The 42,817-nt window shown below is 65.3% G+C and carries 40 protein-coding genes and 1 riboswitch; of the genes, 20 read left to right on the forward strand and 20 right to left on the reverse strand.

The annotated features are described in order from the left end of the window. A partial coding sequence (locus LG661_RS01720; protein WP_230530139.1) for an anhydro-N-acetylmuramic acid kinase occupies window positions 1-472 on the reverse strand: 472 nt, incomplete at its 3' end. 140 nt (window positions 473-612) lie between these two features. On the opposite strand from LG661_RS01720, the gene LG661_RS01725 reads away from it, so the two are divergent. From LG661_RS01725 to LG661_RS01740, 4 genes are all read left to right on the forward strand, one after another. After that, on the forward strand, window positions 613-2,115 hold the full coding sequence (locus tag LG661_RS01725) for an ABC transporter substrate-binding protein (RefSeq protein ID WP_230530140.1): 1,503 nt from the start codon (window positions 613-615) through the stop codon (window positions 2,113-2,115). A gap of 69 nt (window positions 2,116-2,184) precedes the next feature. Beyond that, window positions 2,185-3,132, forward strand: a complete 948-nt coding sequence (locus tag LG661_RS01730; protein WP_230530141.1) for an ABC transporter permease — start codon at window positions 2,185-2,187, stop codon at window positions 3,130-3,132. Between the two features lie 2 nt (window positions 3,133-3,134). After that, a complete protein-coding gene (locus tag LG661_RS01735) occupies window positions 3,135-3,959 on the forward strand; it encodes an ABC transporter permease (protein WP_230530142.1) in 825 nt (274 codons plus the stop codon). After that, window positions 3,956-4,402, forward strand: a complete 447-nt coding sequence (locus tag LG661_RS01740) for a GNAT family N-acetyltransferase (RefSeq protein ID WP_230530143.1) — start codon at window positions 3,956-3,958, stop codon at window positions 4,400-4,402. The genes LG661_RS01735 and LG661_RS01740 overlap by 4 nt, the downstream gene beginning before the upstream one ends. Here LG661_RS01740 and nagA read toward each other — a convergent pair. From nagA to thiB, 7 genes are all read right to left on the reverse strand, one after another. Next, complete coding sequence (gene nagA / locus LG661_RS01745) at window positions 4,399-5,535, reverse strand: N-acetylglucosamine-6-phosphate deacetylase (protein ID WP_230530144.1); 1,137 nt, start codon at window positions 5,533-5,535, stop codon at window positions 4,399-4,401. The genes LG661_RS01740 and nagA overlap by 4 nt on opposite strands. Next, window positions 5,535-6,578: an SIS domain-containing protein gene (locus tag LG661_RS01750; RefSeq protein WP_230530145.1), complete on the reverse strand. Its 1,044-nt coding sequence runs from the start codon at window positions 6,576-6,578 to the stop codon at window positions 5,535-5,537. The genes nagA and LG661_RS01750 overlap by 1 nt, the downstream gene beginning before the upstream one ends. Beyond that, the gene (locus LG661_RS01755) at window positions 6,571-7,356 is read right to left on the reverse strand and encodes a GntR family transcriptional regulator (protein ID WP_230530326.1); all 786 of its coding nucleotides are present in this window, start codon (window positions 7,354-7,356) and stop codon (window positions 6,571-6,573) included. Before LG661_RS01755 ends, LG661_RS01750 begins: the two co-directional genes overlap by 8 nt. A 14-nt stretch (window positions 7,357-7,370) precedes the next feature. Continuing rightward, entirely contained in the window at window positions 7,371-8,249 is an 879-nt protein-coding gene (locus tag LG661_RS01760; RefSeq protein ID WP_230530146.1) for a BadF/BadG/BcrA/BcrD ATPase family protein, read from the reverse strand. Window positions 8,250-8,479: 230 nt separating this feature from the next. After that, a complete protein-coding gene (locus LG661_RS01765) occupies window positions 8,480-9,181 on the reverse strand; it encodes a thiamine ABC transporter ATP-binding protein (RefSeq protein ID WP_230530147.1) in 702 nt (233 codons plus the stop codon). Further along, on the reverse strand, window positions 9,168-10,742 hold the full coding sequence (locus LG661_RS01770; RefSeq protein ID WP_230530148.1) for an ABC transporter permease subunit: 1,575 nt from the start codon (window positions 10,740-10,742) through the stop codon (window positions 9,168-9,170). Before LG661_RS01770 ends, LG661_RS01765 begins: the two co-directional genes overlap by 14 nt. A gap of 10 nt (window positions 10,743-10,752) precedes the next feature. Further along, complete coding sequence (gene thiB, locus LG661_RS01775) at window positions 10,753-11,757, reverse strand: thiamine ABC transporter substrate binding subunit (protein ID WP_230530149.1); 1,005 nt, start codon at window positions 11,755-11,757, stop codon at window positions 10,753-10,755. Window positions 11,758-11,825: 68 nt separating this feature from the next. Next, window positions 11,826-11,934: riboswitch (TPP riboswitch) on the reverse strand. A gap of 102 nt (window positions 11,935-12,036) precedes the next feature. On the opposite strand from thiB, the gene solA reads away from it, so the two are divergent. Continuing rightward, entirely contained in the window at window positions 12,037-13,215 is a 1,179-nt protein-coding gene (gene solA / locus LG661_RS01780) for an N-methyl-L-tryptophan oxidase (RefSeq protein ID WP_230530150.1), read from the forward strand. Between the two features lie 668 nt (window positions 13,216-13,883). On the opposite strand, the gene LG661_RS01785 is transcribed toward solA, so the two are convergent. Beyond that, entirely contained in the window at window positions 13,884-16,235 is a 2,352-nt protein-coding gene (locus LG661_RS01785) for a Tex family protein (RefSeq protein WP_230530151.1), read from the reverse strand. 180 nt (window positions 16,236-16,415) lie between these two features. On the opposite strand from LG661_RS01785, the gene LG661_RS01790 reads away from it, so the two are divergent. From LG661_RS01790 to LG661_RS01810, 5 genes are all read left to right on the forward strand, one after another. Then, on the forward strand, window positions 16,416-17,720 hold the full coding sequence (locus LG661_RS01790; RefSeq protein ID WP_230530152.1) for an Hsp70 family protein: 1,305 nt from the start codon (window positions 16,416-16,418) through the stop codon (window positions 17,718-17,720). A gap of 97 nt (window positions 17,721-17,817) precedes the next feature. Next, window positions 17,818-20,607 carry a phosphoenolpyruvate carboxylase gene (ppc, locus tag LG661_RS01795; protein ID WP_230530153.1) on the forward strand — a complete coding sequence of 930 codons (2,790 nt, stop codon included), beginning with the start codon at window positions 17,818-17,820 and terminating at the stop codon, window positions 20,605-20,607. 91 nt (window positions 20,608-20,698) lie between these two features. Further along, complete coding sequence (locus tag LG661_RS01800; RefSeq protein ID WP_230530338.1) at window positions 20,699-20,860, forward strand: hypothetical protein; 162 nt, start codon at window positions 20,699-20,701, stop codon at window positions 20,858-20,860. 223 nt (window positions 20,861-21,083) lie between these two features. Beyond that, window positions 21,084-21,995: a dihydrodipicolinate synthase family protein gene (locus tag LG661_RS01805; protein ID WP_230530154.1), complete on the forward strand. Its 912-nt coding sequence runs from the start codon at window positions 21,084-21,086 to the stop codon at window positions 21,993-21,995. A 19-nt stretch (window positions 21,996-22,014) separates the two neighbouring features. Next, a complete protein-coding gene (locus LG661_RS01810; protein WP_230530155.1) occupies window positions 22,015-22,794 on the forward strand; it encodes an SDR family oxidoreductase in 780 nt (259 codons plus the stop codon). A gap of 36 nt (window positions 22,795-22,830) precedes the next feature. On the opposite strand, the gene chrA is transcribed toward LG661_RS01810, so the two are convergent. Further along, on the reverse strand, window positions 22,831-24,219 hold the full coding sequence (gene chrA / locus LG661_RS01815; RefSeq protein ID WP_230530156.1) for a chromate efflux transporter: 1,389 nt from the start codon (window positions 24,217-24,219) through the stop codon (window positions 22,831-22,833). A 228-nt stretch (window positions 24,220-24,447) separates the two neighbouring features. Here chrA and LG661_RS01820 point away from each other — a divergent pair, with 228 nt between their 5' ends. The 4 genes from LG661_RS01820 (at window position 24,448) to LG661_RS25325 (ending at window position 27,211) form a co-directional block, all read left to right on the forward strand. Continuing rightward, complete coding sequence (locus LG661_RS01820; RefSeq protein WP_230530157.1) at window positions 24,448-26,049, forward strand: MBL fold metallo-hydrolase; 1,602 nt, start codon at window positions 24,448-24,450, stop codon at window positions 26,047-26,049. Between the two features lie 89 nt (window positions 26,050-26,138). After that, complete coding sequence (locus tag LG661_RS01825) at window positions 26,139-26,543, forward strand: hypothetical protein (protein ID WP_230530158.1); 405 nt, start codon at window positions 26,139-26,141, stop codon at window positions 26,541-26,543. A 3-nt stretch (window positions 26,544-26,546) separates the two neighbouring features. After that, window positions 26,547-26,867, forward strand: coding sequence for a c-type cytochrome (locus tag LG661_RS01830; protein ID WP_230530159.1), 321 nt, complete (start codon window positions 26,547-26,549; stop codon window positions 26,865-26,867). Between the two features lie 104 nt (window positions 26,868-26,971). Further along, entirely contained in the window at window positions 26,972-27,211 is a 240-nt protein-coding gene (locus tag LG661_RS25325; RefSeq protein WP_407666613.1) for a dodecin domain-containing protein, read from the forward strand. Here LG661_RS25325 and LG661_RS01835 read toward each other — a convergent pair. Both LG661_RS01835 and LG661_RS01840 read right to left on the reverse strand, forming a co-directional pair. Continuing rightward, window positions 27,174-28,010 (reverse strand): universal stress protein, encoded by an 837-nt coding sequence (locus LG661_RS01835; RefSeq protein ID WP_230530160.1) that lies wholly within the window; start codon window positions 28,008-28,010, stop codon window positions 27,174-27,176. The genes LG661_RS25325 and LG661_RS01835 overlap by 38 nt on opposite strands. Before the next feature lie 85 nt (window positions 28,011-28,095). Further along, on the reverse strand, window positions 28,096-28,860 hold the full coding sequence (locus LG661_RS01840) for an LOG family protein (RefSeq protein ID WP_230530161.1): 765 nt from the start codon (window positions 28,858-28,860) through the stop codon (window positions 28,096-28,098). Window positions 28,861-29,520: 660 nt separating this feature from the next. Between LG661_RS01840 and LG661_RS01845 the strand changes: the two genes are divergently transcribed. Together LG661_RS01845 and LG661_RS01850 are read left to right on the forward strand one after the other, a co-directional pair. Further along, window positions 29,521-30,714, forward strand: coding sequence for a fumarylacetoacetate hydrolase family protein (locus LG661_RS01845; RefSeq protein WP_230530162.1), 1,194 nt, complete (start codon window positions 29,521-29,523; stop codon window positions 30,712-30,714). Beyond that, window positions 30,711-32,189: an aldehyde dehydrogenase family protein gene (locus LG661_RS01850; RefSeq protein ID WP_407666614.1), complete on the forward strand. Its 1,479-nt coding sequence runs from the start codon at window positions 30,711-30,713 to the stop codon at window positions 32,187-32,189. Before LG661_RS01845 ends, LG661_RS01850 begins: the two co-directional genes overlap by 4 nt. Before the next feature lie 46 nt (window positions 32,190-32,235). Here the strand turns inward: LG661_RS01850 and LG661_RS01855 are convergent, their stop codons facing one another. The 4 genes from LG661_RS01855 to LG661_RS01870 all read right to left on the reverse strand — a co-directional run bounded on the left by LG661_RS01855 (window position 32,236) and on the right by LG661_RS01870 (window position 33,922). After that, window positions 32,236-32,421, reverse strand: a complete 186-nt coding sequence (locus LG661_RS01855) for a hypothetical protein (RefSeq protein WP_230530164.1) — start codon at window positions 32,419-32,421, stop codon at window positions 32,236-32,238. 69 nt (window positions 32,422-32,490) lie between these two features. Continuing rightward, on the reverse strand, window positions 32,491-32,781 hold the full coding sequence (locus LG661_RS01860) for a hypothetical protein (RefSeq protein ID WP_230530165.1): 291 nt from the start codon (window positions 32,779-32,781) through the stop codon (window positions 32,491-32,493). Window positions 32,782-32,877: 96 nt separating this feature from the next. Further along, window positions 32,878-33,408, reverse strand: coding sequence for a LysM peptidoglycan-binding domain-containing protein (locus tag LG661_RS01865; protein ID WP_230530166.1), 531 nt, complete (start codon window positions 33,406-33,408; stop codon window positions 32,878-32,880). A 145-nt stretch (window positions 33,409-33,553) separates the two neighbouring features. After that, window positions 33,554-33,922, reverse strand: coding sequence for a hypothetical protein (locus LG661_RS01870; RefSeq protein ID WP_230530167.1), 369 nt, complete (start codon window positions 33,920-33,922; stop codon window positions 33,554-33,556). A 328-nt stretch (window positions 33,923-34,250) separates the two neighbouring features. On the opposite strand from LG661_RS01870, the gene LG661_RS01875 reads away from it, so the two are divergent. Continuing rightward, window positions 34,251-35,000: a CYTH domain-containing protein gene (locus tag LG661_RS01875; RefSeq protein WP_230530168.1), complete on the forward strand. Its 750-nt coding sequence runs from the start codon at window positions 34,251-34,253 to the stop codon at window positions 34,998-35,000. Between the two features lie 52 nt (window positions 35,001-35,052). On the opposite strand, the gene LG661_RS01880 is transcribed toward LG661_RS01875, so the two are convergent. From LG661_RS01880 to LG661_RS01890, 3 genes are all read right to left on the reverse strand, one after another. Beyond that, window positions 35,053-35,901 carry a lytic transglycosylase domain-containing protein gene (locus tag LG661_RS01880; protein ID WP_407666615.1) on the reverse strand — a complete coding sequence of 283 codons (849 nt, stop codon included), beginning with the start codon at window positions 35,899-35,901 and terminating at the stop codon, window positions 35,053-35,055. 62 nt (window positions 35,902-35,963) lie between these two features. Further along, entirely contained in the window at window positions 35,964-36,431 is a 468-nt protein-coding gene (locus LG661_RS01885) for a hypothetical protein (protein WP_230530169.1), read from the reverse strand. Between the two features lie 7 nt (window positions 36,432-36,438). Next, the gene (locus LG661_RS01890; protein ID WP_230530170.1) at window positions 36,439-36,792 is read right to left on the reverse strand and encodes a DUF6152 family protein; all 354 of its coding nucleotides are present in this window, start codon (window positions 36,790-36,792) and stop codon (window positions 36,439-36,441) included. Between the two features lie 212 nt (window positions 36,793-37,004). On the opposite strand from LG661_RS01890, the gene LG661_RS01895 reads away from it, so the two are divergent. Together LG661_RS01895 and LG661_RS01900 are read left to right on the forward strand one after the other, a co-directional pair. Beyond that, window positions 37,005-37,304 (forward strand): HlyU family transcriptional regulator, encoded by a 300-nt coding sequence (locus LG661_RS01895; protein WP_230530171.1) that lies wholly within the window; start codon window positions 37,005-37,007, stop codon window positions 37,302-37,304. A gap of 200 nt (window positions 37,305-37,504) precedes the next feature. Next, window positions 37,505-39,241, forward strand: coding sequence for a catalase (locus LG661_RS01900; RefSeq protein ID WP_322098829.1), 1,737 nt, complete (start codon window positions 37,505-37,507; stop codon window positions 39,239-39,241). A gap of 52 nt (window positions 39,242-39,293) precedes the next feature. Here the strand turns inward: LG661_RS01900 and LG661_RS01905 are convergent, their stop codons facing one another. Continuing rightward, entirely contained in the window at window positions 39,294-40,094 is an 801-nt protein-coding gene (locus LG661_RS01905; RefSeq protein ID WP_230530172.1) for a YihY/virulence factor BrkB family protein, read from the reverse strand. Between the two features lie 379 nt (window positions 40,095-40,473). On the opposite strand from LG661_RS01905, the gene LG661_RS01910 reads away from it, so the two are divergent. Continuing rightward, window positions 40,474-42,750: a CDC48 family AAA ATPase gene (locus LG661_RS01910; protein WP_230530173.1), complete on the forward strand. Its 2,277-nt coding sequence runs from the start codon at window positions 40,474-40,476 to the stop codon at window positions 42,748-42,750. Window positions 42,751-42,817: the final 67 nt, after the last annotated feature.

Genomic DNA, 42,817 nt, shown 5'->3' on the forward strand with positions numbered 1-42,817 from the left:
GCGCCCGGTGGTAGAGTGGGACGAAGGGCGCGCCCTCGCCGCCCGAAGCCACATCCGCATGGCGGAAATGGGAGATGGTGTCGATGCCGATTGCCTGCGCCACGCGCGGGCCGTTGCCGAGCTGGCGTGTGAAGCGGATCTCCGGGCGGTGATAGACCGTCTGCCCGTGGAAGCCGATCAGGCCCACATCGCCTGCCGGGATATTCGCCTCCGCCATGAAGCGGCGGATCGCGCCGATATGCGCCTCCGTCACCTCCCGGTCCAGGTCCTCCAGAGGCTCGACCTGCGCGCGCTGCGGCTGGGCGATGAGATCCTGCAGACGGCGGCGCAGATCCTCCGGATAGGAATAGGTCTGTCCGGGACCCGGTCTCACGAGGGTGTCTCCGTCGGTCTCCACCATGGAGACGTCGATGCCGTCCATCGACGTCCCGCTGATGACGCCGATCGCTTTGACGGGTGGACGCTGCAACATCGGTTCCTCCGAAAATCCTGTGCGCCTGCGAACCATACCACAGGCCAAGCTGCGGTCCAGAGTGGTATGATATTGGACCATGACAGGTCCGCGGCTATGCCCTATAAAATCGGCTGCGGCTTCCAAGGGAGAGAAAAAACATGTTCTTCAGGTCAGCTTTGCGCACCAGCTTAAGCGCAGGTCTCATGGTGGCGGCGATGGCCTCCGCTTCCGCACAGGTCCTCGAGATCGCGACCGATAACGGCCCGACGGGCCTCGATCCGCACCTCATCACCGCCTTCCCGAGCTTCATGGTGGTGAATGGCAACATCTATGAGGGCCTCACCTCCGTCGATGCGGATCTGAAGATCAACCCCGGCCTTGCCCAGTCCTGGAACGTCTCGTCCGACGGCAAGACCTACACCTTCAAGCTCCGCCCCGGCGTCAAATTTCACGACGGCTCCGACATGACGGCGGAGGACGTGGTGTCCTCCATCAAGCGCGTGCAGAGCAAGGAGATCGCATCCCCGCTCGCAAGCCGCCTCTCGGCCGTCGAGAGCGCCAGCGCGGTCGATCCGCAGACGGTGGAGCTGAAGCTGAAGGAGCCCTCCGCGGCGCTCCTGTCGTCCCTGGCCACCATCGCCATCGTTCCGAGCGAGATGGAGGCGAACAAGGACGCGCTTCAGAAGACTCCGGTCGGCACGGGTCCGTTCAAGTTCCAGGAATGGCAGCCGAACGGCTACATCCTGCTCACGAAGAACGAGAACTATTGGGAGCAGGGCCTGCCGAAGCTCGGCGGCCTCAAGTTCAACATCGTGCCTGAAACGGCGACCCGCCAGGTGGGCCTCGTCAACGGCCAGTATGCGCTTCTGCCGAACATCGATGCCGCCACGGCGCTTCAGGTCAAGGGCAAGCCGAACGTGAAGATCGACGAGACCATGGATCTCGCCTACACGCTCATCGGCATGAACGTGTCGAAGCCGCCCTTCGACAACCCGAAGGTGCGCGAGGCGCTCAACTATGCGCTCAACCGCCAGGAGATCGTTGACGCGGCTCTCTTCGGCGCAGGCGTTCCGGGCGGTCCGCTCTCGCCGGCCCTGAAGTCCTGGGCCCTCGATGTGAAGGAGTTCCCCTGCTACACGCACGACCCGGCCAAGGCGCAGGCGCTCCTCAAGGAGGCGGGCGTCTCCACGCCGGTCGCGGTGACGCTGAAGGTCCTGCCGCGCCAGGACATCAAGGACATCGCCCAGGTGGTGCAGGAGCAGCTCAACAATGCCGGCTTCAAGGTGGAGCTGGTCAACCAGGAGCAGGGCCAGTTCATCCAGGATTGGCGCAACAGCAACTTCGACATGTTCGCCTCCATCAATGCGGGCCAGCCGGATCCGGACGAGTATTTCTACCGCACCTTCCGCACGGGCGGCTCGACCAACGTGTTCAAGTATTCGGACGCGGAGGTCGACCAGCTCCTCGACCGCGCCCGCACCCTGCAGGATCAGTCCGCCCGCAAGGCCGATTACGACAAGGTGCAGAGAAAGCTCGCCTGCTCGGGTCCGGTGGCGCACCTGACCTACGGCACGCTGTTCTCCGCCATGCGCGACAAGCTGCAGGGCTACGAGGTCATGCCGAACCGTTCGCTCAGCACCCTGCGCGACGCCACCTACTAATCAGGAAACGACGCACCGGCGCCGCTGTGAGGCGGCGCCGGATTTCTTTTTGGAGCGAAGTTCAGTCTCATGAGTCGGGTTCTGCTCGCGCGCCTCATCGATCTCGCCATCGTCCTCTTCGGCGTGTCGATCATCGTGTTCCTGATGATCCGGCTCATTCCCGGCGATGCGGTCGCGATCATGCTGGGGGCGAATACGGAGATCACGCCCGAGCGCATGGCGGAGCTCAACCGGCGGGTCGGTCTCGACCGGCCCATCGTCGAGCAGTACCTGATCTGGGCGGGCTCGGCGTTGCAGGGCGATTTCGGCACCTCGCTCTGGACCGGGCGTCCCGTTGCGGAGGAAATCCTCATCCATCTCTGGCCGACGCTGGAGCTCACCTTCCTCTCGCTTCTCATCGGCGCGGTGCTGGCGGTTCCCGTCGGCTGCTTGATGGCGCAGACCCGGGGCGGCGCGGCGGATGTCGTCATGCGCGTGACCGCCATCGCCGGGCTGACGATCCCCTCCTTCTGGCTCGGGATCGTGATGATCCTGCTCCTCTCCATGCTTGCGCCGGGCTTCGCCTCTCTCGGCTATGTGCCGTTCTCAGAGGACCCGCTGGGCAATCTCCAGCGGATGCTGCTTCCCTCGATTGCGCTGGCCCTGCCGATCCTCGCCAATCTCTCGCGCCTCGTGCGCTCGGCCATGCTCGATGCGCTGGGGCAGGACTACATCCGCACCGCCCGCGCCAAGGGTGTGCCGGAGCGCCGGGTCGTCTACAAGCACGCCCTGCGCAACGCGCTCATTCCGTTTCTCACCAGCGTCGGCATCATGACGGGCTATCTTCTCGGCGGCGCCATCGTGGTCGAGCAGGTCTTTGCCATTCCGGGCCTCGGTCGCCTGATCCTCGGGGCCATCGCGGAGCGCAACTATCCGCTGATCCAGGCCACCATCCTGGTGGTGACGGCGGGCTTCGTCCTCGTGAACTTCCTCGTCGATATGCTCTACGTGGTCGTCGACCCGCGCGTGAGGGCCTGACCATGTCGCGTCTGGCCCGGAACAAGCTTCTTGCCTTCGCCGTCGTCCTCGTGGCGATCCAGCTCTTTCTCGCTTTCGCCGCGCCCCTGATCGCGCCTTACGATCCGATGTCCCAGAGTGTGGCGCGACGCCTGCGCGGTCCCACGGACCTCAACTGGCTCGGCACCGACCAGTTGGGCCGGGACGTGCTGACCCGCATTCTCTACGGCTACCGCACCTCGCTCATCGCCTGCGTGACGGCGGTCGGCCTCGCTCTTCTGGCCGGAGGCGCCCTCGGCCTCGTCGCCGCCTATTACCGCGGCTGGCTCGACCGCATCATCATGCGCGTCATGGACGTGCTTTTCGCCTTCCCGGTGATGCTGCTGGCGATCGGCATCATCGCGGTGCTGGGGCCGCATACCTACAGTGCGGCGGCGGCCATCGCCGTAGTCTATACGCCGATCTTCGCACGGCTCGTGCGTGGCCCCGCCCTCGTGCTCTGCGAGAGCGAGTATGTGGCGGGCGCCAAAGCCATCGGCGCATCGGATGCGCGCATCATCTTCCTGCACATCCTGCCGAACCTCGCCTCCGTGATTCTCGTTCAGACGAGCCTGCTGCTCTCCGCCGCCGTCCTGGTGGAGGCGTCGCTCTCCTTCCTCGGCCTCGGCACGCAGCCGCCCACGCCGTCGCTCGGCCTGATGCTGTCGGAGGGGCGCAACTTCCTCATGCTCTCCCCCTGGAGCGCGATCTTCGCGGGCTTTGCGATCCTCTTCCTGTCCTTCGGCTTCAACCTGCTCGGCGACGCCCTGCGCGATACCCTCGATCCGCGGCTCAGAGGCCAGTCGTGATCGTGCGGGCGGCCGCGCGGGAGGATGTCCAGGCGCTGGCGGCCATCGCCGCGCGATCCTACCGGGCGGCCTTCGCCGGGATCCTGGAAGAGGACGTGCTCGCCGGACGCGATTCAGCCTCCTTCGCACAGCGCTACGCAGAGGTTTGGGCGCGCATGCTGGTCGCCGTCTCGCAGGACAAGCCTGTCGGCTTTCTGCTCATGACCGACGGTCACATCGACATGCTGTTCATGGATCCCGCTGCGAGCGGGCAAGGCGGCGGTGCATTGCTGCTGCAGGAGGCGGAGAGGCTGGGGGCAAAGAGCCTCGAATGCTTCCGCGACAATCATGGCGCGCGCCGGTTCTACGAGCGCCACGGCTGGCGTGTTGCGAAAGAATACGAGCGCGAGTTCGCCGGGCGCAGCCGCAGCTTCGTTCTCTATGAGAGGACGAGCGGAGATTAAGTCGAGGACGCTCCGTCGATCCAGGTTTCCCGCACCTGCAGACCATCGTCCAGAAGAACGAGGCTCGCGCGGTAGCCCGGCGCGATCCGTCCGAGCTCGTGATCGAGCCTGAGGAAGGCGGCCGGGTTCTGGGAGGCCATGCGCAGCACGTCCGGCAGTCCGAGGCCCAGCCGCTGCACGCTGTTGCGCACGGCGCTCGCCATGTCGATGTCCGCTCCCGCGAGGGTGCCGTCCCCGGTCGTCAGCCTATCGCCGTTCCGGTAGATCGTGCGCCCGTGCAGCGCGAACTGCGTGAGGTCCGTGCCGGTGACCGACATGGCGTCGGACACGAGCATCATCCGCTCGGTGCCCTTCGCGGCGATGGCGACACGCAAGGACGCATCGCTCACGTGATGCCCGTCGACGATCAGCCCGCACCAAGTATCCCGGCTGTCTAGCGCCGCGCCCACGGGGCCGGGATCGCGCCCGGCCAGCGGCGGCATGGCGTTGAAGAGATGAGTGAAGCCGCGCAGCCCATGCCGCGTCGCTTCCATGATCGTGCCGTAGTCGCTCGCGGTGTGCCCGGCGCAGATCAGGACGCCTGCGGCGGCAAGGCGGGCAACCGCGTCCATGCGGTTGCGCTCGGGGGCCAGCGTCACCAGGGTGCGGCCTTCCTGCAGGGAGGTCAGGATGGCGACGTCCTCTTCCTCCATCGGGCGGATGAAGGCGGGATTGTGTACGCCCTTGCGCTCCGGGCTGATGAAAGGGCCTTCCAGATGGATGCCGAGCACGCCGGGAACGCGGGCGGCCAGCGCCTCGCGCATGGCCTCCACGGCCTCCGCCATGGTCTCGCGCGTATCGGTGATGAAGGTCGGCAGCAATCCCACCGTGCCGTAGGCGCGATGCGCCGTGGCGATGGTCCTGATGCATTCGACGGAGCGGACGTCGTTGAACAGGAGCCCGCCGCCGCCATTGACCTGAACGTCGATGAAGCCGGGCGCCAGCAGGCCCTCGATGCGTCGGCGTTCGATATCGGAGCCGAGGTCCTTCTCCAGGGGGACGGCAGCGATCCGGCCGCTCTCGATGACGACCGCGCGCCCGTCGAGCATGTGGGAGCCGTCGAAGATCCGGGCTCCGGTGAGGGCGATGCGCATCAGACGGTCTCCGTCACCTTCCGCAGGCGCGGAGGATTGTCCGGGTTGCGGCCGCGCGCCTGGGCGATGGCGTTCACGAGGAGATAGAAGCTCTGAATGAGGGCGAGCGGCGCGAGATAGGGATGCGCATCCTCGACGGAAGGCAGCATGACGCTCGCAGGCCCTTCCGCCGCGCCGGCGACGACGACGGGAACGCCCTGCTCGTTGAGTTTCGTGACGAGATCGTTGACGCCGCTCAGGGTCTCGTCGCGCTGGCTAAGGACCAGGACCGGGAAGTGCTCGCCGGCGAGCGTCCAGGGGCCGTGCATGAGTTCGGCGGCGCTCATGGCCTCCGCATGGATGCCGGAGGTCTCCTTGAGCTTCAGCGCCACCTCCTGCGCCATGGCGAAACCGACGCCACGCCCGACCACGAAGAGGTTGTCGGCCTGCGACAGCACAGGCAGCGCCGCCGACCAGTCGGTCGCGGCGGCCTTGTCGAGAAGATCGGGAAGGGTATCGAGAGCAGCGACCAGATCCCGGTCCTGCGACCAGTGGGCGACGAGCTGCAATCCCGCCGCCAGCGCCGCTATGAAGGACTTCGTGGCGGCGACGCTCTTCTCCGGGCCTGCATGGAGCGGCAGCACGACCTCGCAGGTGGAGGCGAGCGGGGAGGAGGTGTCGTTGACCAGCGCCACGGTCAGCGCGCCGTCGTCCCGGCCTGCGCGGGCGAGGTTGAGGATGTCCGGGCTGCGGCCCGATTGCGAGACGGCGAGGAAGAGCGCATCGCGCATGCGCGGGCGCGCCTCGTAGACGGACGTCACCGACGGGCCGACGGAGGCGGTCACGAGGCCGGAATGGATCTCGAGGAGATATTTGACGAAGGTCGCCGCATTGTCCGAGCTGCCGCGCGCGCAGGTAACCGCGAAAGGCGGAGGAGAGGCGCGAAGACGCTCGCCCAGGTCGCGGCAGAGACCGGCATTGTTTGTCAGAAGACGCGCGACGACCTGCGGAGCCTCGCGGGCCTCATTGAGCATGGCTGTCATGGAAATGTCTGTGTCAGGCATCGTTGCTGTGCATCCGCTCGGGCTGGCTGATGGTCAGCTCGGCCACGAAATCATAGGCATCGCCCCGGTAATAGGACGAGGTGAACTCCACCGCCTCTCCCGACGCCGTGAACGAACGGCGCTCGATATAGAGGGCGGGGCTCTGGGGCGGAACGTGGAGCAGGGAGGCCTGTTCCTCGCTAAGCAGAACCGCGTGCAACCTCTGCAGCGCGCGGCTCGGCATGAAGCCCATCTCGTGCAGCACCGCGTAGAGGGACTGCTTCACGAGGGAAGGATCGGGCAGGTAGCGGCTGGGGACGACCGCATGCTCGATCGCCATGGGGATGCCGTTGGCGAGGCGCAGGCGGTTGACGCGGCTCACCTGCTCGCCGGGGGAGAGGCCGAGCGCCATCAGCTCATTCGACGTGGCGGGCCCGACGGAACGGCTCAGCAGCACGGCGGAGGATTCGAGCCCGCGGGCCGACATGTCGTCGGTAAAGCTCGACAGGCGCGAGAGCGGCTGCTCGAGGCGCATCTGCGGCGCGATGAAGGTGCCCGATCCCCAGCGCTGGACGAGCACGCCTTTCTTGACGAGACCCGTGATGGCCTTGCGCACGGTGACGCGCGAAATGCCGAGCTGCTTGGCGAGGTCCCGCTCGCCGGGAAGGGCCGCATCCGGCTTGATCGAGCCCTTGCGGACAGCCTCCTCGATGGCCTGCTGGAGCTGAAGATACAGCGGGGTCGGATTGCCGTCGTCCAGCGGCAGCAGCGAGAGCGGTTCGGAGGCCTGCTCGGTCATTACGGCGTCGGTCATCACGGCCTCCTCTCTGATGCTGCCCGTCCCAGGATGATGGCGCCATCCAGTGCATCCGCTGCGGGCGGAACGATGGCTTTTTGGATGGGCGGCGGAAGCCAGGGCCGCAGGGGCTCCCCCAATCCGCCGAACAGGCACAGGGCCGGCGCGCCGAGATCGAGCAGGCGTGCGGCGATGCCCGCCAGTCCATGGGCGGCCCAGGATACAAGATCGATGCCTAACGGATCGCGCCGCTCCGCATGCTGCAGGACGAGGGGCGCGAAGCGCGCATAATCGCTCGAACGGGCCTTGCCGACCCAATCGACCGTGGCTTCGGGCTCGTTGCCGAACTCGGCCAGGATGGCTTGGGAGAGAGGCGTCGAGGGCGCACGTCCGTCATGAGCCCAGATGGCGCGGCGCAGGGCCTCGCGCCCGATGGCGGCCCCGCTGCCCTCGTCCGATATCTCGTAGCCCCAGCCGCCGACATAATGGCACTGCCCGGCAGCGCCGCCATAGCCGCAGGAGCCGGTACCGACGATCAGGATGGCCCCGTCGCCGCCGCCGAAGGCGCCGAGCCAGGCGGTGTGCGCATCCGTGTCGATGGAGAACGAGGCGAAGGGATGCGGACGCGAGAGGAAGCGCTCCACGGCGCTCGTCTGTCCTGCGCCGGCCGCGCCCATGCCCGCATGGACCCGCGCGAGATCGGATTCCGCGAGCCCTGCCTGCGCCAGCGCCTCACGGCAGGCCTCGCGCATCGAGGTCCAGGCGAGGTCCGGGTCGAGACGGATATTCGATGGACCGCCCGTGCCTTCTCCCAGCAGAATCCCCCGGCCGTCGCGCAGCCGCGCCCGGCATTTCGTGCCGCCGCCATCGAGGCCAAGAAAGAGGAGGTCGCTCATATCGGAACTGGTTTTTGGACAGGACGGTACATACCGCTGGTTCAGGACCAGCACCATGCCACTTAATATCCAGTTCGTGAAGGGGCGCGGAACTCACCCGCCCTCCGGCTGCGCATGGGCTCGGAGGCATGGCAGCCCGCAGGCGAGCCAATGATGCGGAAGGGCATGCCATCGATTTTCTGGTAGCTCCTGCCTGAGAAGTACCAGTCGCAGGTCACTTGGATGTCTGCTCAGGAATCCGAGACGGCCGATGCGATTCTCGAAGCGAGAGGCCCGTTCAGGATCGCGGCGGGCGGACCGGAGGCGATCACCCGGCCCTCGGCGACGAAGGCCATCTGATCCGCGAGATCCGCGACATCCTCCGGCGTGTGGATCGTCATCACGATGGTGACGGGCCGCCTGCGGCGCAGCTCGCCGACGAGGCGGACCATGTCGCGGCGCAGGCCGGGATCGAGGCTGCTGAAGGGCTCGTCGAGCAGAATGAGAGGACGGCCGGAGACGAGCGCCCGCGCCAGCGCCACCCGCTGGCGCTGACCTCCCGACATCTCGCCGGGCCGGCGCTTCTCGAATCCCGAAAGCCCCACGGCCTCCAGCATCTCGCCGACGGCACGCCGCTCCTCGGGCGTCATGCGCAAGGAGGGGCGCAGGCCCAGCGCCACGTTCTCCGCGACCGTGAGATGGGGGAAAAGATTGTGGTCCTGAAAGACGATGGCGACCGGGCGCTTGGACGGTTCGAGCGGCAGAAGGCTTTGTCCGTTGAGAGTCAGCGTGCCGCTTTCGGGCTTCTCGAAGCCGGCGATCATGTGGAGCAGGGTGGTCTTGCCGCCGCCCGATGGGCCTACGACAGCGCACAGGGCTCCCGCTTCCACATTGAGCGTGTAGTCAGCCTCGAAATCGGGCCAGGTGAGACGGCACTTCTCAATCGCCAGCATGGGACAATCGACCGGAAACGTGAGCGAGAAGAAAAGCTGCGAGCACGATGAGAAGGCCGATGGCTGCGGCCTCATCCATGCGATAGGCGCCGAGACGCTCATAGAGGAGATAGGGCAGGGTGCGAAGCTCCGCGCCGCCGAAGAGTGCGATGATGCCGAAATCGCCGAACGACAGCGCCATGGCGAGAGCAAATCCCGCGCCCAAGGGACGCTTGAGCACGGGCCAGTCCATGAGCCTGAGTTTCGACAATCCCGTGATGCCGAGAGAGGCGGCGACGCGTCCGTAGCGCTCCTCTGCGGTCAGCAGGCGGGGCGCGATGTAGCGATAGGCGAAGGGAAGGGCGGCGAGCCCGTTGATGAGCGGCAGGAGAATGAGACCCGCCTGGGATGGGTCGGCGAAGCGGCGGATCAGCAGGAAGAGCCCTGCCGTGAGAGCGAAGGGCGGCACCGCCAGCAGCGTACTGGGCAGGAAATCGTAAAGGGCTGCGATGCGCGGCGATTTGAGGGCGACCCGTCGCCGCCGCGCCGCGGATGCAAGAGCAAGGGCGAGAAGACAGGCGAGCGAGGCAGCCGTGACGGCAATCGCAAGGCTCGTCGCAAACGCCTCGATGAAATCCGCATCCAGAACCGCGGGGACGTGCCGAAGGCCGTCCAGAACGCTCAGGGCCAACGGTGCAATGAAGAGCGCGCCGATGGCGAGGATGACGGCATCGATGATCCTCAAGCGCCGGTTTTCGATGTCGGGACGGCTGACCGGAGCGCGGAGCGTATGGCCGGCCGGCGCCCTCGCGAACGCCCAGTTCAGGATGGCGGTGAGGGAGAGGCAGATCGCAAGCTGGATCAGGGCGAGCCAAGCCGCGCGGCCGAAATCGAGATCGATCTTGAGCGCCTCGAAAATGGCGACTTCGAGCGTCGCCCGGCTTGGACCGCCTCCGAGCGCCAGCACGATGGCGAAGCTCTTGAAGCAGAGAAGAAAGACGAGGCCCGCTAGGCCCGGCAGCTCCGCGCGCAGGACGGGCCAGTCCAGGTGCCGGAAGATCTGGGCGGGCGAGAAGCCGAAGGCGGTCGCAAGGCGCCAGTGCTCGGCGGGAACCTGGCGCAGGGCATCGAGCGTGATCCGCGCAACGAAAGGCCCGTTCAGGAAGACATGGGCAATGAGAATGCCGGGATAGCCGAAGATGCTGAAGCTGCCGTCCCAGCCGAAAAATCGAAGCGCCTCGGCAAGCAAGCCGCTGCGCCCATAGATGGCGAAGACGGCATAGACCGCGACGATGGTCGGGATCACCATCGTCGTTCCGAGAACGGCCAGAACGATTTCGCGTCCGGTAAACGAGCGTCGCGCCAGGGCCAGAGCAAGGCCGATGCCGAGCGCCAGGGACAGGAGGGTCGAGAGCGCGGCCTGAATGACCGAGAAGGTCAGGACCTGGACGAGGTAGGGGCTGATGGAGAGGAGCGCGGGCTTCCCTCCATCGACCGTTGCAAGAGCAATGAACCCGCCCGCAACCAGGGCAACGATGGCGAAGGCCACCAGGCTCCCGGGATGGGGCGGGCTGTAGGTCATGGGCCGGGGCTCAGCGCGCCGTAGCGTTGAGCCAGGTATCGGTGAAGGCGCGGCGGTTCTGCTGCACTTCTTCGGGCGTGAAGAGCAGGGCCTCGTCGGGTTTGACGAGATTCTGGAAGGCGTCCGGCAGGCCGCCGGCAGGAGTTTTTACCGGCATCATCCAGTTGCCTTCCGGAATGGCCGACTGGAACTGTTCGCTGACCGTGAAGGCCAGGAACTTCCGTGCCAGTTCCGGCTGCTTCGTGGTGCGGGTCATGCCGGAGAGCTCCACATGGAGATAGTGGCCCTCCTCGAACTCGGCCGCCTTGTAGTTGTTCTTGTTCTCGGCAATCACGTGATAGGCCGGAGACGTGGTGTAGGACATCACCATGTCGGCCTCGCCCTTCAGGAACAGGCCATAGGCTTCCGACCAGCCCTTGGTGAAGGTGACGACGCGCGGCTTGAGCTTTTCCCAGGCCTCGCCAGCCTTGTCGCCATAGACCTTCTGCATCCAGAGCAGCAGGCCGAGACCCGGCGCGCTGGTGCGGGGATCCTGCAGGACGACCTTGGGGCCGTTCGGATTTTCCACCAGCTCCTTCAGGCTCTTCGGCGGATTGGAGAGCTTCTCGGCGTCATAGACGAAGGCGTAGTAGCCCCAGTCGAAGGGCACGAACACGTCGCTGTTCCATTCGATCGGGAGCGAAAGATCCTTCAGCTCGAGCCCATGGGGCGCGAAGAGGCCGGTGGCCTTGGCCTCGGCGGCGAGGTTCATGTCGAGGCCGACGACCACGTCCGCCTTCGTGTTCTCGCCTTCCAGGCGCAGACGCCCGAGCAGGCTGCCGGCGTCCTCGGCGGTGACCCAGTTCAGGGTGCATTCGCAGGTCGCCTCGAAGCGCTCCTTGATGGTCTTGCCCGGGCCGTATTTTCCGGCAAACGAGCTGTAGGTATAGACGTTCAACGTGGGCTTCTCCTGCGCTTGGGCAAAGCCCATGGCGCAGGCAAGCGAGAGAGAGGCTAGGAAAAGTCGGCTTAGCATCAACGGCACTCCCATGCGTGAGACAAGCCGGGCTGGCGGCACAACTCGCACGGGGCGCAGCTTTTTCTGCGATGTCGCATGCTCATTCCCTCCGCCGGTATGACCCGGATCAGGTTCGACGGGTCGGCGGCCCGGCCGCCTCTCAGCCTCGGATTCAAGGCTCCCCGTGAGACGCCCCGATTCTAGAACAGATTGAGACGGCTCACAAGCGGCTCAGACAGGCGTTGCCGTTGGGTCAGGATCCTGCTTGAAAGAGCCGGAGCTTCACGGAGAACCCCCATGCCTAGCCAGACCTCCTCCTTCGACGTCGCCGTCATCGGCCTCGGCGCCATGGGAGCGGCTGCGCTCTATCAGCTGGCCAAGCGCGGCGTGAGGGCGATCGGCATCGACCGGTTCTCGCCGCCCCACGATCAAGGCTCGACCCATGGCGAGACCCGCATCACGCGCCAGGCGATCGGGGAGGGCGAGGTTTATGTGCCCTTGGCCCTCCGCTCCAACGAGATCTGGCGGGAGTTGGAGGCGGAGATCGGTGAGAGGCTGCTGACCCAGAATGGCTGCCTCATCATCGGGCCGGCGCAGGAGCCGGTCCAGGGCGTCGTGCGCAAGGGTTTCCTGACGCGCACCCGCAACGCGGCGCAGCAATACGACATTTCTCACGAAATCCTCGATCCCGCCGAGATCCGCCGCCGCTACCCGCAATTCACGCCGCAGGATTTCGAGATCGGCTACTTCGAGCCCGGCGGGGGCTACCTCGACCCCGAGCGCTGCGTCGCGGCCCAGCTCGCCCGCGCCCATGTCCTGGGAGCATCGACACTGCTCGGGACCGTCGTGCGGGCGCTCCAGCGGGATGGAAGCGGCATCCGGATCTCCACCGACAGGGGCGACCTACTCGCGAGCGAGGTCATCGTGAGCGCTGGCGCCTGGGCGCCGGGCCTGCTGGGCGCTCCCTTCGACCGGCTCCTCACGCCGACGCGCCAGGTCATGCACTGGTTTCCGGTGGAAGAGGCGCATGCCTCGGCCTGGGCCGAAGGCCCGGTCTTCATCTGGTCGCACGGACCGAACCCGAACGACTTCTTCTACGGCTTCCCGGCCTTGCCCGGCAGCAGCGCCACCAAGACCGCGGGCGAGCAATACGACGCCTCGACGGATCCCGACCACGTGGAGCGGAACATCGATGCGTCGGAGGTGCGCCACATGGTCGAGACCCACACCTCGGGCCGCCTCGCGGGACTGCGCAATGAAGCGGTCAGGTCAGTGACGTGCCTTTACACGATCACGCCCGACTCGAACTTCCTCATCGACCGGCATCCCGAGAACGAGCGCATCCTCGTGGCATCGCCCTGTTCGGGCCACGGCTTCAAGCACTCGGCCGCCATCGGCGAAGCGCTGGCGCAGACGGTTCTCGACGGACGAAGCCGGACAGACGTCTCAGCCTTCGCCCTGTCGCGGTTCCAGTGAGGATTCCCGATCGGGCCGGATGAGGCGCTGCCATGTGGGGGAGGGGAAACGCGCGCGTGTCATCCCCGGCGGCTCGAAGAGCCGGGAAGGGGATCCATGGCAGCGCGTGAGAGCGGATTCCCTCGTCTTCCGCTGCGCTTCGGCCGGAATGACGCTCCCCCCGGAACCGGCATCCGCGCCGTCATCCCCGGCCTTGTGCCGGGGATCCACGCCTTGCCCCTTCGCGAGAGAAGACGGGGATGGGCGGGACGAGCCCGGCCATGACGGCTGGGGCATGACGAGCCGGAGCATGTTCTCATTTTGTTCTTGACTGTGGGGACAAGCTTTGCTATAAGCGGATCAGATCTGCTCCACGAGGGGCGCGCTCGCGGGGCGTCGCAAGATGTGGGAGCAGGCACGGTCCTGCGGGAGGGCGACACGCACGCGCTCCCGACGGGAGGCCAGTCGCATCCGGCAACGGGTGATGGGCCGCCTAAAAAAGCCGTGCGCGAGGGACCACCCGGCTCTTTCCATCTCACCCATTTCTGAGCCGGACGCCTCTCGCGCCCCCTCAACCTCTCAGGCTCGGAGCCGATCGGCTCCGGGCCTGAAGGCGCTGCTCTTTGACATGCCATGACCGGTGTTGAGAGGAATTGCGCGTGGTTGCTACGCGCGGAGACCGGGCCCGCCTATCGGCGCGTGTTCTTGTCCTTGCCCGCATTGGCCGTCGCGGCGCGGCGCAGCGCATCGGCGAGCGCGCCGCCGGAGGAGGCCGATCCCTGTCCGCCGGTCCGCTTCTCGCCCTGCGGGCGGGAGGTCTGGGACGAATTGCGGTTACCGTTGCCGCGCCCGGCCGGCTTCTTCTCCACCGGGTCGCTCATGCGCATGGTGAGCGAGATGCGCTTGCGGGCCTTGTCGACATCGAGCACCTTCACCTTCACGACATCGCCCGGCTTCACCACCGTGCGCGGATCCTTCACGAAGGTGTCCGAAAGCGCGGAGATATGCACGAGGCCGTCCTGGTGGACGCCGATATCGACGAAGGCGCCGAAGGCGGCGACGTTCGTCACCACGCCTTCGAGCATCATGCCGGCTTTGAGATCGCCGATGGTCTCGACGCCCTCCTTGAAGGTCGCAGTCTTGAACTCGGGTCGCGGGTCGCGGCCGGGCTTTTCCAATTCGCTCAGGATGTCCTTCACGGTCGGCACGCCGAACTTTTCATCCGTGAAGTTTTGAGGATTGAGCTTCTTGAGCGCGCCGCCATTGCCGATGAGCACCTTGATGTCGCTCTTCGTCGCCTCCAGGATGCGGCGCACGACCGGATAGGCTTCCGGGTGGACGCCGGAGGAATCGAGCGGATCGTCGCCGTTGGGAATGCGCAGGAAGCCGGCGGCCTGCTCGAAGGTCTTGGGACCGAGGCCCGAAACCTTGGTGAGATCCTTGCGGGTCCGGAAGGGGCCGTTGGAATCCCGGTGCGCGACGATGTTCTGCGCCACCCATTCGCCGAGGCCGGAGACGCGCGACAGCAGGGGAGCCGAGGCGGTGTTGAGATCGACGCCCACCGCGTTCACGCAGTCTTCCACCACCGCGTCGAGAGAGCGGGAGAGTTTGTGCTCGGCGAGATCGTGCTGGTACTGCCCGACGCCGATGGATTTCGGGTCGATCTTCACGAGTTCCGCGAGCGGGTCCTGCAGGCGGCGCGCGATGGACACCGCGCCGCGGAGCGACACGTCGAGATCCGGCAGTTCCTGGCTTGCATAAGCGGATGCGGAATAGACGGACGCGCCCGCTTCCGACACCATGATCTTGGTGAGCGTCAGGTCCGGATGCTTCGCCACCAGTTCGGCCGCGAGCTTGTCGGTCTCGCGGGATGCGGTGCCGTTGCCGATGGCGACGAGCTCCACCTTGTGGACGCGGCAGAGCCTGGCGAGCGTCGCAAGGGATTCGTCCCACTGGCGCTTCGGCTCGTGCGGGTAGATCGTGTCGGTGGCGACCACCTTGCCGGTGGCGTCCACCACTGCGACCTTCACGCCGGTGCGGTAGCCGGGATCGAGCCCGAGCGTCGGGCGCGTTCCGGCGGGCGCGGCGAGCAGAAGGTCGCGCAGGTTCCCGGCGAACACCCTCACCGCCTCGTCCTCGGCAAGCTGCCAGAGCTTCATCTTCATGTCGAGCTCGATAGAGAAACGCAGCTTCGTGCGCCAAGCCCATCGCACGGTCTCCATGAGCCACTTGTCGCCCGGACGGCCCTGGTCGGAGATGCCGAAGCTGAGAGCCGTACGGCCCTCATAGGGGCTCACATAACCGGGCTCCGCGCTGTCCTTGTCCTCCTCCATGCGAAGATCGAGGATCTCCTCCTTCTCGCCGCGGAAGAGGGCTAGGATGCGGTGGGAGGGAAGCTTGGTCAGCGGCTCGGTCCAGTCGAAGTAATCGGCGAACTTCGCGCCTTCCGTCTTCTTGCCGGTGCGCACCTTGGAGACGATGCGCCCGCGCTGCCAATAGGTCTCGCGCAGCGCGCCCAGCAGTTCCGCGTTCTCCGCGAAGCGCTCCACGAGAATGGCGCGTGCGCCTTCGAGCGCAGCCTCCGGCGTCGCGACTTCCTTCGCCGCATCGACGAAGGTAGCGGCCTCTTCCTTCGGGTTGCGGTGCGGCTCCGAGAGCAGCAGGTCGGCGAGCGGCTCCAGGCCCGCCTCCTTGGCGATCTGCGCCTTGGTGCGGCGCTTGGGCTTGTAGGGGAGGTAGAGGTCTTCGAGCCGCGCCTTGGTGTCGGCGGTGTTGATCTGCAGCGCCAGCTCGTCGGTGAGCTTGCCCTGCTCGCGGATGCTGTCGAGGATCGTCTTGCGGCGGTCCTCCATCTCGCGAAGGTAGCGCAGGCGCTCCTCCAGGGTGCGCAGCTGCGCATCGTCGAGGGTCCCGGTCACTTCCTTGCGGTAGCGGGCGATGAAGGGCACGGTCGCGCCGCCGTCGAGCAGGTCGACGGCCGCCTTGACCTGCCATTCCTGCACATTCAGTTCGTTCGCGATGCGCTGACCGATGGATAGCATGCCTGTCTCCCAAGAAGCCGAGGCGCGGCTTCTACGGCGCGCCGCCCGCCCCGGTCAACAGGGGCTCCCCGCCATCGGGCAGACTGCCGCACGGGAAGGGGTGGGGGAGAAGAAGCCGCTTGGCGATCGCCAGCTTGGCGTATAGACCGTCCGGCCCCCAGCCATACGCCTGAGCCCGCCATGCCTCCTTCCGAGAACATTTCCATCGGCGTCGATTTCGGCACGAGCAACACGGTGGTGGCGCTCGCCGATTCGCAGGGCCATGTGGAGGCCCTGACCTTCGAGCACGGGGGGGCAGAGCTCAAGGTCTATGTCACGGCCCTCTGCTTCTGGGACGAGCGCCACGGCAACGGCCTGCGCACACAGGTGGAAGGCGGGCCCTGGGCCATCGAGCAGTTCCTGGAGGGGCTGACCGCGCACCGCTTCATCCAGTCCTTCAAGACCTTCGCCGCCAGCGCGACCTTCCAGGAGACCCGCATCTTCCGGGAGCGCTACCGGTTCGAGGATTTGCTGAGCGCCTTCCTTCGCACGCTCGTGCGCCACGGCGGCTCGCGTCTCGACTGGGGCGCACGGAGCGTGGTGATCGGCAGGCCCGTCCAGTTCGCCGGCTTCAATCCGGATGATGCTCTGGCCATGGAGCGCTACCGCGCCGCCTTCGGAAAGCTCGGCGCGGAGCATGCCCGCTACGTCTACGAGCCGGTGGGCGCCGCCTTCTTCTATGCCCGCCAGCTTGACCATGACGCAACCGTGCTGGTGGCGGATTTCGGCGGCGGCACCAGCGACTTCTCCGTCATGCGCTTCTCCCGCGCGGGCGGAACCCTGCGCGCCGAGCCCCTGGGCCATGCGGGCATCGGCATCGCGGGAGACGCCTTCGACTACCGGATCGTCGACCGCGTCGTCTCGCCCCGCCTCGGCAAGGGCGGCCTCTACCGCTCCATGGGCAAGACGCTGGCGATCCCCAATCACTACTACGCCAATTTCGCCCGCTGGAACCAGCTCGCCATGATGAAGGGCAGCGGCGACCTGAAGGAGCTGCGGGAACTGGCGAAGGTGGCGCTCGATCCCGAACCGCTGGAGCAGTTCATCGATATCATCGAATACGATCTGGGCTTTGCCCTCTATCGCGCGGTCTCGTCCGCCAAGGTGGCGCTCTCGGGCAGCGAGGAGACCGAGCTCCGCTTCGAAGGGGAGGGCGTCGACATCCGGGCGCGGATCGCGCGCAGCGACTTCGAGAGCTGGATCGCCGAGGATGTGGCGCGCATCGCCGGGACCGTCGACGAGGCCCTGAGCCGGGCCGGCGTGAAGGCCGCGGAGATCGAAAGGGTGTTCCTGACCGGCGGGACCTCCTTCGTTCCCGCCATCCGCCGCCTCTTCGTGGACCGCTTCGGAGAAGGCCGCCTGACCTCGGCCGACCAGTTCGAATCCATCGCCTGCGGGCTGGCCCTCATCGGCCAGACGGAGGACCCTGGACGCTGGGCCATCTGAAACCAGGTCGCGCGGCTCCAATATTGCGCTTGCGGTGAAGGGGGACGACGGGTTTTATTCGCAGGCGCAGCATCGACTCTGAAGCGGGAGCTTGGCCGTGTCCCTGATCAACCCGGACGTCACAACCCCCGAAAAGGACCTCCCTCTTCGCGACGATATCCGGCTTCTCGGCCGGCTTCTCGGCGATACCATCCGCGAGCAGGAGGGCGAGGCGGCCTTCGAAATCGTGGAGCGCATCCGCCAGACCTCGATCCGCTTCCACCGGGACGAGGACGAGGTCGCCCGGCTCGAGCTCGAGACGATCCTGAACAGCCTCTCCCGGGGGCGGACGAACCAGATCATCCGCGCCTACAGCTATTTCTCCCATCTCGCCAACATTGCCGAGGATCAGCACCATGTCCGCCGGTCGCGGGCTCATGCGGTGGCCGGCGCTCACGCGGTGACCGCTCCCGAGCCCCGCGAGGGCACCATGGCCCGGGCGCTCAAGTCAGCCCGCGAGGCCGGGATCTCCCAGGCGGATCTTCAGTCCTTCTTCGCCGCGACCCTGGTCTGTCCGGTCCTGACGGCGCATCCGACGGAGGTGCGCCGCAAGAGCACCATCGACCGGGAGATGGAGATCTCCCAGATCCTCGCCTATCGCGACCGGCAGCACCTGACGCCGGAAGAGGAGGCGACCTGCGAGGAATCCCTGCGCCGGGCCGTGCTGACCCTCTGGCAGACGAGCATCCTGCGGCGCAACCGGCTGAAGGTGATCGACGAGGTCATGAACGGCCTCTCCTATTACGACTACACATTCTTCAAGGAGCTGCCGCGCTTCTACGCCTCCCTGGAGGACCAGCTCGCTGCCATGGATCCCGCCTGGGGCATCCTGGAGCTTCCGTCCTTCCTGCGCATGGGAAGCTGGATCGGCGGCGACCGCGACGGCAATCCCTTCGTGACCGCGGATGTGCTACGCCAGGCCCTGCTGCTCCAGAGCAAGCACGCCCTCAGCTTCTACCTCGAGGAGCTTCACTGCCTCGGCAGCGAGCTGTCGCTCGACGGGCGCTATGTCAATGTGTCGGAGCAGGTCCAGGAACTGGCCAAGGCTTCGCCCGATCTCTCGCCGCACCGTAAGGACGAGCCCTATCGCCGGGCGATCTCCGGCCTGTATGCGAGGCTTGCCTCCACCGCGGCCGCCTTCGGCCACGGGGACGTGGCCCGTCATGCAGTCGGCGAAGCGCCGGCCTATGAGAATGTGGAGGAGTTCGCAGGCGACCTTTCGATCCTCCATCGCTCGCTCATGTCCAACGGCTCCGCCTCGCTTTCGCGCGGACGGCTGCGCCGCTTGCGCCGAGCGGTGGATGTGTTCGGCTTCCATCTGGCGAGCCTCGACCTGCGCCAGAATTCCGACGTGCATCAGCGCGTCGTTGCGGAGTTGTTCGAGAGGGCGATTCCGGGCACGGGCTATGAGAGCCTGCCCGAGGAGAAGCGTGTCGCCCTTCTCCTGGAGGAGCTGGCGACTCCGCGGCTCCTGACCTCGCCCTACCTCGCCTATTCCGACGAGACCATGTCGGAAATCGCCATCGTCCACGAGGCCGCGGAGGCGCATCGGCGCTACGGCCGCGCGGCGGTGCCGAACTACGTCATCTCCAAGGCGAGCGATCCGTCCGACATTCTCGAGGTTGCGCTTCTCCTGAAGGAGGCCGGGTTGCTGCGTCCGCGCGAAGGCGAGATGCAGGTCAACATCATCCCGCTCTTCGAGACCATCGCGGATCTGCGCAATTGCAGCCGCGTGATGCACGAGCTGTTCGCGTTGCCCGACTACATGCGCCTTCTCCGCAGCTGCGGGCAGGCGCAGGAGGTGATGCTCGGCTATTCCGACAGCAATAAGGACGGCGGCTTCCTCACCTCCGGATGGGAGCTCTACAAGGCCGAGATCGAGCTCGTCGAGGTCTTCAAGCGCCACGGGGTGGCGCTCCGTCTCTTCCACGGCCGCGGCGGCTCCGTGGGCCGCGGCGGCGGGCCGAGCTACCAGGCCATTCTCGCGCAGCCGGGCGGGGCCGTGCAGGGCGCGATCCGCATCACGGAACAGGGCGAGGTCATCGCCGGCAAGTACTCGAACCCGGACCTCGGACGCCGCAACCTCGAGATCCTGGCGGCCGCCACAATGGAGGCCTCGCTCCTGCACACCGGCCAGTCCGCCCCGCGCGAGGAATACCTCAAGGCCATGGAGGAACTCTCAGAGAGCGCCTGCCGGGCCTATCGCGCCCTCGTCTACGAGACGGAAGGCTTCGAGCGCTATTTCTGGGAATCGACCGTCATCGGCGAGATCGCGAACCTGAACATCGGCAGCAGGCCCGCCTCGCGCACCAATTCGCGCCGGATCGAGGACCTGCGCGCCATTCCCTGGGTCTTCGGCTGGGCGCAGTGCCGCCTCATGCTCCCCGGCTGGTACGGCTTCGGATCGGCGGTGAATGCCTGGCTCGACAAGCATCCCGAGAACGGCCTCGCGCTCCTGCAGGAGATGTACCGCGAATGGCCCTTCTTCCAGGCGCTTCTCTCGAACATGGACATGGTGCTCGCCAAGAGCAACATCGCCATCGCCTCCCGCTACGCCAAGCTCGTGGAGGACGAGGAACTGCGCAACCGGATCTTCCCACGCCTGCGTCGGGAATGGCAGGATTCCATCGAGCGGCTGCTCACGATTACCGAGCAGCAGACCCTGCTCGACCGCAACCCGCTGCTGGCCCGCTCGATCCGCAACCGCTTCCCCTATCTCGACCCGCTGAACCATCTGCAGATCGAGCTTCTGAAGCGCCACCGGTCGGGCGACGCGGACGAGCAGGTCGTCGAGGGCATCCATCTTTCCATCAACGGCATCGCCGCGGGGCTGCGCAACAGCGGATAAGGTTGCGGAACAAGGCCCTCCCGGCTCGGTTGAGTCCACAGGAACGGCCTCCTGCCGGAGGCCTCGTGGTTGAAGCGAAGAGGAGAGCGCCATGTCTCGCGGCGACAAGTCCGCCTATACGGAGAAGCAGAAGCGCAAGGCCGAGCATATCGAGGAATCCTACGAGAGCCGCGGCGTCTCGGAAAAGGAAGCCGAGCGGCGCGCCTGGGCGACCGTCAACAAGCAGGATGGCGGGGGCAAGAAGAAGCACTAGAGCATTTTTCGGCGAAGTGGATCCGGTTCGCTGTCAAAAATGCGGCACAGCAAAGGAGAGAGCCGATTCCATGCAAAGGGAAACGGCTCTAGGCCTGCCTTCCGCTTCAACCCTGCCCTGCGCGATCCGCCGGTGAATCGGGGCAGATGACCCGTGCGCTCGGGCCAAAGCGGGTGTATGGAGGGGCAACAGCCTTTCCTTCGACCTCGCCAAGGAGACGACCTTGCTCACGAGTTCCGCCGCCGGCGTCTATGTCATCTGCCCCACGCCTTTCGAGAGCGACGGGCGTCTCGATACCGCCTCGACCGACCGGATGGTCGAGGCCTTCCTCAAGGCCGGCGCCACGGGACTGACGATCCTCGGCATCATGGGCGAGGCCCCCAAGCTCACGGCCGAGGAGGCGCTTGCGTTCGCCCGTCAGGTCATTGCCACGGTGGCGGGCCGCGTCCCGGTCATCGTCGGCGTCTCGGCTCCGGGCTTCGCCGCCATGTCGGCCCTCTCCTCCAAGGTGATGGATGCGGGCGCGGCGGGCGTGATGATCGCCCCGCCTTCGACGCTCAAGGCCGACGACCAGATCGTGAACTACTATGCCGATGCGGTCGAGGCCATCGGCTCGGACGTTCCCTTCGTAATCCAGGATTACCCGCTCACGACCAATGTGGTCATGACGCCGAAGGTGGTCATGCGCATCATCGAGCAGAACCCCTCCTGCGTCATGCTCAAGCACGAGGACTGGCCGGGGCTCGACAAGATCACGACGCTCCGCCGCGCGAGCGATGCGGGTCAGGCGCGCCGGGTCTCGATCCTGTGCGGCAATGGCGGCCTGTTCCTGCCCTTCGAGATGGAGCGCGGGGCCGACGGAGCCATGACGGGTTATGCCTATCCGGAGATGCTGGTCGGCGTCGTCAATCTCATCAAGGAGGGCAAGCGCAAGGAAGCGCACGATCTCTTCGACCGTCACCTGCCGCTGGTGCGCTACGAGACGCAGCCGGGCGTGGGACTGGCGGTGCGCAAGTACGTGCTCAAGCAGCGCGGCATCATCGGCTCCGACACCCTGCGCAAGCCGGGACCCAAGTTGAGCCCGGAGACGATCGCGGATATCGATTGGCTGATGGAGCGCATCGAGCGCTCGTGACACGAGGGGAAGTGACAGAATGAAAACCGGTTTGGAGGGGAAGCGCGCGCTCGTCCTCGGCGCAAGCAAGGGACTGGGCTTCGGCATCGCCCAGGGACTGGCGGAGGAGGGCGCCCGCGTCGCCATCGCCAGCCGCACGATGGAGGGCTCGAAATCCGCAGCCGACAGGATCGGCAACGGCGCTCTCGCGTTCGTCTGCGACACGGGCAAGACGGATCAGATCGATGCGCTCGCAAAGGACGTGACGGATGCATTCGGCGGCGTCGACATCCTCGTCCTCAACAGCGGCGGCCCGCCTCCGGGCAAGGCGCAGGGCGTCTCCTCCGAGCAGTGGCGTCAGTCCTTTGAGGCAATGTTCGTCAACCTCGTGCGCATCGCCGATCATCTCCTGCCTGGCATGATCGAACGCAAGTTCGGCCGCATCATCTCGGTGATCTCGTCCGGCGTGGTTCAGCCGATCCCGAACCTCGCCATCTCCAACTCGATCCGGCCCGCCCTTGTCGGCTGGGGCAAGTCCCTCTCCAACGAGGTGGCTTCCTCGGGCGTCACGGTCAACGCCATTGCGCCGGGCCGCATCGCGACCGACCGCCTGAAGCAGCTCGATGCCGCCAATGCGGAACGCACCGGCCGCTCGGTGGAGGACGTGGCCGCCGCCGCCCGCGCCGGCATTCCCGCAGGCCGCTATGGCGAGATCGAGGAGTTCGCGGCGGCAGCCGTGTTCCTCGCGAGTGAGAAGGCTTCCTTCATGACAGGCTCGATCCTGCGCGTCGATGGCGGGCAGATCTCGTCCGTGACCTGACGACGGACTTGAGGCGGGACGGCCTATCGTCCCACCTCAGCCGATTGCGCCGATGGCGTAGAGTGCGATGCCGGCAGCGGATGTCCCGGCGAGCGTCAAAAGCATCCCGATCCTGAAGCGGAACATGGCGACAAGGGCTGCCGCCGACAGAAGCAGCGCCCACGGATCGACGCTTGCCCAGACGGGCGCATCGAAGCCGAACGGCCCCCATGCGACGCCGAGTGTCTCCTCGAAGATCGTGTGGATGCCGAACCAGATTGCAAGATTGAGGATCACGCCCACCACCGCTGCCGTGATCGCGGTGAGAGCCCCGCCCAAGGATCGGTTGCCGCGCAGCGTCTCGATGTAGGGTGCGCCGAGAAAGATCCAGAGGAAGCAGGGCGCGAAGGTGACCCAGGTGGCGAGCAGGCCGCCCAATGTTCCCGCCACGAGCGGGTGGAGCATGCCGGAATCGCGGAAGGCGGCCATGAAGCCCACGAATTGCAGCACCATGATGAGCGGGCCCGGCGTCGTCTCGGCCATGCCGAGCCCGTCCAGCATCTCGCCGGGACGAAGCCAGCCGTAGGTGTCGACAGCCTGTTGCGCCACATAGGCCAGAACCGCATAGGCGCCGCCGAAGGTGACCATCGCCATCTTCGAGAAGAAGATGGCGATCTGGCCGAACACATCGCCTGCGCCGAGCGTGAGGACGAGGACGAGAACAGGCGTGAGCCAGAGTGCGAGCCACAGAACCGCAATCCTCATGCTGCGGGCGGTATCCGGTCGGGCATGGGCCGGCAGCTCCTCCCCAAGCAGGTTGTCGTCTGCTTCTCCAGCCCTGCCTTGCCCACCGACCACGAACTGAGGCAGGCCCGCTCTTGCGCCGGCAAAACCGATGATGCCGGCAGACAGGATGATGAGCGGGAAGGGCACGTCCAGAAAGAAGATCGCCACGAAAGCGGCCGCAGCGATGCCGATCAGCACGCGGTTCTTGAGCGCGCGCCGGCCGATCCGCATCACGGCCTCCAGCACGATGGCGAGCACGGCGGCCTTCAGGCCGAAGAAGAGGGCGGCGACGAAGCCGACATTGCCGTAGAGGGCGTAGATCCAGCTCAGCGCCATGATGGCGAGAACGCCCGGCAGGATGAAGAGACCGCCTGCCATGAGGCCGCCGAGGGTCCGGTGCATGAGCCAGCCCATATAGGTGGCGAGCTGCTGGGCTTCGGGCCCTGGAAGCAGCATGCAGTAGTTGAGGGCGTGGAGAAAACGGCTCTCGGACACCCAGCGCTTCTCTTCCACCAGGATCCTGTGCATCACCGCGATCTGCCCCGCAGGCCCGCCGAAGCTGAGGGCCGCAACCCGCAGCCAGACATGGAAGGCCTCGCGTAAAGAGACGCCGTGTCCGGTCGAGGCCGGAGCGATGGGTGAGGATTGAGATCCGTTCATGGAGCAACTGCGTTATCGCCGCTCCTGCAGGAGTTCAATCTGCAATCCTGGATCGGCCGATCGGGAGGCAGTCATGCTCGGGCTCTCGGCTCGGTCCTGCAAGAGGGCGCGTGATGTCATGGGTGATCCTCGTCAAGCGCAGGATCGGGCCAAGCTTGGCCACTCGACGCGGGCGCATGTTAGTGCAATGTAGCCGGAAGAAATGCTCTTTTTCGAAAGGAGGGCCCCTTGTCTCTTCGCCTCCACTTCTATGGCGCCGCCCGGACCGTAACGGGCTCGTGCTTTCTGCTTGAGACAGACCAGGCCCGCGTGCTCGTCGATTGCGGCATGTTCCAGGGCTCCAAGACCGAGAAGGAGCTGAACTACCGCCATTTCCCCTTCCGCCCGTCGAGCCTGAGCGCGCTCTGCCTGACCCATGCGCATATCGACCACAGCGGCCTCGTGCCGAAGCTGGCGAAGGCGGGTTTCGAGGGGCCGGTCTATGCCACGGCCGGAACCTGCGATCTCGCCTCCCTCATGCTCCCGGATTCCGGCTATATCCAGGAGCTCGAGGTCACACAGCTCAACCGCCGCAACAATCGGCGCGGAAGGCCGACGGTTTCGCCCATCTACACGGCCGAGGACGCCACGGCCTGCCTCGAGCAGTTCCGCCCCGTGCCTTACGGCCAATGGCAGCCCGTCGCTCCAGGCTTTCGCGCCCGCTACTGGAATGCCGGGCATCTCTTAGGCTCCGCCTCCATCGAAATGGAGGTGCAGTCGGGCGAGGCGGAAAGGCCGGTCCGCATCCTGTTCTCGGGCGATCTGGGAGCGGACCACAAGCTCCTGCAGCCGGATCCCGACGGGCCGCGGGACCTGGACTACGTGGTCCTCGAATCGACCTATGGCGACACGGACCGGGCTGGCATCACCATCGAACGCCGTAGGCGCATGCTCCGCGACGAGGTGAAGGCGGCGATCCGCCCGAGCGGGGTCCTGCTCATTCCCTCCTTTGCCGTCGAAAGAGCCCAGGAGCTTCTGGTCGACCTGCGCGAGCTGATGGAAGCGGGCGAGTTGCCCAATATCCCGGTCTTCATCGACTCGCCCCTGGCGACCAAGGCCACCTCCGTCTTCAGGAAGCATGCGGGCGAGCTGCGGAACGGGCGCGACCTCGTCGAGGCGCTCGAATCGAACTGGGTCCGCTTCACGGAGAGCGTGGAGGAGAGCAAGGCCATCGACCGCATCCACAGCTTCCACATCGTCATCGCGGCGAGCGGCATGTGCGAGGCGGGCCGCATCCGGCATCATCTCAAGGCATGGCTGTGGAAGGAGGAGGCGACGGTTCTCTTCGTCGGCTTCCAGGCTCAAGGAACCCTCGGCCGTATCCTGCAGGACGGAGCCTCCCAGGTCAGGATCCAGGGCGAGGAGATCAAGGTCAGGGCAAGGCTGCGCACCCTCGATCTCTATTCCGGCCATGCGGATGGGCCGGAGCTGAAGGCCTGGCTCTCGGAGCGCCTGCCCGTCCGGCGCGGCATCTTCCTCAGCCATGGCGAGGAGCCGGCCCTGAATGCCCTGCAGGCATCCCTCGAAGGGCTCTCGCCCTCCGGCCGCCCGATCATCCCGGACATCGACGACATCTATGATCTGAGCGGCGAAAGGGCCGAGCTGATGGACGGCCATGAGCACCGGCTGGCCCCCGCATCGGCCGGGCGGCAGGACTGGCACAACGACTACGCCAAGCTGCTTCTCGATATCGATGCGGCGCTGGACGCCGCCGCCGACCGGCGGACCAAGGCCGTGCTCCTCCGGCGCCTGCGCCGGGCTCTTGAGGAAGGGGCGGAATCCGGCGGCTGACGGCCGCTTGATCAGGATCAAGGTTCCGATGGGCAAATCTCCCGATGCTTGAGCAAGGAAACGACAGCTCAGTCCATTGGGAGGACACGATGCTCTACCAGATCACGCTTCATCTCGCCCGCATCAAGGAATATCCCGAGGGGAGCGCCCGGCACGGCTATGAGATCACGGCTCCGCTTGACGCCGAGGGGATGCTCGGCCCTGTCGCGTGGAAAGCCGCGCGGGCGAAGTGCCGGGTGCGGCGGTTCTGGCCGGATGAATTCGACCGCTACGGTCTTCTGGTCCACAGGCCCGGCGGCTCGGGCGGAGCGACCTGGGTGATCGACTACGATCCGGAACGCGCAATCGACGACGAAGCGGGTTATCGTCTCAACAGGCACCGGTTCGTCATGGGCGAATATGTCTCGATTCAGGATGAGGACGAGAAGCTCCATACGTTCCAAGTGGTCGCAGTCCGGCAGCTCAAGCCGGTCGAAACCGTGGAAAGCGCTTGAAGCATGTGGCGTTTCTTGATTCCCGCTCTCGCTCTCGCCCTGAGCGCCTCGCCGTCACAGGCGCAGGAGCCGCGCGCTCAGCGTGGCTTCACCTTCGTGCAGACGCACTGCGCGATGTGCCACTCCATCGGACGGTTTGGCGAAAGCCCTCTGAGCGAGGCCCCACCCTTCCGTACCTTGAGCCAGATATATCCCATCGAGAATCTGGCGGAGTCCCTGGCCGAAGGCATCATCACGGGCCATCCTTCCATGCCGGAGTTCCAGCTCGACCCGGGTCAGGTCAATGACGTGATCGCCTATCTGGAGTTGATCCAGCAGAAATAGAAAGCAGCGCGGGCCGCTCCGTTCACATCTTCGAGCGGAGCGCTCCCTCGCATGCACAAAGGCCCTCATCCTTGGTAACCTCCCCTGAGAGACAGGAGGTTGCCATGGCTTTGCTCAAGGTGATCAAGGTCCTGGCCGAGTCCGACCAGAGCTGGGAGGATGCCGCGAGGCGCGCCGTCAGGATCGCCTCGCAGTCGGTCCGTCGCGGGCGACGAAATCCGGTCCTATCGCGTGAACGCGAAGATCTCCTTCGCGCTCGAAGCGACCGACGAGTGAGAGTGACCGGCTCCGGTCCGATGATGCTGCTCAGAAGGACAGAAGCAGCGGCACCTTGCTGTGCTTGAGCATCGACTGGGTGACGCCTCCCAGCACCAGCTGGCGCAGGCGGGAATGGACGAAAGCGCCCATCACGGTCATGTCGGCGCGGAACAGGCCCGCCTGGGAGCGCAGCGTCTCCCCCGCATCGCCGTTCTGCACCGGCAGTTCCTTCACCGAGCAGTTGATGCCGTGGCGCGCCAGATGCGGCGCCAGATCCGCGCCGGAGACAGACCGGGACAGGTCCTTTTCACCCGACACCCAGACGATCTCCACCTGCTTCGCCGCTTTTAGGAACGGAAGCGCATCATTGACCGCGCGAGCGGCCTTGGCGCTGACGTCCCAGGCCACCATGACATTCTCGATCTTGAAGGTGTCGCAGCCTGCGGGCACGGTCAGGACCGGCCGCCCTCCATTGAACATCGCCTCTTCGAGAAGGCCGCGGCCGAGGCTCATGGCATCGGGATCTGCATCGAAGAGCGTCAGATCATGGATGCGGGTCCGCTTTGCGAAGCGGGACGCCAGGACGGCGTAATTGTCATGGATCACTTCGGTGGTGCACGGCACCCCCTGCGCCAGGGCATCCTGGCGCGACTGCTCAGCCAGCTCGCGGGCGAGCTCCTTCAGGCGCTGGTTCTTCTCCTCGACCAGCCGCGTCGCGACCTCGCTGATGAAAGCATGCGTCACGGCCATTTCAGGCGATAGGGCACAGATCGAGACATGGGCCTCGGCCTGCCGCGCCAGCCCGAGGCCGTAGCGAATGGCCGAGGACGGCGTTTTGTCGGCGCGACTGAAGCCGATCAGGATGCTTTTAAGGTTCTCAATCATCACATTCCTCCCTGTTTGCGAGGAAATTGATGCAGGTCCCGGACCTTCGCTTTGAGCCTGATCAAGGAAATTGTCGATATTCCGCTCAGCTCTCGTGCGCGACGAGCCCGTTGTCGATCAGGGTCTGCCAGATCTCCTCGGCGCTTTCCGCGAAATGGACGAGCTTACGGTCCTCCTCGCTCACCATGCCGTGTTCCAGAAGCGACTCGAAGTTGATGACCGAGCGCCAGTAGCCCCGGTCGAACAGGACGGTCGGCAGGGGCGGGGCTTTGCCGGTTTGGCGGAGGGTGAGAATCTCGAAGAGTTCGTCCAGGGTGCCGAAGCCTCCGGGAAAGATCACGAGCGCATTGGCCCGCATGGCCAGGTGCATCTTCCGCATCGCGAAATAGTGGAAGCGGAAGGTGAGCTCCGGCGTCGAGTAGGGATTGGGCGCCTGCTCGTGCGGCAGGGTGATGTTGAAGCCGATGGAGGGCGCGCCGACATCGGCAGCCCCTCTGTTCGCCGCCTCCATGATCCCCGGGCCGCCACCCGTCGCGATGACGTTGTCGCGCACGCTGCGATTGTGGATGAGGGCCCCGCCGCGCTGCGAGGCAATGGCGCCGAAGGAGCGCGCCTCCTTGTACCAAAAGGCCTGGCGCCCCGGCCCATCCTCCTTCACGCGCGCGCTTCCAAAGACCACGATTGTCGAGCGCACGCCCCAATTGCGCAGATGCTCCTCGGGCTTGGCGTATTCCAGCTGGAATCGAACCCCGCGCATGGAGTCGCCCAGCAGAAAATCCTGGTCGAGCACGGCGAGGCGGTAGGACGGCGAGTGGAGATTGGCCGCGTCCGCGGGGCTGTCGTCATTCATGCTGCATTTCCTCTGTTCGACCGTAATCCATGAAGGGAAGATGCCCGTCGCATGCCTATAGAGAGCACCGTAAGGGGAGGGAAGTTCCCGAGTGCACAGGCGTCTCCTACCAGCTCTAAGGCTGTGAGCCAGGCCGCCTGACCGGCAATTCCTGCGGTCCCGTTTCGGGGATACCGAGCGGCTCCGTCGGGTTGGGGACCTCACTGGGCGTTCTAGGCGGGACGCCCAGCGGCTCTTCAGGTCTTGGAACCCCTGGCGGCCCCGGATCCGGGTGCACGGGCTGGGGATCGGGAACATTGGGCTTAGGGTCGGATGGAGATGGCGTATCGGACATGAGACAGACCTCCCGTTCGAGCGAAGACAGAAGCGGCTCTCCGCTCAAGCCATTGGCAACAATGCAATCAGGTTGCGCAACAAAACGGGACGACCCTTGTTCCGAGAGACTCATCGGCCTGCCCGACTTAAGTTTCGGTCTCTGCAGACTAGAGAGGGAATCCGGGCCATCATTGATCCTGCTCAAGGGCCTGGCGCCCTGTGAGGCCGATTCGGACGGGATATCGGTATTTTCCTGTAGTCGCTTCCATTCTGGCCGCTATATCGATCATGAAGGACCACAACGAAAAGAGGGCAGGATTGCCCCGAACGGAGTGAGCGCAGCCCATGAAACCCCTCCCTTTGAACGAGCCTGCCAAGATCCTGCCTGTCGACGGCTTTCGAGGAGCCCTTGCGGGGCGCGTCTGGCGACCGGGCCTTGGGCCTTCCGTGGTGGCCATTCGTGAGGAAGGGGTCTTCGACATCTCGTCGTCCTGCCCGACCATGAGCGGGCTTGCCGCCACGGTCGATCCCGCAGGCGCCTTGAGGTCGGCTTCGGGAGAGCGGATCGGCTCCCTCGAGGAGATCATGGCCAACACGCCGGCCGATAGCCGGGATGCATCGAAACCCTGGCTGCTCGCCCCCACTGACCTTCAGGTCGTGAAGGCGGCGGGCGTCACCTTTGCAGTCTCGATGCTGGAGCGCGTCATCGAGGAGCGGGCTCGCGGCGATGCCAGCGCGGCGGCCGCCATTCGCGCCGAGGTCACCCGTCTCGTGGGCGACGACCTGAGCCGGCTCAAACCAGGCTCGCGTGAGGCCATGGACCTGAAGGCCGTGCTCGTGGCGCAAGGCGCGTGGAGCCAGTATCTCGAGGTCGGAATTGGTCCCGATGCGGAGGTCTTCACCAAGGCTCCGACGCTCTCCGCCGTCGGCGCCTTCATGGATGCGGGCCTGCATCCGAAATCCACCTGGAACAATCCGGAGCCGGAGGTGGTCGTCATCGTGTCCGCCGAAGGCCGGATCGTCGGCGCAAGCCTCGGCAATGACGTGAACCTGCGCGATTTCGAAGGGCGTTCCGCGCTCCTTCTTTCGAAGGCGAAGGACAACAACGCGTCCTGCTCCATCGGGCCCTTCATCCGCTTCTTCGACGACACGTTCTCTCTCGACGACGTGCGCCAGACCAATGTCACTCTGACGGTGGAAGGCGAGGACGGCTTCAGGCTCGAGGGGTCGTCCTCGATCACAAAGATCAGCCGCGATCCGGAGGACCTCGTTGCGCAGACGGTCGGCCCTCACCACCAGTACCCCGACGGCTTTGCGCTCTTTCTCGGAACGATGTTCGCGCCGACGCAGGACCGCGACGAGTCGGGAATGGGCTTTACCCACAAGACCGGCGACGTGGTGACCATCGCAGCGCCCAAGCTCGGCGCGCTCGTCAACCGCATGAAGTCGAGTTCGGAATGCGAGCCCTGGACCTACGGCATTGGCGCCTTCATGGCCGATCTGGCGCGGCGTGGACTGATCAAGACAGGAGATCGATGATGACGCAGAATTACATTGGCGGGGAATGGATTGCGGCTTCCGAGGCTGCGCCGGACATCAATCCCTCCAACACAAACGACGTGGTGGGCGAGTTCGCCCGCGCCGGCAAGGCGGAAGCCGAGCGCGCGATTGCGGCTGCCTATGACGCCTTCCCTGCCTGGTCCCGCTCCTCGATCCAGGGCCGGCACGACAGCCTCAAGATGATCGGCGACGAAATCATCGCCCGCAAGGAGGAGCTCGGACGCCTGCTCTCCCGCGAGGAAGGCAAGACCCTGCCCGAAGGCATCGGCGAGGTGGTGCGCGCCGGACAGATCTTCCAGTTCTTCGCTGGCGAGTGCCTGCGCATGGCTGGCGAGAAGGTGCCTTCCGTGCGTCCCCTGGTCGATGTGGAGATCACCCGCGAGCCGGTGGGCGTGATCGGCCTCATCACCCCCTGGAACTTCCCCATCGCCATTCCGGCCTGGAAGATCGCTCCTGCGCTCGCCTACGGCAACACGGTCGTGTTCAAGCCCGCCGAGCTGGTGCCCGCTTCCGCCCATGCGCTGTCCGAGATCATCAGCCGCTCCGGAATTCCCGCCGGCGTGTTCAATCTCGTCATGGGCAAGGGCTCCGTGGTGGGCGAGGCGATGCTGCAGAGCCCGAAGGTCTCCGCCATTTCCTTCACGGGCTCGGTGCCCACGGGCCGCCGCGTGGCCCAGACCTGCATCTCGACGGATCCGATGAAGAAGATCCAGCTCGAGATGGGCGGCAAGAACCCGATGATCGTGCTCGACGATGCGGATCTCGGCGTGGCGGTGGATTGCGCGCTCAACGGCGCATTCTTCTCGACGGGGCAGCGCTGCACGGCCTCTTCGAGGCTGATCGTGACCGGCGGCATTCACGACCGCTTCGTCGATGCGCTCACCGAGCGCATGAAAGGGCTGGTTATCGACGACGCTTTGAAAGCGGGCACCCATATCGGTCCCGTGGTCGACCAGAACCAGCTCGATCAGGACCTGCGCTACATCCGTATCGGTCAGGAGGAGGGCGCAAAGCTCGTCACGGGCGGCGAGCTGCTCAACCGGGACAATCCGGGCTTCTACCTCTCGCCGGCCCTGTTCACGGAGGTGGACAACAACATGCGCATCGCGCGCGAGGAGATCTTCGGGCCGGTGGCGACGGTGACGCGGGTGCGGGACTATGACGAGGCGCTGGAGATCGCCAACGACACGCCCTTCGGCCTTTCTGCGGGCATCTGCACTACGAGCCTAAAGCATGCATCCCATTTCAAACGCAGTGCCGAGGCCGGCATGGTGATGGTGAACCTGCCCACCGCAGGCGTCGACTACCACGTGCCTTTCGGCGGCCGTAAAGGCTCGTCCTACGGTCCCCGTGAGCAGGGGCGCTATGCGCAGGAATTCTACACCACCGTGAAGACTGCCTACACCTTCGACGGAAACGGGCCTTACGTGCCGAAGACGAAGTCGAGCGAGTAAGGCCCGGACAGGAGGACGGGTCGGCGTCCGAACCGAAGCGGGAATTCTACCGCTTCGGAATCTGCTGATCCGGCGACTTCGTGTCGGGCGCGGGCGGATCGTCCGGCGCACGGCCTTTCGAGCCGGCACCGGCTGCCTCGCGCCCGGTGCCGGCGGGCCGCCGACTGCTGCTGAGGCTCGAATTCGCGAGGTCGGAATCCTTGCTGCGTTCGTTCTCGTTTTTGCCCGTCACCGTGCTCTCCATCGACATCGCCGCGCCGAATACCGGCTGCGGATATGTGGGAGGAGAAGCGGTGGGGCCTTACTCGGGTTCCGCGTGATCCGAGAGAGCTTCGAGAAGCTCGATGCATTTCGCCGCCACGATGCCGGGCACCTTGGGATCGCCGTCGTAATATCGCGTGGCGACCGCGTTGGCGTGTTCGAACAGGTCGCTCATGTTTCCCGAAACGAAGGGGCGCGAGCTGGGGAAGTCGGGGGCCTCTTCGCGATTTCCGAGACGGCTTTTCCCCAAAGCGGCGCGACCGGAAGAAGCTTCCACATTGCGTGTCACTCTGCTCTTCCTGACGCTCTCGAGGGCGATGATTTCAGCCATGCTCCGCTCCACACCGATCGGTGCTGGTGATCTTGACCTGCGTTCGCATCAGGGTGGGCAACTCTTCAGGGTTAATGAGCCGCGCATAGGGAGATATCAGCGGGTCTTGCCGGCCGCGCGCGCGGAGGGCCGTTTGAGAGGCGTGGACACGAGCGTTGCTCCGGTCTGAGGCACCGCGATGCTGTACCGAACCGATTTCGTCCCGCTCCATTGCGGTGAACGAAGTCTGGCGCGCAGGCGGCCTTCGCCGTCCGTTCTGGCGCCGCGGAGAACCAGGTGCTGATCGGCTGACTGGCTGCGGCCGCTCTTGATCCAGACCCGCGTCCGCGGTGGAAGGCCGGAGGCCGTGATGAGAACGCGATTCCCCGTCTCCGTCTCAACTATACTGACTTCGATGGCTCCATCTGCCCGTACCGGTTCCTCCTGATCGGCCGTCTTCTCGCGTCCTGGAACATTGAGCGCAGCGCCGAGCGGCACGATGTTGGGATTTCGGATATGCGGATTTGAGCCGAGCATGGCCTCAACGCTCGTGCCGCAGCGGCGCGCGATTTTCGATAGGGTGTCGCCGCGAGAAACGGTGACCGAGTCACCGCACCGGGCATCCTGCGCCGCGGCGGGATTGAGCATCGCGATCCCGATCATGAGCGAGCAGCACGCGGCCAAACCAATCGGCAGGGCGAGCGCTCGTCTACAGATGTCACTCGGGTTGAACTCATGAATGCCCATGAGAGAGCAACGGACGGCTACGCCCGCGGTTCCCGGCCCATGCCCACTACCGTCGCGCTGCCGTCCATACACCGGAGCAGCCCCGTGTCGGAGCATGCCAGGTGCCGCCACCGGTGCTGCGCTTGAGGCGTCCCCTGATTTCGACGGGATCGCTCGCATTGCCTATACGGCTCAGCACGCGCCCATTCTCGCTGATCCGGCCAGCCGCGCGACCCAACTGACCCGACATGGACCGGACGCGAACCTGCCCGTTGTCGACGACCACATAATATCTGTAGAGCGGATCGCAGCCGCCGCGCCGTGTCTTGATCTCAACACGCCAGGGGCCGTCGAAAGTCGCCGCCGCTGTGGGGGCGGTTACGCTCAGCAGAATCAGCGCCGAGCCTGCCATGCGCGCCAAGATCTTCCCTGTCACTCTCTATCATCTCCGGTAAGTTCTTCGTCCGTGATGAACGCTCCTGAAACCGGGCCGGTTGCACGCAAGGGGCGCAGCAGAGTTCCGCATTTTTTGGCCTGTCCGATAATGTCGCCTTGCGCTTTGCCGTCATCTTGCCATGATCGGGGCCTCCTTAGCGCTTCGCCCTAGACGCACTTCCATCATCCTAGAACCGGCAGGCTGTCTCGCGGCCCCACTGCAAGCGGTGGCGGATTCGTGAGATTGAGACACTGTTCAAATTGATAAGAGGATCGCGGGGTTCTAGGTAGGGGCAACACTTGACCGAATGATTGGCAGAGAGCTCGATATGAGTACATTCAGACGTTATCTTATTGCTTCGTCCCTTGCGCGCCTCGTCCGCAAGGAAAGAGGAGGCAATCGGGTCACCGAGGGACACTTCCCGAACCAGGCCGATCGCAGCTCCTATGTCATCGTCGAAGGTGAGAAGGGCAGCCTTGTCCTCGTCCATGCAGGACCCGACGGCCCCATCGAGGAGCGGACGGAGGTGCCACGCACCCATGCAGAGGCTCTGCTCGACGTCACGCCCGGCAAGGTCGATTACCTTCTGACGCACCTGACCGTCGGCTCTCGCGACATTCACCTCCTGCGCTATGTCACGCCGGGGCCGCTCGATCTCATCACGGTCGAGTTCGAGAGTGAGGAGGAAGCCAGGGACTTCCGGCCCCTGTCCTGGTTCGGCCCGGATGTGACGGGCGAGCTTGCCTACCAGAGCCGCTCGATTGCCCTGGAGGGACTGCCGCAGCTCCCCGAAGTTCCGATCTCCAACGCCGCTCTCAACAGCCTGCTCGATACGCTGGAGAACCGCTACGGCGCTCCGCGCACATTCTCGCAACCTGCTTTGAGAAAACCTGCCGAGCCCGCAGCCGCCCCGCGCAATCCTGCGCCTCCGCAGGCGAGCGAGGCGCCGCCTCGGAGGCAGGCGCAGCGCCATGAGCCCGCACCGGCCGAGATCCCGGAGGACGACGCCGGCAGCATGAATATCGAGGACAACGTGATCCGCGAGCTCGCGCGCTCGCTCCGGCCGCAACGGCGATAAGGTTGAGAACCGCCCGCGCTTCAATGCGCGGGCCGTTCCCCGAGGCCCGATCTCAACTCGGCAGGGCGACGCAGGCGCCGCCCGACTTCCGGATCCGGCTACAGAGCTGCTGCGCCTCCTGCCTCGTCCCGGCAGGCGCGCGTACACGGTAGAACGTTCTGGACCCGCGATAGCGCAGCCGCGTTCCGATGATCATCGGCGGAGCATCGCCCAGGATCGAGGAGTAGGTCTTGCGGGCACGCGCGAAACTGGCGAGGGCGCGCTGCTTCGAGAAGTTTCCGGCCAGCTGTACGCCCCAGGGGGCAAAGGGCGTCTCGCCCGGCAGGTCCAGCCCGCGTACGCGCAGGGCCGTCACGATCTGCAGGCAGGATTGGTCGCTCCTGTCTGCCTCTTCCGGATCCTGATCCTCGGACATGCCCTTCAGGTCGGCAGACCATTCCTCCACCGAGCGGCCGGTGATCGCGGCCACATAGTTCCTCGTTTCCGCAGGCAGTTCGCTGCGCCCCGCCAGCCATGACGTGACTCGGGCCGGGCCGCCGTTATAGGCAGCGGCCGCGAGGCCCAGATTGCCGAACCGGCCCGCAAGCTCCGAGAGAAACTCGGCGGCCTCCGGGATCGCCTGCTCGGGGTCGAAAGGATCGGTCAGGCCGCGTTCCTGCGCCGTGCCCGGCATGAACTGGGCGATGCCCTGAGCTCCGGCCGGGCTGATGGCCCTCGAGCGGAAGGAGCTTTCCCGCCAGATCAGCTTCGTCAGAAAGTCGTGAGGAATCTTCTGGGTCTGCGCCGATCTCTCGATGAGACGGCAGAGCGCCTGCGCAACCGTCTCCGTCGAGGAGGCCTGCGCCGTCATGGCCGTTCCGTAAAAAGTGAGAAGAGTGCACAGCGCCAGAGGCAAGCGCATGAATGACCTCGCTCGAAGTTTTCAGGTCGCGATACCGGGATCCTCCGACAGATAGGGCCGAGCTAGAGATAGGCGATCATTCGTCCGGCGAAGAGCGTGAAAATCCATGCAATCAGCGAAACGCCGGCATAAACCCGCGCCTCGGGAGGAAGAGCGCCGGCGCGCAACATCTTGCCGAAGCGGGCATGGAAGATCGCGACATTGGCGAGGCCCAGGGCGATGAAGGCGAGCTTGGTATAGAAGGCAGGGTTGACGCCGAGCGCGCGCGCCTCGACCGCGAGCAGGATGATCCCTGTTGGAATCTGCAGGGCCAGTCCGCCTGCCGCGAGCGGGATGGCGTAGCGTCCGACCTGCCAGGCGTGCTTTCCATGCTCGGCCAGGACTTTGACGTCGAAGACCGCAATGCTCCCGACGACCAGGCTTGCCCCGAGCACGTGAAGCACGTTGGCGATCGTATAAAGCCATGCCGAGTGACGTCCGGCATGGCCGAGCCAGGACCCTTTGAGGACCGTCAGGAGGTCGAGATACATCGGGAGGTCAGCGCAGCTCGAAGGTCCTGCCGCCGACCGTGATCCTCTCCGCCCGCAATTTCCCTTCGACGCGGGTGGAAGGGTAGCCCTCGACTATCACGGTGGAGCCGGCCTTGATCATGTCTGGGTCAAGGCCCCGGGCGTTCATGCGGAAGGGCGGCGCCAGCACGACGTCCCAGTTCCTGTTCTGGTGCGGAAGAACGATCAGGACATGCGGATTCTGCCATTCGGCTTTCTGCACCGGGCCCGAGATGGTCAGCTTTCGGGAGGCGTCGTAGCTTCCCCAGCCGTGATGAGCCCAGGCGATGCCGCCGGCAAGGAGGAAGGCGGGAAGACAGAGTGCAAACAGAGGACGGTTCATGGCTTGACGCTCTGCAATATCGGAACGGAGGCCTTGTGGTCCAGACTTGCGCTGTCGCCGCAAGCGGTCAAGGGCTTGCGCGGCGGTGAGGAAGCAGTTCGCGCCCCCTACCGAGGGAAAAGGGTGCGATCCAACGAGAATGTGAATATAGTGCTGCCGCTGCACGGCTCTGCCGCGCGTCATCCCATCCTTCCAGGAACTCGATTGCCGCCATGTCCTCGATCTTCAAAAGCCTCTGGAGCCGCCTCACGAATTCTGGCGAGGCACGGGTTGCGGCGGAGCCTGCAGCCGAAGCGGTAGAGTACAAGGGCTTCCGCATTCGCCCCGCTCCCTATCCTTCAAGAGGGCAGTATCAGACCGCGGGCGTGATCGAGAAGGATTTCGAGGGCAGCGTGAAGGAGCATCGCTTCGTTCGCGCCGAGACCCACGCCAGCAAGGACGCCGCCGCCGCATTTGCCGTTGCGAAGGGCAGGCAGATCATCGACGAGCAAGGCGACCGCATGTTCGGCTGAAACATGGTGTCAGCGAAAGGCCGTCATTTGCCTGCCTCTGGACGCATACCTGCGCATTCCTGTAGGGCCTATTTCCTTTTTCTGCGCCTGCATCAGGTATCCCCTTTCGCCGCATCCGCCTGACCTCGCGAAACCATTGTCCGCACCGGATGTTGGCTTCGAACCATCAGGCTCAAGGCTGCAAGCTCGAGGAGATAGCCATGGACAAGAAATCCGAGAAATCCCGCTCCGGCGCGACCTCTTCGGGAGGATCATCGGAGCAGGTTCTGACGAACCGCCAGGGCCACCGGATCACCAACAACCAGTCGCAGCGCACCGTCGGCAGTCGCGGCCCGGCTACGCTTGAGAACTATCAGTTCCTCGAGAAGATCACGCATTTCGACCGCGAGCGGATCCCCGAGCGCGTCGTCCATGCCCGCGGCTTCGTCTGCTATGGCGAGTTCGAGGCGACCGGCAAGATCGGCGACGAGCCGGCTTCGAAATACACCCGCGCCAAGCTGTTTCAGGATGCCGGCAAGAAGACGCCGCTCGCCATCCGATTCTCCACCGTCATCGGCGGACGCGATTCCTCCGAGGTCGCCCGCGACCCGCGCGGTTTCGCGGTGAAGTTCTACACGGAAGACGGCAACTGGGACCTCGTCGGCAACAATCTGGCAGTCTTCTTCATCCGCGACGCCATCAAGTTCCCGGATGTGATCCACTCCCTCAAGCCCGACCCGGTCACCTTTCGCCAGGAGCCGAACCGGATCTTCGACTTCATGAGCCAGACGCCCGAATCCATGCACATGCTGACGCACCTGTTCAGCCCGCGCGGCATTCCCGCGAGCTACCGGCACATGGAAGGCTTCGGCGTCAACACCTACAAGATGGTCAATGCCCAGGGCGATACGGTGCTGGTCAAGTACCACTTCCATCCCCGATGCGGCATTGCGAGCCTGACCGCCGATGAAGCTGGAAAGGTGCAGGGGCAGGATCTCGGAACCGCGTCGAAGGACCTCTATGAGGCCATCGAGCGTGGCGAGCATCCGCAATGGGACATGTACGTCCAGATCATGGAGGATCACGACCATCCCGAGCTCGACTGGGACCCGCTCGACGATACCAAGATCTGGCCGGAGAAGGATTTCCCTCTGCGGCATGCGGGCGTGATGACGCTGAACCGAAACGTTCAGGACCACTTCAATGAGAACGAGCAGATCGCCATGGGCACCGGCGTTCTCGTGGACGGGCTCGACTTCTCCGACGACAAGATGCTGGTGGGCCGAACCTTCTCCTATTCCGATACCCAGCGCTACCGGGTCGGTACGAACTACCTGCAGCTGCCGGTGAACCAGGCCAAGAACGCCAAGGTCGCCACCAACCTGAACGGCGGGCAGATGTCCTTCGGCCGCGATGTGGCCCCGGGCCAGAACCCGCATGTGAATTACGAGCCGTCCATTCACAACGGACTGCACGAGGCTCCACGGGAGGAGCCGAACAATCCGCCCGAGGTCCAGGGCAGGCTGACCCGTAGCTTCATTGACCGCCGCAACGACTATGTCCAGGCACGCGGCCGCTACTGCACGATGATGGATTGGGAGCGTGACGATCTGGTCCACAACATGGGCACGCTGCTCGGCCAGTGCGAGCGCGATGTGCAGGAGCGTATGGTGTGGCATCTCCTGCTCGTCCATGACGATTACGGCAACCGGGTGGGCGAGATGATCGGCATCACCGCCGATGATGTGCGCAAACTGGAGCCGCTTCCGAAGCAGGTGCTGACCGACGTGGACAAGCGCCGCCTCCAGAACCTCGGCAAGAACGGCGATACGATCGACTCGACCGTCTGGGGTCAGTGGACCAGTTCGGTGAAGAACTACAAGGCCTCGGCCGAGGAGGTCCTGGGCGGCATGCGCGGTGTTCCGACGCAGCCCGCCATGGGAGAGGCCGCCGAATAGCCTCCAGCGGCATCACGAATCACCGAAAAGCAGGCCACAGGGCCCGCTTTTCTCATGGAGGACTCACTTTCTTTTTCCTCCGGCTGCCCCGGCTCTCCGCATAGGCCTTCGTGAACTCTGCCCCGAACAGGAGGATCAGGGCAGAATAGTAGATCCAGAGCAGGATCGTGATGATCGATGCCGCGGCTCCATAGCTCGATGCGACATTGCTCTGGCCGAGATAGTAGCCGATCAGCACCTTGCCGATGGTGAAGAGAACGCCCGTGACCAGAGCGCCCGTGATGACATCGCTCCATGTAAGCCAGACGGCCGGGAGAAGCTTGAAGATCATAGCGAAGAGGAGAACGGAGATCGAGAACGAGACCAGTCTGTTGATCGTCTGCAGCACCACGGCTGTGTCGGCAAACCCGGCTTCGAGATAGTTGCTGATGGCCGATAGCCCTGCATCGAAGACGAGGGAGACGAGGAGCAGGAAGCCGATGCCCAGAACGAGCGTCAGGCTTCTAAGCCTTGTGCGCAGGAAGTCTACGATGCCATAACTTGCAGGCGCCTTCACCTTCCAGATGATGTTCAGGTCGTCCTGCAACTCGACAATGGCTCCGGTCGCCAGGAGAAGGAAGGTCACGATGCCGACCGTCGTGCCGACGATGCCCGATCCGACATTCCTGGCGCTGGCGATCATCGCCTCGAGAGCCGTAGCGCCCCTCTCGCCCAGCAGGCCGCCGAGTTCGGAAACGATGGCGCCCTGGGCCGCTTCCTGCCCGAAGGCGAGGCCGGCAACGGCGATGGCGACGAGCAATATGGGAGCGAGAGAGAAGACGGTGAAGAACGCAATGGCCGCGCCTAGGCTCATGGCGCGGTCGCTCCACCACCCGGCGAAGGCAGTCCGGAAGAGCTGAGATGTTTCTGAGAGCATGTGTGGAACGGTTCTCAAGCTCGATCCGCCTCGTGCGTTTGGTGTGATGCAGTGACTTGGCTGTAGAACCGGTCGCCTGTTCCTCTTGTTCCGTGGCAATCATCCGGCTGGATGGGAGCAGGCGCAACGCCGGCCGGCCCAGCTTGTGACTTGGCCGCAACAAAGAGGAGAGCGCAGCGTTTGTCCTCATGCTCCGGGCCGCGCGCGGTCCTGAACTTATTCTGTAAAGCTTCAGCCGGCAGAGTTTCGGAATCCCGAGGGCGTCCCCTCCTGTTCCTGCAGCTCGGGCCGGCAATGCAATCATGGAGGACAGACCGTGGCCGAGGACGGACAGGTTGTACGCTTGCAGGTGGCGAATTCTCGCCCGGGAGATTCAGGGCACGGCATTGCCCGCGTCAGTCAGAAGACGCTTTCTGAGCTCGGGATCCAGGAAGGCCAAGCTATCGAGATCATCGGCAAGCGGCACACCACGGCCCTGGCGATTGCACCGTACCCCGAGGACGAAGGCCTCAACATCATCCGTCTCGACGGCTTGCAGCGCGTCAATGCGGGCGTCGGCAGCAGCGATTATGTCGAGGTGAAGAAGGCCGAGCTCCGTCCGGCTACCCGCGTGGTGCTTGCTCCTGCCCAGAAGAACCTGCGCCTGCAGGGGTCTGGCGATGCCCTGAAGCGGACGTTCTACCGCCGCCCTCTCATGGCGGGAGACGTCATATCGACCTCCGTTCATTCCCCGAACAGCATCGACCCGCGGCTTCCCGACGAGATCCGCGGTCTCCTGAACATTCCGGCCTATGGCCTGCAGGAGATCCGTCTCGTGGTGGTCTCGACGCAGCCTCGCGGCATCGTGCAGGTGACCGGCGACACGGAAGTGGAGCTGCGCCCGCAATTCGAGGAGCCGAAGGAGGCCCGCCGGGCGGATGTGACCTATGACGACATCGGCGGCCTCGGCAACACGGTCGATCAGGTGCGCGAAATGGTGGAGCTGCCTCTGCGCCATCCCGAGCTCTTCCAGCGTCTCGGCATCGACCCACCGAAAGGCGTCCTCCTCTATGGCCCGCCCGGTACCGGCAAGACACTGCTTGCGCGCGCCGTCGCCAACGAGACCGAGGCCCGCTTCTTCCATATTGCGGGTCCGGAGATCATGGGACGTCACTACGGCGAATCCGAGCAGCGGCTCCGGCAGGTCTTCCAGGAGGCGCAGCAGGAAGCTCCCTCCATCATCTTCATCGACGAGATCGACAGTATCGCGCCCAAGCGCGAAGAGGTGACGGGCGAGGTCGAGCGGCGCATCGTGGCGCAGCTTCTGACCCTGATGGACGGGCTGGAGCCGCGCCAGAACATCGTGGTGATCGGCGCAACGAACCGGCGCGAGGCCATCGACGAGGCTCTGCGCAGGCCCGGCCGCTTCGACCGCGAGATCGTGATCGGCGTTCCGGACGAGACGGGACGGCGGGAAGTTCTGGCCATCCACACGCGCGGCATGCCGTGCAGCGAGGATGTGGATCTCGATGAGATTGCGCGCACCACCTATGGATTCGTCGGAGCCGATCTCTCGGCGCTGGCGCGCGAGGCCGCCATGGATTCGCTGCGCCGCATTCTGCCGAAGGTCAACCTAAAGGACGGGATTCCCGGGGAAGTGCTGGAGAACCTGCGGGTCTCGCGGGCGGATTTCATGAACGCCATGAAGCGCGTCCAGCCCTCGGCCCTGCGCGAGATCATGATCCAGGTGCCGAACGTGACCTGGGATGATATCGGCGGCGTCGAAGAGGCGCGCACCCGGCTGCGCGAAGGAGTCGAGCTTCCCCTCAAGAGCCCGCAATCCTTCCAGCGTCTCGGCATCCGCCCGGCCAAGGGGTTCCTGCTCTTCGGCCCGCCCGGCACCGGCAAGACGCTGCTCGCAAAGGCCGTCGCCCGCGAGGCGCAGGCGAACTTCGTCGCGACCAAGTCGTCGGACCTGCTCTCGAAGTGGTACGGCGAGTCGGAGCAGCAGGTCTCGCGTCTCTTCTCCCGGGCGCGGCAGGTGGCGCCGACGGTGATCTTCATCGACGAGATCGACTCCCTCGCCCCCGTTCGCGGCGGCGGACTCGGCGAGCCGGCCGTGACGGAGCGCGTCGTCAATACGATCCTGGCCGAAATGGACGGGCTGGAGGAACTTCAGGGCGTCGTCGTGATGGCCGCCACCAACCGGCCCAACCTCGTCGATCCGGCTCTCCTGCGACCAGGACGTTTCGATGAGCTGATCTACGTGGCGGTTCCCGACGCCAAGGGCCGGAGGCACATCCTAGGCATTCACACCAAGGGCATGCCCCGCGCCGATGACGTGAACCTCGATACGCTAGCCGAGCGGACCAACCGCTTCACCGGAGCGGATCTCGAGGATCTGACTCGCCGCGCCGGTCTCCTCGCCTTGCGGGAATCCCTTGAGACCGATAGGGTGACGATGGCCCATTTCGAGAAAGCCTTGCGGGAGACGCGGCCTTCCGTGACGCCGGAGATGGAGCGGGAATACGAGGACATGGTCCGCACCCTGAAGCAGGAGGGGCCGCAGCGCACGTCCATCGGGTTCCTACCTGTGCGCCAGGCGGCGGAGTAGGTATCGAGGCAGTGTGGAAGCCTCGGGCACCCGAGGCTTCCACACTCGTCTTTTGGCTGCGGTTGCA

This window comes from Microvirga roseola, assembly GCF_020866965.1.
GTDB classification, from domain to species: domain Bacteria; phylum Pseudomonadota; class Alphaproteobacteria; order Rhizobiales; family Beijerinckiaceae; genus Microvirga; species Microvirga roseola.

Excerpts from the sequence above, each read along its gene's own strand:
- LG661_RS01725 (WP_230530140.1), top strand. The coding sequence starts at position 613 with ATGTTCTTCAGGTCAGCTTTGCGCACCAGCTTAAGCGCAGGTCTCATG.
- LG661_RS01730 (WP_230530141.1), top strand. The coding sequence starts at position 2,185 with ATGAGTCGGGTTCTGCTCGCGCGCCTCATCGATCTCGCCATCGTCCTC.
- LG661_RS01735 (WP_230530142.1), top strand. The coding sequence starts at position 3,135 with ATGTCGCGTCTGGCCCGGAACAAGCTTCTTGCCTTCGCCGTCGTCCTC.
- nagA (WP_230530144.1), bottom strand. The coding sequence starts at position 5,535 with ATGCGCATCGCCCTCACCGGAGCCCGGATCTTCGACGGCTCCCACATG.
- LG661_RS01750 (WP_230530145.1), bottom strand. The coding sequence starts at position 6,578 with ATGCCTGACACAGACATTTCCATGACAGCCATGCTCAATGAGGCCCGC.
- LG661_RS01755 (WP_230530326.1), bottom strand. The coding sequence starts at position 7,356 with ATGACCGAGCAGGCCTCCGAACCGCTCTCGCTGCTGCCGCTGGACGAC.
- LG661_RS01760 (WP_230530146.1), bottom strand. The coding sequence starts at position 8,249 with ATGAGCGACCTCCTCTTTCTTGGCCTCGATGGCGGCGGCACGAAATGC.
- LG661_RS01765 (WP_230530147.1), bottom strand. The coding sequence starts at position 9,181 with ATGCTGGCGATTGAGAAGTGCCGTCTCACCTGGCCCGATTTCGAGGCT.
- LG661_RS01770 (WP_230530148.1), bottom strand. The coding sequence starts at position 10,742 with ATGACCTACAGCCCGCCCCATCCCGGGAGCCTGGTGGCCTTCGCCATC.
- thiB (WP_230530149.1), bottom strand. The coding sequence starts at position 11,757 with ATGCTAAGCCGACTTTTCCTAGCCTCTCTCTCGCTTGCCTGCGCCATG.
- solA (WP_230530150.1), top strand. The coding sequence starts at position 12,037 with ATGCCTAGCCAGACCTCCTCCTTCGACGTCGCCGTCATCGGCCTCGGC.
- LG661_RS01785 (WP_230530151.1), bottom strand. The coding sequence starts at position 16,235 with ATGCTATCCATCGGTCAGCGCATCGCGAACGAACTGAATGTGCAGGAA.
- LG661_RS01790 (WP_230530152.1), top strand. The coding sequence starts at position 16,416 with ATGCCTCCTTCCGAGAACATTTCCATCGGCGTCGATTTCGGCACGAGC.
- LG661_RS01800 (WP_230530338.1), top strand. The coding sequence starts at position 20,699 with ATGTCTCGCGGCGACAAGTCCGCCTATACGGAGAAGCAGAAGCGCAAG.
- LG661_RS01810 (WP_230530155.1), top strand. The coding sequence starts at position 22,015 with ATGAAAACCGGTTTGGAGGGGAAGCGCGCGCTCGTCCTCGGCGCAAGC.
- chrA (WP_230530156.1), bottom strand. The coding sequence starts at position 24,219 with ATGAACGGATCTCAATCCTCACCCATCGCTCCGGCCTCGACCGGACAC.
- LG661_RS01825 (WP_230530158.1), top strand. The coding sequence starts at position 26,139 with ATGCTCTACCAGATCACGCTTCATCTCGCCCGCATCAAGGAATATCCC.
- LG661_RS01830 (WP_230530159.1), top strand. The coding sequence starts at position 26,547 with ATGTGGCGTTTCTTGATTCCCGCTCTCGCTCTCGCCCTGAGCGCCTCG.
- LG661_RS25325 (WP_407666613.1), top strand. The coding sequence starts at position 26,972 with ATGGCTTTGCTCAAGGTGATCAAGGTCCTGGCCGAGTCCGACCAGAGC.
- LG661_RS01835 (WP_230530160.1), bottom strand. The coding sequence starts at position 28,010 with ATGATTGAGAACCTTAAAAGCATCCTGATCGGCTTCAGTCGCGCCGAC.
- LG661_RS01840 (WP_230530161.1), bottom strand. The coding sequence starts at position 28,860 with ATGAATGACGACAGCCCCGCGGACGCGGCCAATCTCCACTCGCCGTCC.
- LG661_RS01845 (WP_230530162.1), top strand. The coding sequence starts at position 29,521 with ATGAAACCCCTCCCTTTGAACGAGCCTGCCAAGATCCTGCCTGTCGAC.
- LG661_RS01850 (WP_407666614.1), top strand. The coding sequence starts at position 30,711 with ATGATGACGCAGAATTACATTGGCGGGGAATGGATTGCGGCTTCCGAG.
- LG661_RS01860 (WP_230530165.1), bottom strand. The coding sequence starts at position 32,781 with ATGGCTGAAATCATCGCCCTCGAGAGCGTCAGGAAGAGCAGAGTGACA.
- LG661_RS01865 (WP_230530166.1), bottom strand. The coding sequence starts at position 33,408 with ATGCTCAATCCCGCCGCGGCGCAGGATGCCCGGTGCGGTGACTCGGTC.
- LG661_RS01875 (WP_230530168.1), top strand. The coding sequence starts at position 34,251 with ATGAGTACATTCAGACGTTATCTTATTGCTTCGTCCCTTGCGCGCCTC.
- LG661_RS01880 (WP_407666615.1), bottom strand. The coding sequence starts at position 35,901 with ATGCGCTTGCCTCTGGCGCTGTGCACTCTTCTCACTTTTTACGGAACG.
- LG661_RS01885 (WP_230530169.1), bottom strand. The coding sequence starts at position 36,431 with ATGTATCTCGACCTCCTGACGGTCCTCAAAGGGTCCTGGCTCGGCCAT.
- LG661_RS01890 (WP_230530170.1), bottom strand. The coding sequence starts at position 36,792 with ATGAACCGTCCTCTGTTTGCACTCTGTCTTCCCGCCTTCCTCCTTGCC.
- LG661_RS01895 (WP_230530171.1), top strand. The coding sequence starts at position 37,005 with ATGTCCTCGATCTTCAAAAGCCTCTGGAGCCGCCTCACGAATTCTGGC.
- LG661_RS01900 (WP_322098829.1), top strand. The coding sequence starts at position 37,505 with ATGGACAAGAAATCCGAGAAATCCCGCTCCGGCGCGACCTCTTCGGGA.
- LG661_RS01905 (WP_230530172.1), bottom strand. The coding sequence starts at position 40,094 with ATGAGCCTAGGCGCGGCCATTGCGTTCTTCACCGTCTTCTCTCTCGCT.